At 71.4% G+C, this 56,607-nt stretch carries 52 protein-coding genes and 2 tRNA genes; 37 read left to right on the top strand and 17 right to left on the bottom strand.

Features of this window, described 5'->3' with window-relative positions:
- Positions 1-40 precede the first annotated feature (40 nt).
- The 5 genes from ACFVS8_RS18500 (at position 41) to ACFVS8_RS18480 (ending at position 4,813) form a co-directional block, all read left to right on the top strand.
- Positions 41-112: transfer RNA gene (locus ACFVS8_RS18500), tRNA-Gln, on the top strand.
- A gap of 1 nt (position 113) precedes the next feature.
- On the top strand, positions 114-1,550 hold the full coding sequence (gene glmU / locus ACFVS8_RS18495; protein WP_387065716.1) for a bifunctional UDP-N-acetylglucosamine diphosphorylase/glucosamine-1-phosphate N-acetyltransferase GlmU: 1,437 nt from the start codon (positions 114-116) through the stop codon (positions 1,548-1,550).
- 14 nt (positions 1,551-1,564) lie between these two features.
- The gene (locus tag ACFVS8_RS18490; protein ID WP_387065713.1) at positions 1,565-2,599 is read left to right on the top strand and encodes a ribose-phosphate diphosphokinase; all 1,035 of its coding nucleotides are present in this window, start codon (positions 1,565-1,567) and stop codon (positions 2,597-2,599) included.
- Between the two features lie 6 nt (positions 2,600-2,605).
- Positions 2,606-4,306: a long-chain-fatty-acid--CoA ligase gene (locus ACFVS8_RS18485; protein ID WP_387065710.1), complete on the top strand. Its 1,701-nt coding sequence runs from the start codon at positions 2,606-2,608 to the stop codon at positions 4,304-4,306.
- A gap of 12 nt (positions 4,307-4,318) precedes the next feature.
- Positions 4,319-4,813 (top strand): hypothetical protein, encoded by a 495-nt coding sequence (locus ACFVS8_RS18480; protein WP_387065707.1) that lies wholly within the window; start codon positions 4,319-4,321, stop codon positions 4,811-4,813.
- A 40-nt stretch (positions 4,814-4,853) separates the two neighbouring features.
- Here ACFVS8_RS18480 and ACFVS8_RS18475 read toward each other — a convergent pair whose 3' ends face one another.
- From ACFVS8_RS18475 to ACFVS8_RS18455, 5 genes are all read right to left on the bottom strand, one after another.
- Positions 4,854-5,216, bottom strand: a complete 363-nt coding sequence (locus ACFVS8_RS18475) for a hypothetical protein (RefSeq protein ID WP_387065704.1) — start codon at positions 5,214-5,216, stop codon at positions 4,854-4,856.
- A complete protein-coding gene (locus ACFVS8_RS18470; RefSeq protein WP_387065702.1) occupies positions 5,213-5,554 on the bottom strand; it encodes a DUF202 domain-containing protein in 342 nt (113 codons plus the stop codon). Before ACFVS8_RS18470 ends, ACFVS8_RS18475 begins: the two co-directional genes overlap by 4 nt.
- 7 nt (positions 5,555-5,561) lie before the next feature.
- A complete protein-coding gene (locus ACFVS8_RS18465) occupies positions 5,562-5,918 on the bottom strand; it encodes a YidH family protein (protein ID WP_387065699.1) in 357 nt (118 codons plus the stop codon).
- Between the two features lie 106 nt (positions 5,919-6,024).
- On the bottom strand, positions 6,025-7,482 hold the full coding sequence (gene gndA / locus ACFVS8_RS18460) for an NADP-dependent phosphogluconate dehydrogenase (RefSeq protein WP_387065697.1): 1,458 nt from the start codon (positions 7,480-7,482) through the stop codon (positions 6,025-6,027).
- 83 nt (positions 7,483-7,565) lie between these two features.
- On the bottom strand, positions 7,566-8,495 hold the full coding sequence (locus tag ACFVS8_RS18455; RefSeq protein ID WP_387065694.1) for an NAD(P)-dependent oxidoreductase: 930 nt from the start codon (positions 8,493-8,495) through the stop codon (positions 7,566-7,568).
- A gap of 124 nt (positions 8,496-8,619) precedes the next feature.
- On the opposite strand from ACFVS8_RS18455, the gene ACFVS8_RS18450 reads away from it, so the two are divergent.
- From ACFVS8_RS18450 to pth, 8 genes are all read left to right on the top strand, one after another.
- On the top strand, positions 8,620-9,678 hold the full coding sequence (locus ACFVS8_RS18450; protein ID WP_387065692.1) for a D-2-hydroxyacid dehydrogenase: 1,059 nt from the start codon (positions 8,620-8,622) through the stop codon (positions 9,676-9,678).
- Positions 9,679-9,709: 31 nt separating this feature from the next.
- The gene (locus ACFVS8_RS18445; RefSeq protein WP_387065689.1) at positions 9,710-10,513 is read left to right on the top strand and encodes an IclR family transcriptional regulator; all 804 of its coding nucleotides are present in this window, start codon (positions 9,710-9,712) and stop codon (positions 10,511-10,513) included.
- Positions 10,514-10,801: 288 nt separating this feature from the next.
- On the top strand, positions 10,802-12,214 hold the full coding sequence (locus ACFVS8_RS18440; RefSeq protein ID WP_387065686.1) for an MFS transporter: 1,413 nt from the start codon (positions 10,802-10,804) through the stop codon (positions 12,212-12,214).
- Positions 12,211-12,984, top strand: coding sequence for an SDR family oxidoreductase (locus tag ACFVS8_RS18435; RefSeq protein WP_387065684.1), 774 nt, complete (start codon positions 12,211-12,213; stop codon positions 12,982-12,984). The genes ACFVS8_RS18440 and ACFVS8_RS18435 overlap by 4 nt, the downstream gene beginning before the upstream one ends.
- Positions 12,984-13,715, top strand: coding sequence for a fumarylacetoacetate hydrolase family protein (locus ACFVS8_RS18430; RefSeq protein WP_387065681.1), 732 nt, complete (start codon positions 12,984-12,986; stop codon positions 13,713-13,715). Before ACFVS8_RS18435 ends, ACFVS8_RS18430 begins: the two co-directional genes overlap by 1 nt.
- Before the next feature lie 54 nt (positions 13,716-13,769).
- Complete coding sequence (locus ACFVS8_RS18425; RefSeq protein ID WP_387065678.1) at positions 13,770-14,861, top strand: zinc-binding dehydrogenase; 1,092 nt, start codon at positions 13,770-13,772, stop codon at positions 14,859-14,861.
- A gap of 209 nt (positions 14,862-15,070) precedes the next feature.
- A complete protein-coding gene (locus ACFVS8_RS18420) occupies positions 15,071-15,697 on the top strand; it encodes a 50S ribosomal protein L25/general stress protein Ctc (RefSeq protein ID WP_387065675.1) in 627 nt (208 codons plus the stop codon).
- A 143-nt stretch (positions 15,698-15,840) separates the two neighbouring features.
- Positions 15,841-16,473 (top strand): aminoacyl-tRNA hydrolase, encoded by a 633-nt coding sequence (pth, locus tag ACFVS8_RS18415; RefSeq protein ID WP_387065672.1) that lies wholly within the window; start codon positions 15,841-15,843, stop codon positions 16,471-16,473.
- Positions 16,474-16,492: 19 nt separating this feature from the next.
- Here pth and ACFVS8_RS18410 read toward each other — a convergent pair whose 3' ends face one another.
- Together ACFVS8_RS18410 and ACFVS8_RS18405 are read right to left on the bottom strand one after the other, a co-directional pair.
- Entirely contained in the window at positions 16,493-17,080 is a 588-nt protein-coding gene (locus ACFVS8_RS18410) for a trimeric intracellular cation channel family protein (RefSeq protein ID WP_387065669.1), read from the bottom strand.
- A 140-nt stretch (positions 17,081-17,220) separates the two neighbouring features.
- Complete coding sequence (locus ACFVS8_RS18405; RefSeq protein WP_387065666.1) at positions 17,221-17,967, bottom strand: ribonuclease H; 747 nt, start codon at positions 17,965-17,967, stop codon at positions 17,221-17,223.
- A 136-nt stretch (positions 17,968-18,103) separates the two neighbouring features.
- On the opposite strand from ACFVS8_RS18405, the gene mfd reads away from it, so the two are divergent.
- Positions 18,104-21,799 (top strand): transcription-repair coupling factor, encoded by a 3,696-nt coding sequence (mfd, locus tag ACFVS8_RS18400; RefSeq protein ID WP_387065664.1) that lies wholly within the window; start codon positions 18,104-18,106, stop codon positions 21,797-21,799.
- Between the two features lie 90 nt (positions 21,800-21,889).
- Here the strand turns inward: mfd and gdhA are convergent, their stop codons facing one another.
- Both gdhA and ACFVS8_RS18390 read right to left on the bottom strand, forming a co-directional pair.
- Positions 21,890-23,251 (bottom strand): NADP-specific glutamate dehydrogenase, encoded by a 1,362-nt coding sequence (gene gdhA / locus ACFVS8_RS18395; RefSeq protein WP_387065661.1) that lies wholly within the window; start codon positions 23,249-23,251, stop codon positions 21,890-21,892.
- A gap of 170 nt (positions 23,252-23,421) precedes the next feature.
- Positions 23,422-24,621 carry a Na+/H+ antiporter NhaA gene (locus ACFVS8_RS18390; protein ID WP_387065658.1) on the bottom strand — a complete coding sequence of 400 codons (1,200 nt, stop codon included), beginning with the start codon at positions 24,619-24,621 and terminating at the stop codon, positions 23,422-23,424.
- 136 nt (positions 24,622-24,757) lie between these two features.
- Here ACFVS8_RS18390 and ACFVS8_RS18385 point away from each other — a divergent pair, with 136 nt between their 5' ends.
- The 10 genes from ACFVS8_RS18385 (at position 24,758) to ACFVS8_RS18340 (ending at position 34,121) form a co-directional block, all read left to right on the top strand.
- Complete coding sequence (locus tag ACFVS8_RS18385) at positions 24,758-25,420, top strand: LysE family transporter (RefSeq protein ID WP_387065655.1); 663 nt, start codon at positions 24,758-24,760, stop codon at positions 25,418-25,420.
- Between the two features lie 95 nt (positions 25,421-25,515).
- Entirely contained in the window at positions 25,516-26,199 is a 684-nt protein-coding gene (locus ACFVS8_RS18380) for a MazG family protein (protein WP_387065652.1), read from the top strand.
- Between the two features lie 153 nt (positions 26,200-26,352).
- Positions 26,353-27,621 (top strand): histidine--tRNA ligase, encoded by a 1,269-nt coding sequence (gene hisS, locus ACFVS8_RS18375; RefSeq protein WP_387065649.1) that lies wholly within the window; start codon positions 26,353-26,355, stop codon positions 27,619-27,621.
- A 355-nt stretch (positions 27,622-27,976) separates the two neighbouring features.
- Positions 27,977-28,444, top strand: coding sequence for a hypothetical protein (locus ACFVS8_RS18370; protein WP_387065646.1), 468 nt, complete (start codon positions 27,977-27,979; stop codon positions 28,442-28,444).
- Between the two features lie 197 nt (positions 28,445-28,641).
- Complete coding sequence (gene eno / locus ACFVS8_RS18365) at positions 28,642-29,922, top strand: phosphopyruvate hydratase (RefSeq protein ID WP_387065643.1); 1,281 nt, start codon at positions 28,642-28,644, stop codon at positions 29,920-29,922.
- 85 nt (positions 29,923-30,007) lie between these two features.
- Positions 30,008-30,691 carry a septum formation initiator family protein gene (locus ACFVS8_RS18360; RefSeq protein ID WP_387065641.1) on the top strand — a complete coding sequence of 228 codons (684 nt, stop codon included), beginning with the start codon at positions 30,008-30,010 and terminating at the stop codon, positions 30,689-30,691.
- Positions 30,688-31,272 carry a DUF501 domain-containing protein gene (locus ACFVS8_RS18355; RefSeq protein ID WP_387065638.1) on the top strand — a complete coding sequence of 195 codons (585 nt, stop codon included), beginning with the start codon at positions 30,688-30,690 and terminating at the stop codon, positions 31,270-31,272. Before ACFVS8_RS18360 ends, ACFVS8_RS18355 begins: the two co-directional genes overlap by 4 nt.
- A complete protein-coding gene (locus tag ACFVS8_RS18350) occupies positions 31,269-32,531 on the top strand; it encodes a S8 family serine peptidase (protein WP_387065636.1) in 1,263 nt (420 codons plus the stop codon). Before ACFVS8_RS18355 ends, ACFVS8_RS18350 begins: the two co-directional genes overlap by 4 nt.
- 34 nt (positions 32,532-32,565) lie before the next feature.
- Positions 32,566-33,993, top strand: coding sequence for an NAD(P)/FAD-dependent oxidoreductase (locus ACFVS8_RS18345; protein ID WP_387065633.1), 1,428 nt, complete (start codon positions 32,566-32,568; stop codon positions 33,991-33,993).
- Between the two features lie 51 nt (positions 33,994-34,044).
- A tRNA-Leu gene (locus tag ACFVS8_RS18340) sits at positions 34,045-34,121 on the top strand.
- A 4-nt stretch (positions 34,122-34,125) separates the two neighbouring features.
- On the opposite strand, the gene ACFVS8_RS18335 is transcribed toward ACFVS8_RS18340, so the two are convergent.
- A complete protein-coding gene (locus ACFVS8_RS18335) occupies positions 34,126-36,855 on the bottom strand; it encodes a cation-translocating P-type ATPase (protein WP_387065631.1) in 2,730 nt (909 codons plus the stop codon).
- 216 nt (positions 36,856-37,071) lie between these two features.
- On the opposite strand from ACFVS8_RS18335, the gene msuE reads away from it, so the two are divergent.
- Positions 37,072-37,665, top strand: a complete 594-nt coding sequence (gene msuE, locus ACFVS8_RS18330) for an FMN reductase (RefSeq protein WP_387065628.1) — start codon at positions 37,072-37,074, stop codon at positions 37,663-37,665.
- A 105-nt stretch (positions 37,666-37,770) separates the two neighbouring features.
- Here msuE and ACFVS8_RS18325 read toward each other — a convergent pair whose 3' ends face one another.
- Entirely contained in the window at positions 37,771-38,697 is a 927-nt protein-coding gene (locus ACFVS8_RS18325) for a Ppx/GppA phosphatase family protein (protein ID WP_387065625.1), read from the bottom strand.
- A gap of 161 nt (positions 38,698-38,858) precedes the next feature.
- Between ACFVS8_RS18325 and ACFVS8_RS18320 the strand changes: the two genes are divergently transcribed.
- From ACFVS8_RS18320 to ACFVS8_RS18305, 4 genes are read left to right on the top strand one after another with little or no spacing between them, the layout of a single operon-like run.
- Positions 38,859-39,455 carry a TetR/AcrR family transcriptional regulator gene (locus tag ACFVS8_RS18320; protein WP_387065622.1) on the top strand — a complete coding sequence of 199 codons (597 nt, stop codon included), beginning with the start codon at positions 38,859-38,861 and terminating at the stop codon, positions 39,453-39,455.
- A complete protein-coding gene (locus ACFVS8_RS18315; RefSeq protein ID WP_387065619.1) occupies positions 39,452-40,714 on the top strand; it encodes an MFS transporter in 1,263 nt (420 codons plus the stop codon). The genes ACFVS8_RS18320 and ACFVS8_RS18315 overlap by 4 nt, the downstream gene beginning before the upstream one ends.
- Positions 40,714-41,991, top strand: coding sequence for an amino acid deaminase/aldolase (locus tag ACFVS8_RS18310; RefSeq protein ID WP_387065617.1), 1,278 nt, complete (start codon positions 40,714-40,716; stop codon positions 41,989-41,991). The genes ACFVS8_RS18315 and ACFVS8_RS18310 overlap by 1 nt, the downstream gene beginning before the upstream one ends.
- On the top strand, positions 41,988-43,322 hold the full coding sequence (locus ACFVS8_RS18305; RefSeq protein WP_387065614.1) for a D-arabinono-1,4-lactone oxidase: 1,335 nt from the start codon (positions 41,988-41,990) through the stop codon (positions 43,320-43,322). The genes ACFVS8_RS18310 and ACFVS8_RS18305 overlap by 4 nt, the downstream gene beginning before the upstream one ends.
- Here ACFVS8_RS18305 and ACFVS8_RS18300 read toward each other — a convergent pair.
- Together ACFVS8_RS18300 and ACFVS8_RS18295 are read right to left on the bottom strand one after the other, a co-directional pair.
- Positions 43,297-44,031, bottom strand: coding sequence for an ABC transporter permease (locus tag ACFVS8_RS18300; RefSeq protein WP_387065611.1), 735 nt, complete (start codon positions 44,029-44,031; stop codon positions 43,297-43,299). The two genes, ACFVS8_RS18305 and ACFVS8_RS18300, sit on opposite strands and share 26 nt — an antisense overlap.
- Positions 44,028-44,858, bottom strand: coding sequence for an ABC transporter ATP-binding protein (locus ACFVS8_RS18295; protein WP_387065608.1), 831 nt, complete (start codon positions 44,856-44,858; stop codon positions 44,028-44,030). The genes ACFVS8_RS18300 and ACFVS8_RS18295 overlap by 4 nt, the downstream gene beginning before the upstream one ends.
- 209 nt (positions 44,859-45,067) lie before the next feature.
- Here ACFVS8_RS18295 and ACFVS8_RS18290 point away from each other — a divergent pair, with 209 nt between their 5' ends.
- Together ACFVS8_RS18290 and ACFVS8_RS18285 are read left to right on the top strand one after the other, a co-directional pair.
- Positions 45,068-45,634, top strand: a complete 567-nt coding sequence (locus ACFVS8_RS18290) for a LemA family protein (RefSeq protein ID WP_387065606.1) — start codon at positions 45,068-45,070, stop codon at positions 45,632-45,634.
- Positions 45,635-45,643: 9 nt separating this feature from the next.
- Entirely contained in the window at positions 45,644-46,519 is an 876-nt protein-coding gene (locus ACFVS8_RS18285; protein WP_387065604.1) for a M48 family metalloprotease, read from the top strand.
- Positions 46,520-46,536: 17 nt separating this feature from the next.
- On the opposite strand, the gene ACFVS8_RS18280 is transcribed toward ACFVS8_RS18285, so the two are convergent.
- The gene (locus tag ACFVS8_RS18280; RefSeq protein WP_387065601.1) at positions 46,537-47,748 is read right to left on the bottom strand and encodes a winged helix-turn-helix domain-containing protein; all 1,212 of its coding nucleotides are present in this window, start codon (positions 47,746-47,748) and stop codon (positions 46,537-46,539) included.
- 74 nt (positions 47,749-47,822) lie between these two features.
- Here ACFVS8_RS18280 and ACFVS8_RS18275 point away from each other — a divergent pair, with 74 nt between their 5' ends.
- Positions 47,823-49,070 carry an AI-2E family transporter gene (locus ACFVS8_RS18275; protein WP_387065598.1) on the top strand — a complete coding sequence of 416 codons (1,248 nt, stop codon included), beginning with the start codon at positions 47,823-47,825 and terminating at the stop codon, positions 49,068-49,070.
- Between the two features lie 4 nt (positions 49,071-49,074).
- A complete protein-coding gene (gene ilvA, locus ACFVS8_RS18270) occupies positions 49,075-50,313 on the top strand; it encodes a threonine ammonia-lyase (RefSeq protein WP_387065595.1) in 1,239 nt (412 codons plus the stop codon).
- Positions 50,314-50,400: 87 nt separating this feature from the next.
- Here ilvA and greA read toward each other — a convergent pair whose 3' ends face one another.
- The gene (greA, locus tag ACFVS8_RS18265) at positions 50,401-50,892 is read right to left on the bottom strand and encodes a transcription elongation factor GreA (protein WP_387065592.1); all 492 of its coding nucleotides are present in this window, start codon (positions 50,890-50,892) and stop codon (positions 50,401-50,403) included.
- 83 nt (positions 50,893-50,975) lie between these two features.
- Positions 50,976-51,386: a DUF4307 domain-containing protein gene (locus ACFVS8_RS18260; protein WP_387065590.1), complete on the bottom strand. Its 411-nt coding sequence runs from the start codon at positions 51,384-51,386 to the stop codon at positions 50,976-50,978.
- 134 nt (positions 51,387-51,520) lie between these two features.
- On the opposite strand from ACFVS8_RS18260, the gene ACFVS8_RS18255 reads away from it, so the two are divergent.
- Complete coding sequence (locus tag ACFVS8_RS18255; RefSeq protein WP_387065588.1) at positions 51,521-51,895, top strand: hypothetical protein; 375 nt, start codon at positions 51,521-51,523, stop codon at positions 51,893-51,895.
- A gap of 69 nt (positions 51,896-51,964) precedes the next feature.
- On the opposite strand, the gene ACFVS8_RS18250 is transcribed toward ACFVS8_RS18255, so the two are convergent.
- Entirely contained in the window at positions 51,965-52,771 is an 807-nt protein-coding gene (locus ACFVS8_RS18250) for a hemolysin III family protein (protein ID WP_387065585.1), read from the bottom strand.
- A 73-nt stretch (positions 52,772-52,844) separates the two neighbouring features.
- Here ACFVS8_RS18250 and ACFVS8_RS18245 point away from each other — a divergent pair, with 73 nt between their 5' ends.
- From ACFVS8_RS18245 to ACFVS8_RS18235, 3 genes are all read left to right on the top strand, one after another.
- A complete protein-coding gene (locus ACFVS8_RS18245; protein WP_387065582.1) occupies positions 52,845-53,630 on the top strand; it encodes an isoprenyl transferase in 786 nt (261 codons plus the stop codon).
- Positions 53,631-53,694: 64 nt separating this feature from the next.
- Positions 53,695-54,813, top strand: a complete 1,119-nt coding sequence (locus ACFVS8_RS18240; protein ID WP_387065579.1) for an aminotransferase class V-fold PLP-dependent enzyme — start codon at positions 53,695-53,697, stop codon at positions 54,811-54,813.
- Between the two features lie 213 nt (positions 54,814-55,026).
- Positions 55,027-56,406 (top strand): PhoH family protein, encoded by a 1,380-nt coding sequence (locus ACFVS8_RS18235; RefSeq protein ID WP_387065576.1) that lies wholly within the window; start codon positions 55,027-55,029, stop codon positions 56,404-56,406.
- Positions 56,407-56,607: the final 201 nt, after the last annotated feature.

Raw genomic sequence — 56,607 nt, 5'->3', positions numbered from 1 at the left:
GGCAGACTGGAGGCCGCTCGTGCGCGCGTCGCCCGGGTGGTCCGCCATAGTGTAACGGCAGCACGACAGCCTTTGGAGCTGTTCGGTCCAGGTTCGAATCCTGGTGGCGGAGCATGGATCAGAACCTCGCCATCATCGTGCTCGCCGCAGGCCAGGGCACGCGCATGAAGTCCGCCACGCCCAAGCTGCTGCACCCGCTCGCGGGCGCGCCGGTCGTCGGACACGTGCTCGCCACCGCGCGCGCGCTCGACGCCGCGCACGTGATCGCGGTCGTGCGGCACGAGCGCGACCGCGTCGCCGCCGCCGTCGAGGCCGAACTGCCCGGCGTGCGCATCGTCGATCAGGACGAGATGCCGGGCACCGGCCGCGCGGTCGAGCAGGCGCTCGAAGCGCTCCCCGCCGACTTCGACGGCGAGGTGCTCGTGCTGAACGGCGACGTGCCGCTGCTGAACGCCGACACGCTCGCCGGATTCCTCGGGCTGCACCGCGAGCGTGCCGCCGCGGCATCCGTCATGTCGGCGCTCTACGACGACCCGACCGGGTACGGCCGCATCGTGCGCGACACCGCGGGCCAGTTCGACCGCATCGTCGAGCAGAAGGACGCGAACGAGGCCGAGCGCGGCATCGGCGAGATCAACGCCGGCATCTACGCGTTCGGCGCCGCGGCGCTGCGCGACCAGCTCGCGAACCTCACGACCGACAACGCGCAGGGCGAGAAGTACCTCACCGACGTCATCCAGCTGCTGCGCACCGCGGGCTCCGAGGTCGAGGCCGTGCCCGTCTCCGAGCCGTGGCTCGTGGCCGGCATCAACGACCGCGCCCAGCTCTCCGAGACCGCCGCCCGCCTGAACGCGCTCATCATCCGAGGCTGGCAGCTGAACGGCGTCACGATCGAGGACCCGACCACCACGTGGATCGATCTCACCGTGCGCATCGCGCAGGACGTCACGATCCGCCCCGGCACGCAGCTCAAGGGCGCGACCGTCATCGAGACGGGCGCCGTGGTCGGCCCCGGCACGACGCTCACCGACTGCGAGGTCGGCGAGAACGCCGACGTGCGCCGCACCGACGCCACGCTCGCCGTCATCGGCGCCGGCGCGACGGTCGGCCCGTTCTCGTTCCTCCGCCCGGGCACCGTGCTCGGCGCCGACGGCAAGATCGGCGCGTTCGTCGAGACGAAGAACGCGCAGATCGGCACGGGCAGCAAGGTGCCGCACCTGTCGTACGTGGGCGACGCGACCATCGGGCAGGGCGTGAACTTCGGCGCGGGCACCATCACCGCCAACTACGACGACGTGCACAAGCACCGCACCGAGGTCGGCGACCACGTGCACACGAGCTCTCACACCGTGCTCGTCGCGCCGGTTAGGCTTGGGGCGGGCGCGAAGACCGGGGCCGGCGCGATCGTCCGCAAGGACGTGCCGGCCGGAGCACTGGCCCTCAGCGTTGCGCCACAACGCAACATCGAGGGTTGGGTCGAGCAGCATCGACCGGGAACGGCGGCCGCCCGCGCGGCCGCAGACGCCGTGTCCGACGAACCAGGCGAGTGAGCAGAAGGCGAACAATGGGCCGCAAGAAGAAGGTCGTCGACCTCGACCTCGAGAACAACATCGCACCCGGCCTCGAGGCGAAGACGAAGAAGCGTCTCGTCGTCGTGTCGGGCCGGAGCGATCCCGACCTCTCCGCGCGCGTCGCGGCCGTGCTCGGCACCGAGCTCGCGCCGACCGAGCACCGCACGTTCGCGAGCGGCGAGATCTACACGCGGTTCGAGGTCTCGGTGCGCGGCTGCGACGTCTTCGTCGTGCAGTCGTTCGGCCCGCCGGTCAACGAGTGGCTCATGGAGCTGCTGATCATGCTCGACGCGCTGAAGCGCGCCTCGGCCAAGCGCATCACCGTCGTCGCACCGTACTTCCCGTACTCGCGGCAGGACAAGAAGGGCCGCGGACGCGAGCCGATCTCCGCGCGGCTCGTCGCCGACCTGCTGAAGACCGCCGGAGCCGACCGCATCATGAGCGTCGACCTCCACGCCGCCCAGATCCAGGGCTTCTTCGACGGCCCCGTCGACCACCTGTTCGCCAAGCCGGTGCTGCTGCGGCACTTCGAGGAGACGCTCTCGCCCGACGACCGCGCGAAGCTCACCGTGGTCTCGCCCGACATGGGCCGCGTCCGCGTCGCCGACACGTGGGCCGACGACCTCGGTGCGCCCCTCGCGATCATCCACAAGCGCCGCGACCCGAAGGTCGCCAACCAGGTCACCGTGCACGAGATCGTCGGCAACGTCGACGGTCGCGTGTGCCTGCTCGTCGACGACATGATCGACACCGGCGGCACGATCGTGAAGGCGGCCCAGGCGCTCAAGGCGAACGGCGCCGACAAGGTCATCGTCGCAGCCACGCACGCGATCTTCAGCGCCCCCGCCTCCGAGCGCCTGCAGGACTCCTCGATCGACCAGGTCGTCGTGACCGACTCCGTGCCGCTCACGGGCGAGAAGCGGTGGCCGGAGCTCACCGTGCTCTCGATCGCGCCGCTGCTCGGTCGCGCGATCCGCGAGGTCTTCGAAGACGGCTCGGTCACGAGCATGTTCAACGGCGAGGCGTAGCACCCGATGAGCATCACCACCCCCCGGCCCTGGCTCGCGAGCTACGCCGACGGCGTTCCGCAGGAGCTCGAGCTGCCAGAGGGCTCGCTCTACGACCTGCTCGCGACCTCGGTCGCCGAGCACCCGTCGAGCATCGCGCTCGAGTTCTTCGGCCGTGAGACGAGCTACGCCGACCTCGGCGAGCAGGTCGAGCGCGCCGCGGAGGGCCTGCGTCTGCTCGGCGTGCAGAAGGGCGACACGGTCGCCATCGTGCTGCCGAACTGCCCGCAGCACATCGTCGCGTTCTACGCGGTGCTGCGTCTCGGCGCCATCGTCATCGAGCACAACCCGCTCTACACCCCGCGCGAGCTGCGCCATCAGTTCGAAGACCACGGCGCCCGCTTCGCGATCGCCTGGGACAACGTGGTCGACACGATCCGCGAGTTCCCCGACGACGTCGGCGTGAAGCACATCGTCTCGGTCGACGTGACGCGCGCGATGCCGTTCCTGACCCGGTTCGCGCTCAAGCTGCCGATCGCCAAGGCCCGCGAATCGCGCGCCGCCCTCACCTCCGGCGTCAAGGGCACGTCGACCTGGGAGGAGCTCCGCGTCGCCGAGCGCGTGCAGCCGCGCGTCGTCGCGCCCGAGGCATCCGATGTCGCCCTCATCCAGTACACGAGCGGCACGACCGGCTCGCCCAAGGGTGCGACGCTGACCCACCTGAACCTGCTCGCGAACGCGGCGCAGTCGCGTGCCTGGGTGCCGACGATCGAGCGCGGCAACTGCGTCGTCTACGCCGTGCTGCCGATGTTCCACGCCTACGGGCTGACGCTCTGCCTGACGTTCGCGATGAGCATGGGCGCGCGCCTCGTGCTGTTCCCGAAGTTCGACCCCGACCTCGTGCTGCCCGTCATCAAGAAGCGGCCGCCGACGTTCCTGCCGGCCGTGCCGCCGATCTACGACCGGCTGACCAAGGCCGCGGCCGCCAAGGGCGTCTCGCTCGAGGGCATCCAGATCGCGATCTCGGGCGCCATGGCGCTCACGCCGGCCGTCGTCGAGCCGTGGGAGGCCGCGACCGGCGGCATGCTCGTCGAGGGCTACGGCCTCTCGGAGTGCTCGCCGGTGATCTCGGCGAACCCGGTGGCGTCCAACCGCCGCGCCGGCACAATCGGACTGCCGCTGCCCTCGACCGAGTGCCGCGTCGTCGACCCCGAGAACCCGACGCAAGACGTCCCCGCCGATGGCGAGGGCGAACTCGTCGTTCGCGGACCGCAGGTCTTCCAGGGGTACTGGAAGAAGCCGGTCGAGACCGAGGCCGTGTTCGTCGCCGACCCCGACGGCGGTGCGCCCTGGTTCCGCACGGGCGACATCGTCACGATCGACGACGCGGGCTTCGTGCGCGTCGTCGACCGCATCAAGGAGCTCATCATCACGGGCGGCTTCAACGTCGCACCCACCGAGGTCGAAGAGGCCCTGCGCACCTACCCCGGCATCGAAGACGTGGCGGTCGTGGGCCTGCCCGACGAGCACTCGGGCGAGCAGGTCGTCGCCGCGGTCGTGCTCGCCGAGGGCCAGCGCCTCGACGAGGCGGCGATCCGCGAGTTCGCCCGCGAGCGCCTCACGCCGTACAAGGTGCCCAAGCGCGTCGTCGAGATCGACGAGCTGCCGCGCTCCCTCATCGGCAAGGTCATCCGCCGTCAGGTGCGCGAGCAGCTCCTCAAGGGCTGAACGGACCCCGGTATGCCCTCGTTCCTGTCGTCGGATGCCGCGGCCGCCCTCTCGGCGCTCGCGGCACTCGATGCCGGTACGGGGTCGGCCTCACCGCTCGACCGGCTGCGGGGCATCCGTGCACTCGTCGCGGCGCTCGAGGCCGATCCCGCATCGCTCGAGGCCGCCCGCGAGGCGGTCGCGGCGGGCGCCGGCTGGGATGATGTGGCCGAGGCCGCCGGACTCAGCCCGTCGGCGGCCAAGTACCGCTGGGCGGGCGACGACGACGCCATCGCCGAGCGGCAGGAGGCGAGCCGGCGCCGCAAGCGCGAACGCCCGTCGAGCGTGCCCACCGACCTGCCTGGCGAGAGCGTCTCCGAGGCGGCCAAGCGCCTCGGCGTGACGCCGAACGCGATCTACCAGCGCGTGAACCGCGGGCTCGTCGAGGCGCGCACGGTCACGCTGCCCGACGGGCGGTCGTACAAGCGGGTGTTCTTCGACGACGACACGGGCGCGGCGACGGAGTGACGCGAACGCCCGATCGCACGACGCGCCGCGGCGGAATGCATCAGGTGTTCGTGCCGACCCCGTAGCGCGGTGCGGCCGGGAACAGCCCGAAGTTCGCCAGATGCCGGTGGTCGCCGTTCTCGGTGACCACGTAGCACTGCCAGCCGGGACCGCCGGCCGCGAACAGCTCGAACGGCACGTCGGTCGAGACCTCGCCGCGCGCGGTGCCGGTCGCGGCGGCGGCGAACGTGGCGCACGACGACCGGGCGGTCGAGTTCGCGACCGAGAACGTCGAGAGCACGATCGGCAGCACCATGCCGGCCAGGGCGACGAGCACCGCGATCCGGATCGCGCGCTGGCGCCCGGGGCGCCTCGGCCGGTCGACGGGTTCGTATCCGGCGAGTTCGGGGTGTTCGTCGGTCATCGGGTTGCCTCGATCGTGATGGAGATGATGCCCACGACGGCCGCGAGCAGGACGGTTGCGGTGACGCCCAGCATGACCGCAGGAGAGGGGGGCACGACCTCGCGGCGGGCGTCGAGTTGCCGACGGCGCACGGCGCCGTGCGCGATCGCGACGGCCGCGAGCACGAACAGCACGACGCCCGCCGCCGAGAGCGCGGGCTGGTCCGAGCTCAGGCCGTCGCGGAGCGCCAGCACCGCGTTCACCGCGATGGCGAGTCCGGTGCGGCTCCAGGCGAGCGCGGTTCGCTCGGGCTGGAGGCCGGGGTCGCGGGGGAGGCCCGCGTGCGTTTCGACGGTCATGCGCGGCTCATCGGGAGACCAGGATCAGAACGGCGATCACGGCTGCCGCGAGCAGCGCCACGGCGGAGAGGAGTGGGATCACGAGGCTGTGCGGGAGCGGCCGGCCGGTGCGCATCGCGACCTCGTTCGACCGCCACCGCACGTACGAGAGCCCGCCGAGCAGCGCTGCGACGATCGCGAGTCCGATCGCGAGGATCAGCACGACCACTCGCGGCCCGATCTGCTGGGCGAACTCGAAGAGCAGCACGCCGCCGGCGAGCAGGGCGAGCGCGGTGCGGATCCAGGCGAGGAACGTGCGTTCGTTCGCGAGCGTGAAGCGGTAGTCGGGGTCTTCGCCCTGTTCCTGCCACTTCGGCCTGCGCATCTGCCCTCATTCGTCGTCGTCGGACCGGGTCGGGGTGGCGTCGCGCCCCGGAAACGGCCTCGGCCCCGGGCGTGAGCCCGGGGCCAAGGTTACCCGCGAGTCGGGATCAGTGCGTCGACGGCGTCGTGGCGATCTCGGTGCGGTCGCCCGACCAGAGGGTGTGGAACACGCCCTCCTTGTCGATGCGCTTGTAGGTGTGCGCGCCGAAGAAGTCGCGCTGGCCCTGCACGAGCGCGGCGGGGAGCCGGTCGGCGCGCAGGCCGTCGTAGTAGGCGAGCGACGAGCCGAACGCGGGCGCCGGGATGCCGGTCTCGACCGAGCGCACGACGACGCGGCGCCATGCGGTCTGGGCGCGCGTGAACGCCTCGGCGAAGTAGGGCGCGGACAGGAGCAGCTCGAGGTCGGGCGTCTCGTCGTAGGCGTCGGCGATGCGGTTCAGGAACTGCGCGCGGATGATGCATCCGCCCCGCCAGATCTTCGACACGGCGCCGAGGTCGATGTTCCAGTCGTACTCCTTGGCGCCGGCGCGGATCGCGTCGAAGCCCTGCGAGTAGGCGACGATCTTCGACGCGTAGAGCGCGAGGCGCACGTCTTCGATGAACGCATCGACCTGGTCGGCCGGGATGCGGTCGGCCTCGTCGGGGCCGGCGAGGCCCTTCGCGACGGCGCGCTGCTCGGGGTGCGACGACAGGCCGCGGGCGAAGACCGCCTCGGCGATGTTCGACACGGGCGTGCCGAGCGAGAGCGCGGTCTGCACGGTCCAGACGCCGGTGCCCTTGGAGCCCGCCTCGTCGAGGATGACGTCGACGAGCGGCTCGCCGGTCTCGGCGTCGACCTGCTTCAGCACCTCGGCGGTGATCTCGATGAGGTAGGACTCGAGCTCGCCGCGGTTCCACTCGGCGAAGACCTCGGCGATCTCGGCGGGGGACTTGCCCGTGCCGCGGCGGATGAGGTCGTAGGCCTCGGCGATGAGCTGCATGTCGGCGTACTCGATGCCGTTGTGGATCATCTTGACGAAGTGGCCGGCGCCGTCGTGGCCGATGTGCGTGACGCAGGGCTCGCCCTCGGCGACCGCGGCGATCGACTTGAGGATCGGGCCGAGCGTGACCCACGACTCGTCGGAGCCGCCGGGCATGATCGAGGGGCCGTTGAGCGCGCCCTCCTCGCCGCCCGAGATGCCCGCGCCGACGAAGTTGATGCCGGTCTCGCGCACGGCCTTCTCGCGGCGGATGGTGTCGGTGAACAGCGCGTTGCCGCCGTCGACGATGATGTCGCCCGGCTCGAAGCGGCTCGCGAGCTCCGAGATCACGGCGTCGGTGCCCTTGCCGGCCTGCACCATGATGATCGCGGTGCGGGGCTTGGCGAGCGAGGCGACGAACTCGTCGTAGGTCTCGGCGCCGACGAAGCCGGCCTCGGGGTGCTCTTCGAGCAGCGTCGCGGTGCGCTCGTAGGAGCGGTTGAACACGGCGACCGTGTTGCCCTCGCGGCTCGCGAGATTGCGGGCGAGGTTCGAACCCATGACGGCGAGTCCCACGACTCCGATGTTGGCTACGGCTTCAGGCACGAACACACTCCTCGTGAAGTTTGCTGGGGATGACTCAAGCGTACTGTGAGCGGGCCTCACCGTTGCGCGCTGTTGCTGAGAGGTCACGACGACCGCTCGGCCACGAATCGGCGGGCGACCGAGATGTCGCGCCCGCCGAGCCCGCGCGCGACGAGTTCGTCGAACGCGGCGCGCAGCGTCGGCAGCAGCACCGGGTCGGTTCCGGTGGCGGCCGCGGCCTCGGCGGCGAACCGCAGGTCCTTGACCATGTACTCGGCGATGCCCGAGGGCGAGTCGTCGCCGGAGACGAGCTTGGCCTTGCGGCTCGCGAGCAGGTTCGAGCCGGCGTACCCGCCGGACAGCAGCCCGAAGAGCGCCTCGAGGTCGAGACCCGATCGTTCGGCGACCACCGCGGCCTCGCCGAGCGCCAGGATCGTGGCCGACACGATCAGCTGGTTGCACGCCTTGGCGACCTCGCCGGCGCCGAGCGGCCCGAGGTGCACGGGCGTGCCGCACGGTGCGAGCAGGGCGGCAGCGCGACGGGCGTCGGCCTCGGTCCCGCCGAGCATGATCGAGAGGGTCCCGGCCCTCGCGCCGTCTTCCCCGCCCGACACGGGGCAGTCCACGACGTGGATGCGGCCGTCGGATGCCGCGGCCAGCCGTTCGGCGAGGGCGCGCACCTCGGGCGCCGACGAGGTGGAGCCGATCATGAGCAGCGAGTCCGCGTCGCGCTCGAGGAGGCCCGCGAGGAGGCCGTCGGGCCCGTCGAGCACCTGCTCGAGCTGCGGCAGGTCGGGCAGCATCGCGAGCACGGCGTCGGCGCGGCGGCCGAGTTCGCGCGGGGTCTCGGCCCAGGCGGCGCCGCGTGCGACGAACTCGGGCTGCGGCCGTCGGGCGTTGACGATCACGGGGGCACCGGAGTCGATGAGGCGTTCGGCCATGCGGCCGCCCATCGAGCCGAGCCCGATGATGCCCACGGTGGGCGCGGCGACGGGAGGATGCGTGGCGGATGCGGGATGTTCGGCGTTGGACATGCCGACATCCTACCCGCAAGACAACCAGTCGTACATGGTTCAACTGACTGAACATCGGGTATGCTGGACCCCAGACCGCGCCGGAGGGGCCTGCATGGCCCGCCGCAACGAAGGGGAAGACCGGATGCCCGACACGAACAACCGCCTGCGCGCCGTGGTGGCGGTGCCGCTGCCGGAGCAGCTCTGCCGCCTCGTCGAGGACCTCGAACCGAGGCTCGAGCTCGTGCGCGATCACGCGCTCGTGCGTCCGATGCGCGGTCCGGCCGACTGGTCGGGCGACCCTGCGCACGTGCGCACGCCGGCCGAGCAGACCGAGTTCGACGCGATGGTCGACTCGGCCGACGTGCTGTTCGGCATCCCCGACGTCGAGCCGGCCGCCCTCGCGCGCACGGCCCGCGCCAATCCCGGGCTCCGGTGGGTCATGACGACCGCGGCCGGCGGGGGCAGCCAGGTCAAGGCGGCCGGCCTCGACCGCGAACAGCTCGACCGCATCGCGTTCACCACGAGCGCCGGGGTGCACGGCGGCCCGCTCGCCGAGTTCGCCGTGTTCGGCGTGCTGGCGGGGGCCAAGCATCTGCCGAGGCTGCTCGACGACCAGCGCGCCAAGGTCTGGCCCGAGCGCTGGGAGATGCGCCAGCTCGACGAGATGACGGTCCTGGTGGTGGGCCTCGGCGGCATCGGCGCCGAGTGCGCCCGCCGGTTCAGTGCGCTCGGCGCGCGCATCTGGGGCACCACGCGCAGCGGCGCGCCGGTCGAGGGCGTCGACCGGCTCGTGCCGATCGAGGAGCTCGAGGCCGCGGTGGGCCTGGTCGACGCGATCGTGACGACGCTGCCCGGAACGGAGGCGACTCACCACCTCGTGGGCGAGCGGATCCTCCGCGCCGTGCGGCCGGGCGTGATCGTCGCGAACGTCGGGCGCGGTACGGTGATCGACGAGGCGGCGCTCATCACGGCGCTCGACGACGGGCGGGTCGGCTTCGCCGCGCTCGACGTCTTCGAGTCCGAGCCGCTGTCGGTGGAGTCGCCGTTGTGGTCGCACCCCTCCGTGCTCGTGAGTCCGCACACCGCGGCGCTCTCGCGCAAGGAGGAGGAGCGCATCGCCCGGCGGTTCGCCGACGACGCCTCCCGGTTCCTCGACGGGCTGCCGATGCGCAGCGTGGTGGACACGGTCGAGTTCTACTGATCCCGCGCTCGCCGCGGACGGAGGGGATGGCATGTCCGAGGAAGCCGACGCCAAGGCCGACCGCCAGGGCCGCGACCCGGCCCCCGCCGTCACGCGCAGCATGGCGATCCTCGGGCTGCTCGCCGAGTCGCCCGGGCCGCTGACCCTCACCGAGATCGCCGGCGGGCTGGGGCTCGCCAAGTCGTCGACCATGAACCTCTGCCTCGCGCTCGAGGCCGCCTCGATGGTGCAGCGCGTGCCGCTGGGCTACCAGCTCGGCCGCCGCACGATCGAGCTGGGCGGGGCGTACGCGGCCCAGTTCAGCCAGGTGCGCGAGTTCTACACGGTCTGCGAGACCTCGCCCGTGCTCGTGCACGAGGTCGTGCAGGTGGCGATGCTCGACGACACCGAGGCGCTCTACCTCGCCAGGCACGAGGGCTCGCGCAGCGTCAGGTTCGGCACGCCGCTCGGCTCGCGCCTGCCCGCGGCCCTGAGCGCGACGGGCAACGCGCTGCTGATGCCGATGAGCGATGCGGATGTCGCGACGCTCCTCGAGGCCACGGCGCCGTTCCCCCGGCTCACCGACCGCAGCATCCGCGACATCCCCGACCTGCTCGTGAAGCTCGCCGCCGCGCGCGATCGCGGCTGGGCCCTCGACGACGGGGAGTCCTTCCCCGGCATCGTGGGCGTCGCCGTGCCGCTCGAGGGATGGGCGCCGAGCGACCCGAGCCTCGCGCTCGGCGTCGCGCTCCCGGTGGCCGAGGCGACGCCCGGCCGGGTCGCGTCGGTGGCCGCCGCGCTCGTCGACGCCGCGGCGCGCCTGACGAACCCGCTGAGCGGCGCTCGAACCCGCTGAGCGGCGCTCGAACCCGCTGAGCGGCGCTCGAACCCGCTGAGCGGCGCTCGAACCCGCTGAGCGGCGCTCGAACCCGCTGAGCACCCGGCTGGTCGGGCGGGCTGACGCCTGCCCACCGGCATCCGCCGCTGTCCGTGCATGAGGCACGCACGGCGCTTCGTCGCGCCCGACGATCGGCCCCGAGACATCCGTCGGTGCTGAAAGTTGTTCAAGGTGTTGAACTCTGTACATCTGGTTGGTACAGTGGCGGACATCGCCCCCGAGCGAGCCGATCAAAGGAGATAGGACATGACCGGTACCGCCCCCGCACCGACCGCGGTGAACGACGATCCCGAGTACGCCGCGAACCTCAAGCGCGCGACCTACGCGTCGAGCATCGGCAGTGCGCTGGAGTACTTCGACTTCGCGCTGTACGGCCTCTCGACCGCGCTGATCTTCAACGTGCTGTTCTTCCCGCAGGACGACCCGGCCATGGCCACCGTCGCCGCGTTCGCGACCTACGGCGTCGGCTTCCTCGCACGCCCCTTCGGCGGCCTCTTCTTCGGTCGCCTCGGCGACAAGCTCGGCCGCAAGTGGGTGCTCGTCGTCACGATCATGCTCATGGGCGGCGCCTCGACCGCGATCGGCCTCCTGCCGACCTACGAGGCCATCGGCATCTGGGCGCCGATCCTGCTCGTCACGATGCGCCTGCTGCAGGGCTTCGGGGCGGGCGCCGAACAGGCCGGCTCGACCGTGCTCATGGCCGAGTACGCGCCCGTGCGCCGCCGCGGCTTCTTCTCGGCGCTGCCGTTCATCGGCATCCAGGCCGGCACGCTGCTCGCCGCGCTCGTCTTCAGCCTCATCACGCTGCTGCCCGAGGAGGCGCTGCTCACCTGGGGCTGGCGCGTGCCGTTCCTCGCGTCGTTCCTGCTGATCCTCGTCGCGCTCTTCATCCGCATGCGCCTGAAGGAGACCCCGACGTTCGTCGAGCTCGAGCAGCACGAGCAGATCGCCGAGAAGCCCGTGAAGGAGATCTTCACCAAGGGCCTGCCGGGCGTCATCGTCGGCATCGCCCTGCGCATGGCCGAGAACGGCGGCTCCTACATGTTCCAGGCGCTCGCGCTCGCGTTCTTCGTGTCGGTCGTCGGCCCCGAGGCCGACAAGAGCCTGCTCACCTGGGGCGTCACGCTCGGCTCGCTCATCGGCATCTTCTCGGTGCCGCTCACGGGCGCGATCTCCGACCGCGTCGGCCGCCGCAAGGTCTACCGCTTCGGCGCCGTCTTCATGCTCCTCTACGCGGTGCCCGCCTGGTGGCTCATCTCGCTCGGGAGCTACCCGATCGCCATCATCGCGATCGCCGTCGGCATCGGCGTGGCCGTGAACACCATGCTCGGCCCGCAGTGCGCGATGCTGCCCGAACTCTTCGGCAACCGCCACCGCTACCTCGGCGTCGCCATGGCCCGCGAGCTCTCGGCCGTGCTGGCCGGCGGTGTCGCCGGCGTGCTCGGCGCCTACCTGATCGCCGTGAGCGACGGCAACTGGCTCCTGCTCGCGATCTACATGATCGTGCTCGCGCTCATCACCACGGCCTCGACGTTCCTCGTGCCCGAGACGCTGCGCCGCGACCTCACCCGCACCGACGACGCGATCAAGGTCTCGAGCACCGAGTCGGGCGACGACGTCGACGCGACCACGCTCTCGATCCGGACGATCCAGTGGTGACCGGCCCCGCCGCCTTCGACCTGACCGGGCGCCTCGCGCTCGTGACCGGGTCGAGCCAGGGCATCGGGCGGGCGCTCGCGGGCGGCCTCGCGGCCTCCGGTGCCACGGTCGTCGTGCACGGCCGCGACTCGGCCAAGGCGGCGCGCGCCGCGGGCGAGATCGCCGACGCGACCGGGGCGCGCACGCTCAGCGCCGTCTTCGACGTGACGGATGCCGCGGCCGTCGACGCGGGCATCGCCGCCATCGAGGCCGAGCTCGGCACACCCGACATCGTGGTGAACAACGCGGGCATCCAGCGCCGCGCGCCGATCGCCGAGTTCACCGACGCGGACTGGCACGACCTCCTCGAGACGAACCTCACGAGCGCGTTCCACCTCTCGCGTCGCGTGGCCCGCGGCATGATCGAGCGCGGCTCCGGGAAGCTCATCCAGATCGGCAGCGTGCAGTCGCTGCTCGCCCGGCCCTCGATCGCGCCCTACGCGGCGACCAAGGGCGCGATCGTGATGCTCACCAAGGGGCTCTGCGCCGACCTCGCGCCGCACGGCGTGCAGGCCAACGCCATCGCGCCCGGGTACTTCGAGACCGAGCTCACCCGGGCGCTCGTCGCCGACGAGCAGTTCTCGGCCTGGGTGCGCGGGCGCACCCCTGCCGGGCGATGGGGGAGGGTCGACGACCTCGTCGGCGCCCTCGTCTTCCTCGCGAGCAGCGCGAGCGACTTCGTGAACGGCCAGACGATCCACGTCGACGGCGGCATGACGGCGGTGGTCTGATGCGCATCGCCAGACTCGCCACGCCCGTCGGGCCCGTTCACGTGCGGGAGTCCGCCGACGGCTGGGTGCCGATCGAGAACCCGTACACCGCGTTCGCCGAGGGGAGGGACCCGGTCGACGCTGGGGCCCTCCTCCTCGGCGAGCTCCTTCCGCCGTGCGAGCCGCTCGTCGTCGTGGGCATCGCCCAGAACGGGCCCGAGCACGCGTCGCCCGTGCAGGCGTGGCTCAAGAGCCCGCGCACGGTCGTCGCCTCCGGCGTGCCCGTCGCGCTGCGCCGCGACGCGGGCGTCACGGTCGCCGAAGGCGAGATCGCGCTCGTCATCGGCCGCGACACCACCGGGCTCACGGCCGAGAACGCCCACGAGTTCGTGCTCGGCGTCACAGCTGTGAACGACCTCTCGAGCCCCGATCGCGCCGCGTTCGACCCGCGCAACTTCGAACCGAAGGCCGGAACGGGCTACACGCCGCTCGGCCCCGTGATCGACACCGACGCCGACCTCGACGACGTCTCGCTCGAGTTCTTCGTCGACGGCGTGCTCGCCGGCGCGACGAGCAGCCGCACGCTGCCCGCATCGCCGCGCGAGTGCCTCGCCTACCTCGCCGCGTGGACGACCCTCGGGCCCGGCGACGTCGTGATGACCGGGGCGCCGACCTCGCAGGCGCCCATCGACCCCGGGGCGATCGTCGAGATCGAGGTCGCCGGCGTGCGACTCGTGACGCCCACGCGCTGACCCCGGCGACCCAGCCGGGGCATGCCCGCCGACCACCCACCCAGGAGGAACCCCGTGCCGAACCTCGGCGTCGTCGCCCACGCTGCCGACGACCTGCGCGTCGAAGCGCTGCCCGAACCCGCGCCCCGCGCCGACGAGGCGGTCGTCGAGATCGCCTACGGCGGCGTGTGCGGCTCCGACCTGCACTACTGGCGGCACGGAGCCGCCGGCGCATCCGTGCTGCGCGAGCCCATGGTGCTCGGACACGAGATCGCCGGCACGGTCGTGGCCGCCGCCGCCGACGGCTCCGGGCCGCGCGTCGGCGTTCGCGTGGCCGTGCACCCCCTCACGCCGAAGGGCGACGGATCGACGCCCTGGCCCGCCGACCGGCCGAACCTCGCACCCGGGTCGAGCTACCTGGGTTCGGCGCTGCACCTGCCGCACACGCAGGGCGGATTCGCCGCACGCGTGGCGCTGCCGACGCGCCTGCTGCACGCCGTGCCCGACGCGCTCCCGCTCGAGGCGGCCGCGCTCGCCGAGCCCGCGGCCGTCGCCTGGCACGGCCTCGAGCGGGCCGGCGACGTGCGCGGCAAGCGGGTGCTCGTCATCGGAGCCGGGCCGATCGGCCAGCTCGTCGTCGCGGTCGCCCGTCACCACGGCGCCGCAGAGGTCTTCGCGACCGACCTGCACGAGCTGCCGCGCGACCTCGCCCGGCAGCACGGCGCGATCGCGATCGACGCGACGGATGCCGCGGCCATCGCCGAGCTGCACGCCGACGTCGTCGTCGAGTCGAGCGGCACCGTGCCCGGCCTCGCGAGCGCGATCGCCGCCTGCCGCCGCGGCGGCACCGTCGTGCTGCTCGGGCTCCAGCGCGCCGGCGACGTGCCCGCCGCCATCGCGACCGCGATCACGCGCGAGCTCACCCTGACCGGGTCGTTCCGCTTCGCCGACGAGTTCGACGACGTCATCGCGGCGCTCGCCGACGGCACCCTCGACGTCTCGGGCATCGTCACGCACGTGCTGCCCGCCGAGCAGGCGGTCGAGGCGTTCGGCATCGCCGCAGACGCCTCGGTGTCGTCGAAGGTGCTGCTCGACTTCACGGCCGCTGCGGCGGCCGATCCGACCGTCGATCTGGCCGTCGACTCGAGCCAGGGCTCCATCGGGTAGACTCGTCTGCGAACTTCGGCGAGGGATGCCTCGTCGCCCGCGAGATCGGGCGGCATCGGCATCCGTGATCGACGCGGTGGGAGCAGGCTCCACGGCTATTTCCTCACGCATCCGCGCATCGTGCATGCAGCGGCGTTCGAGTTGAAGACATCAGACACACGATCTGGGCCGCCAGAGCACACGAGCTTGGGCCCGCAAGGAGAGACATCATGGCTGAAGACAACAAGGTCGTCGCAGACGTCCGCGACGCGTTCGGCAAGGGCGCGGCCCGCAAGATCCGCGCCGCCGGCAAGATCCCCGCCGTCATCTACGGTCACGGCACCGACCCCCAGCACGTCACGCTGCCCGGCCACCAGGTCGCGCTGCTCATCCGCAAGGCGAACGCCGTGCTCGACCTCGACATCGCCGGCAAGGGCCAGCTCGTGCTCGTCAAGGACGTGCAGAAGGACCCCGTGCACCAGATCATCGAGCACATCGACCTCATCGTCGTGAAGAAGGGCGAGAAGGTCCAGGTCGAGGTCCCCGTGCACCTCGAGGGCGAGACCGCGGCCGGCACCATCGCCGACGTCGACTCGCACACCCTCACGCTCGAGGTCGAGGCGACCCACATCCCCGAGAGCGTCGTCGTCTCGGTCGAGGGCCTCGAAGAGGGCACCCAGATCCACGCCAAGGACGTCGAGCTGCCCAAGGGCGCCTCGCTCGTCACCGACGGCGAGTCGCTCGTCGTCAACGTGCACACCCCGCAGAAGGTCGACCTGGGCGAAGAGGCCGGCGAGGCCGAGGGCGAGGCCGAGGCTGAGGCCGAGGCTCCCGCCGAAGAGGCTGCCGCCGAGTAACCTCAGCGCACGCACGCCGATCGGGCCTGCGGCACCGCATCCGGGTACGCTCGGATGCGGGCCGCGGGCCCGTTCCGTTCCCGCCCCGCAGCACCGACCGCCCGCGAGCCCCGGCTCGCCCCCGCATCGAACGGAGGCCGACCATGGGTCTGACCGACCTGTTCCGCCCCCGCCGGAAGGAAGACCCCACCGTGGCCGCGAACACCTGGCTCGTCGTGGGCCTCGGCAACCCCGGAACCCAGTACGCCGGCAACCGGCACAACGTCGGCCAGATGGTCGTCGACGAGCTCGCGAGCCGCATCGGGGCCGCGTTCAAGACCCACAAGACACCGTCGCGCGTCGCCGAGGGGTTCCTGCGGCCGGGCGGCCCCAAGCTCGTGCTCGCCAAGTCGAACGGCTACATGAACACGTCGGGCGGCCCCGTGTCGGCGCTGCTCAAGTTCACCGGCCTCGAGCCCGACCGGCTCATCGTCGTGCACGACGAGCTCGACATCCCGTTCGACACCGTACGGCTGAAGTCGGGCGGCGGGCACGGCGGGCACAACGGCATCCGCGACATCCTGAAGGCCACGGGCAACGCCGACTTCACGAGGGTGCGGGTCGGCGTCGGCCGCCCGCCCGGCCGCCAGGACGCCGCCGACTACGTGCTGAAGGACTTCTCGGGCACCGAGCGTTCGACGCTGCCCAACCTGATCTCGGATGCCGCCGACGCCGTCGAGGCGATCGCCGACGTGGGTCTCGTGGCGGCGCAGCAGAAGTTCCACTCGCCCTCCTGAGCCGCGGCCCGTCGCGGCGTCAGGCCGTGAAGACCGGCAACTGCCAGTCGAACGCGATCGCGGCCAGCCGCGACGCGAGGCAGACGACGAAGCCCAGGTCCATCGCCCATCGCACGTCGAGTCGCAGTCGGGTCGCGAGCACCGTCGCGAGGGCGCCGAGGATCGCCGCGCTCGCGTAGAAGCTCTCGGACAGCACGATCGGCGTGCGCCCGATGAGCACGTCGCGCACCACGCCGCCGCCGACGGCGGTGATGGCGCCGAGGGCGACGGCGACGATCGCGTTCGAGCGCAGGGCGAGCGCCTTCTCGGCGCCCGCGACCGCGAACAGCGAGAGGGCGATCGCGTCGAGCACGACCACGATTCCCGAACCCGCCTCGAGCACGGGGCGGAACGGGATCGCGGCGAGCGAGCCGAGGATCGCGACCGTCAGCCGCAACGGGGATCGGAACGCCGCCGGCGGCGCATCGCCGAGCAGCAGGTCGCGCAGCACGCCGCCCACGAGCGCGGTGGAGAAGCCGACGACGACGATGCCGAGCAGGTAGGTCGAGGCCGGCGGCCATGCCGATCGCGGCCCCGCCCACGGCGAAGACGGCCGTGCCCGCGACATCCGCCAGATCGAAGGCGAGACGCGCGGCGCGCGGCCGAACGGCACGGTCCGCGTCGGTCGATGGGTCCATGGGGCCAGTGTCGACCGCGCGCCGTGCCCGAGGCGGCAGGCGCACCGACGGGCTCCGACGCGGCGGACGCTCAGATGAGCGAGCGCAGGTACTCCTCCGGCGGCACGCCGGCGGCGCGGGCGAGCTGCAGCAGGCGGTCGTGCTCCTCGGTCGAGAGCTCCACCGTGAGCTGGTGCCAGGCGTCGGGCGCGTCGTCGAACGAGAAGAGGGCGTCGTCGTCTTCGCCCGGCGCGACGGCGGGCACCGACGCGTCGATGACGGATGCCGCGTCGAGGTCGGGCTCGACGCCATCGAGGTCGCGGTCGGGCGTCGCCTCGCGGCCGGCCGCACGGTCTGCGTCGGCCGCGGGCGCTCCGTCGTCGCTCCAGCCGGGCCCCGACGGGATCTGCCGGCTGCTGCGGAAGGCCTCGGCGACCGCACGTGCGCGGGTGTCGGCGGCCTCGTTCATGGGGTGTCCGACGTGGCCCTTGACCCATTCGAAGCGGTAGCGCCGGCCGACGAGCTCGTCGTCGAGCTCCTGCAGCAGGTCGACGTTGAGCACGGGCTTGCCGTCGGCCTTGCGCCAGCCCTTGCGCTTCCAGCCCGGCATCCACTTCGTGATGCAGTTGATGACGTACTGGCTGTCGCAGAGCACCAGCAGCTCGTCGTCGAGGTGCGCGGTCGCGCGGAAGAGCTCGAGCACGGCCTTCAGCTCGCCCTGGTTGTTCGTCGCGTGCTTCCACCCGCCGGCGGCCCAGCGGTCGTCGTCGACGTACCAGGCCCACCCGGCGGGGCCGGGGTTTCCGAGGGCGGATCCGTCGGCGGCGGCAGTGATCACGGGGTCTCCTCCATGCGGGGTCGGTGCGGCGCCCATCGTATCGGGCGCCGCCGACGGCGTGCCGCCGCGTGCTCGCCGCGTGCCCGCCGCGCGCTCGCCCGGCCGACGTGTCGGAGGCCGCGCGTAGACTCTTCGGGTGATCCTGCAGGGCTTGAACACGGCGCTCTCGCGCGCCTCCACGATCGAACGCGCGCTGGCCGAGGCCCTGCGCAGCGCCGACTTCTCCGCACCCGACGGCCTCGACGCGCCGCTGCTCGCCGGACTGCTCCAGCGCCGCACCGAGGCCGGCCTCGCGCCGGCACTGCTCGTCATCACGGCCACGAGCCGCGAGGGCGAACAGGTGCGCACGGCGATCGCGCCCTACCTCGACGGCGCGGAGGTGCTCGAGTTCCCCGCGTGGGAGACCCTGCCGCACGAACGGCTGAGCCCGTCGGCCGAGACCGTCGGGCGCAGACTCCATGCGCTCCGGCGCATGCGCGACTGGCAGGCGGCGGGCGCGCGGCATCCGCTCGTCGTCGTCGCCTCGGTGCGCGCCGCGCTGCAGCCGCTCGCCGACAACCTCACCGATCACGCCCCCATCGAGCTCACGGCCGGCGGGCGGGGCCACGACCTCGCCGAGATCGCCCGCACGCTCGTCGACCTCGCCTACGCGCGGGTCGACATGGTCTCCCGGCGCGGCGAGTTCGCGCTCCGCGGAGGCATCCTCGACGTGTTCCCGCCGACGGCCGACCATCCCGTGCGGGTCGAGTTCTTCGGCGACGAGGTCGAGGAGCTCCGCGCGTTCTCGGTGGCCGACCAGCGTTCGCTGCCCGACGTCGTCGAGCGCGTCGTGCTCGCGCCGAGCCGCGAGCTGCTGCTGACCCCGTCGGTGCGCCAGCGCGCCCGCGAGATGGTGCACGAGTTCCCGAGCATGGCCGGCATGCTCGAGAAGATCGCGGAGGGCATCCCCGTCGAGGGCATGGAGTCCCTCGCGCCCGCACTGCTCGAACGCCTGGTGCCGCTCGCGCACTACCTGCCGCTCGGGGCGGCGGTCGCCGTGCTGCAGCCCGAGCGGGTGACGGGGCGCGCGGTCAGCCTGGCCGAGACGAACCGCGAGTTCCTCGGCGCGGCGTGGAGCGCGGCGACCGTCGGTGCCGACGCGCCCATCGACCTCGCCTCCGGAGACTTCCTCTCGGTGCGCGAGTTCCGCGAGGCGACGCTGTTCAGCGCCCCCGGCGAGCCCGACCCGAAGCGCGCGTGGTGGACCTTCTCGAACTTCGACATGGGCGACGCCGCAGCCGTGGTCGCGGCCTCGTCGAGCGGCGACGCGGCCGAGGCCGCCGCCGGCATCGCGTCCGAGTACGTGCGGGTCGCGGCCGACGCGATGCCGAGCTTCGCGGGCAACGTGGCGGGTGCGGTCGAGCATGTCGCCGCCCGCCTGGGCGACGGCTGGAGCCTCGTCGTGGCATCCGAGGGGCAGGGGCTCGTCGAACGCGCGCGCGACGTGCTCGCCGAAGCCGGTCTCGCGGCGCGGGTGGTCGAGGCGGTCCCCGCCGAGCTCGAGCCGGGCGTCGCCTACCTCGTCCGCGCCGGCGCGGCCCGCGGGTTCGAGGTGCCCGAGGCGAAACTCGGCCTCGTCGCCGAAGCCGAGTTCTACGGTCGGGCGGCGGGCTACGAGGCCCGACGCAGCGCCAAGCTGGCCACGAGGCGTCGCAACGTCGTCGACCCGCTGCAGCTCAAGGCCGGCGACTTCGTCGTGCACCAGACCCACGGCATCGGCCGCTTCGTCGAGATGATGCAGCGCGAGGTGGCGACCGGCAGCCGGCCCACGGGCCCGAGCCGCACCGCGGGCATCGCGCAGCAGCCGAAGGCCGTGCGCGAGTACCTCGTGCTCGAGTACGCGCCGTCGAAGCGCGGGCAGGCCGGCGACCGCCTGTTCGTGCCCACCGACCAGCTCGACCTGCTCTCGCGCTACGTCGGCGGCGAGGCGCCCGCGCTGTCGAAGATGGGCGGCAGCGACTGGGCGCAGGCCAAGGGCCGGGCGCGCAAGGCGGTCCGCGACATCGCGGTCGAGCTCGTGAAGCTGTACTCGGCGCGCATGGCGGCGAAGGGGCACGCGTTCGGGCCGGACACCCCGTGGCAGCACGAGCTCGAAGAGGCGTTCCCGTTCACCGAGACCCCCGACCAGCTGCAGACGATCGACGAGATCAAGGCCGACATGGAGCGGCCGATCCCCATGGACCGCCTGCTCGCGGGCGACGTCGGCTTCGGCAAGACCGAGGTCGCGGTGCGTGCCGCGTTCAAGGCGATCCAAGACGGCAAGCAGGTCGCGATGCTCGTGCCGACGACGCTGCTCGTCAAGCAGCACCTCGAGACGTTCTCCGAGCGGTTCGCCGGGTTCCCCGTGCACGTGCGCGCCCTCAGCCGGTTCCAGACCGACAAGGAGGCGCGCGAGACCATCGCGGGCCTCGCCGACGGCACCGTCGACATGGTCATCGGCACCCACCGCATCCTCACCGAGAAGGTCGTGTTCAAAGACGTGGGCCTGCTCATCATCGACGAGGAGCAGCGGTTCGGCGTCGAGCACAAAGACGCGCTGAAGAAGCTCAAGACCAACGTCGACATCCTCGCGATGAGCGCGACGCCCATTCCGCGCTCGCTCGAGATGGCGGTCACCGGCATCCGCGAGATGTCGACCCTGGCGACCCCGCCCGAAGACCGCCATCCGATCCTCACCTTCGTCGGCCCGTACTCCGAGCAGCAGGTCGCCGCCGCCATCCGCCGCGAGATGCTGCGCGAGGGGCAGGTCTTCTTCGTGCACAACCGGGTCTCGTCGATCAACCGGGTCGCCGCGCAGCTCTCCGAACTCGTGCCGGAGGCGCGCATCGCGGTCGCCCACGGCCAGCTCAACGAGCACGTGCTCGAGCAGATCGTGGTCGACTTCTGGGAGCGCAAGTTCGACGTGCTGGTCTCGACGACCATCATCGAGACCGGTCTCGACATCTCGAACGCGAACACGATCATCATCGACCGGGCCGACAAGTACGGCCTCAGCCAGCTGCACCAGCTGCGCGGGCGCGTCGGCCGCGGCCGCGAGCGCGCCTACGCGTACTTCCTCTGGGATCCGTCGAAGCCGCTCACCGAGACCGCGCACGACCGGCTCGCGACCATCGCCGCCAACAACGACCTCGGGTCTGGCATGCAGGTCGCCCTCAAAGACCTCGAGATCCGCGGCGCGGGCAACCTGCTCGGCGGCGAGCAGGCCGGCCACATCGCGGGCGTCGGGTTCGACCTCTACCTGCGCATGATCGGCGAGGCCGTGTCGACGTTCCGTGGCGACGTGGCCGAGGGGCAGACCGAGCTGCGGCTCGAGCTGCCCATCGACGCGCACATCCCCGAGGACTACGTCGACTCCGAGCGCCTGCGCCTCGAGGCGTACCAGAAGCTGTCGGCCGCGAGCGGACCGGCCGCGAAGGAGGAGCAGCTCGGCCACGTCGTCGACGAGCTCGTCGATCGCTACGGCACGCCGCCCGAGGCGGTGAAGAACCTCGTCGCCGTCTCGCGGCTCCGCCGGCAGGCGCAGCTCGCCGGGCTCTCCGACGTCATCGCGACCGGGTCGAAGCTCCGCATCGCCCCGGCGGGCATCCCCGACTCGCGCCGGGTGCGCCTCGAACGCATGTACCCGGGGGCCAAGCACTTCGCCCAGAACGACGTCATCCTCGTGCCGTTCCCGATGCGCGGCGGCGAGATGCCCGGTGACGCCGACCTCATCGAGTGGGTCTCGACCCTGATCGCGGCGATCTTCCCGCTGCCCGAGACGGCGGATGCCGCGGCGGGGGCCTCGTCGGCCTGAGCCTGCCGCGAGGCCGAGCGCGGCGGCGCGGGCCCGAGACGTGAACGGGCGCGCCGGCCGAAGCCGACGCGCCCGCCATGCGGCATCCGCTCAGATGACGCCCTGCGCGACCATCGCGTGCGCGACGCGCTCGAAGCCGGCGGAGTTGGCGCCGACGACGTAATCGCCCGGGCGGCCGTAGCGCTCGGCGGCTTCGAAGGCCGACGCGTGCACGCCCCGCATGATCTCGCGCAGGCGCGCCTCGCTGTCGTCGAAGCTCCAGCGCTGGCGGGCCGCGTTCTGGCTCATCTCGAGCGCCGAGGTCGCCACGCCGCCGGCGTTCGCGGCCTTGCCCGGGCCGAAGAGCACGCCGGCCGCCTGGAAGACGGCGACGGCCTCGGGCGTCGACGGCATGTTCGCGCCCTCGGAGACCACGCGCACGCCGTTTGCCACGAGCGCGCGGGCGTCCGACTCGTCGAGTTCGTTCTGCGTCGCCGAGGGGATCGCGACGTCGACCGGCATCTCCCACGGGCGGGCGCCCTCGACGAACCGGGCCCCGGGCCGCTGCGACGCGTACGCCGAGATGCGCAGTCGGTCGACCTCCTTCACCTGGCGCAGCAGGTCGACGTCGATGCCGGCCTCGTCGACCACGAACCCCGACGAGTCCGATGCGGTGACGGCCGTGGCGCCGAGCTGGTGCGCCTTCGAGATGGCGTAGATCGCGACGTTGCCCGAGCCCGAGACCGCGACGCGCTTGCCGGCGAGGGAGTCGCCGTGCACCCCGAGCATCTCGTCGGCGAAGAAGACCGCGCCGTAGCCCGTCGCCTCGGTGCGCACCTCCGCGCCGCCCCACTGCACGCCCTTGCCGGTGAACATGCCGGACTCGTGCCGGTTCGTGATCTTGCGGTACTGACCGAAGAGGAACCCGATCTCGCGTGCGCCGACGCCGATGTCGCCCGCCGGGACGTCGGTGTGCTCGCCGAGGTGGCGGTAGAGCTCGTTCATGAACGACTGGCAGAAGCGCATGATCTCGGCCTCGCTGCGGCCGCGGGGGTCGAAGTCACTGCCGCCCTTCGCACCGCCGATGCCCTGCCCGGTGAGCGCGTTCTTGAAGATCTGCTCGAAGCCGAGGAACTTGATGATCGAGAGGTTCACGCTCGGGTGGAACCGGAGGCCGCCCTTGTAGGGCCCGAGCACCGACGAGAACTGCACGCGGAATCCGCGGTTCACCTGCAGCCGGCCCGCGTCGTCGACCCACGGCACGCGGAACATGATCTGGCGCTCGGGCTCGACCATGCGCTCGAGCACGCCGGCCTCGACGAACTTCGGATGCCGCTCGAGCACGGGCGCGATCGACCCGAGCACCTCGTGCACGGCCTGCTGGAACTCGGGTTCGTGCGGATTCCGGGCGACGACCGTGTCGTAGACCGGCTGGACGGCGGCGGGAAGGGCGACGAGGGTGGAGGTGCTCATGCGGTACGGCTTTCTCGCCCGGGCGGGCGCGGTGCGGACCCGCCTGCGGGAAGCCGGGCGGGGTCGGCCGGTATCGGGCCGATTCCACACTATGGCGCTCGGCTCGCACCCCCGACGAATGTGACGGATGCCGCGGGGCCGGCCCCGCGGCATCCGATCGGCGTCGCCGTTCAGCGCGAGAACGGGCCGCCGGGCCCGCCGGCCGCGCCCTTCCTCCGGTACTGGTTCGACCTGACGGTCACGGCGATGCCCGAGAGCACGATCGCGATGCCGGAGCCGAGCAGCACCGCGAGGGTGCCCTCGTTGGCGACGTCGACGTTGCCGGCGAAGGCGAGCTCGTTCATGAGCAGCGACACCGTGAACCCGATGCCGCCGAGCGTGCCGACCATCGCGAGATCGCCGAGCGTGAGCCTCGCGCCCGTGCGCTTGCGTGCGAAGAACGTGCCGATGCCGCCGATGAGCATGATGCCGACGATCTTGCCGACGGGCAGGCCGACGAGGATGCCCCAGAAGGCGGGGTCGAGGTCGCTCGGGCGCACTTGCGGCACGGGCACCATGGCCGCCGACAGGGCGAACAGCGGCAGGATGATGCCGTTCGAGTACGGCTCGAGCCCGTGCACCGCGCGGCCGCCGGGGCGGCGGGCCATCACGAAGCCGAGCGCGACGCCCGCGATCGTCGCGTGCACGCCCGACTGGTAGATGAAGTACCAGCTGAGCGCCGCGAGCACCCAGAGCACGAGCATGATCGGCAGCTGGGGCCTGCGTGCGAGCACCCAGGCCGACCGGGGCTTCAGCATTCGGCTGAACGCGCCGAACAGCGCGATGGTGATCGCCGCGAGCCCGATGAACGCCAGGTTCGCGTCGTTCGTGAAGAAGAACGCGATGATGAGGATCGCGATGAGGTCGTCGAGCACGGCGAGCGCGAGCAGGAACACGCGCACGCGCGTCGGGATGAACCTGCCGAACACGGCGAGCACGCCGAGCGCGAAGGCGATGTCGGTCGCGGTGGGGATGGGCCATCCGTCGACCGTGTCGGTTCCGAGCGTGAAGCCGACGTAGATGAGCGCCGGCACGAGCACGCCGCCGACCGCGGCGATCGCCGGCAGCAGGGCCTTCGAGAGGGAGTTGAGCTCGCCGATCACGAGCTCGCGCTTGAGTTCGACGGCCACGATGAAGAAGAAGATCGCGAGCAGGCCGTCGCTGATCCAGTGGCCGACCGAGAGGTCGAGTCCGAGCCACGGGATGTCGATGTGCGCGGTCTTCAGCTCGACCAGCGCCGGGCCGAACGAGAGGTTCGCGAGCACCAGGCCGAGGATCGCGGCGATCAGCAGGAGGACGGCCGACCATCGCTCGGATCTGAGGATCTTCATGGGGCTCCATTCACGGATGCGACGCGATGCAGCTGCGGTGCTCGGCGTCGACTGGGCGGTTGCGGCGGTCTCCCGCCGGCCGACCAGACTTCCCGGCACTCCTCATGGAATCCTAACGGCCACGTACACTCGACCGGTGTCGTTCTCGGTCTGGGTCGCGTTGCTCGCGGCGAGCGTGGTGATCTCGTTCACCCCCGGCGCGGGGGCGATCAACACGATGGGCAACGCGCTGAACGTCGGCCTGGGCCGTGCGCTGTGGGGCATCCTCGGCCAGCAGGCGGCGCTCGTCGTGCACATCGTCATCGTCGCGGCGGGCCTCGGCGTGCTCGTGGCGAACTCGCCGATCGCGTTCGACGCCATCAGGTACGCGGGTGCGGCGTACCTCGTCTACCTCGGTGTCCGGCAGTTCCTCGCCAAGCCCGTCGTCGAGGCCGGCGACGCGGTCGAGCGCCTCGACGGATCGGATGCCGCGGCGGCCGCCGCGATGCCGGCCGGCGAGTCGGCGTGGTCGCTGTTCCGCCGGGGCCTGCTGGTCAACCTGCTGAACCCGAAGGCGATCGTGTTCTTCCTGGCGTTCCTGCCGCAGTTCATCAGGCCCGGGGAGCCGTTGCTGTCGCAGTACCTGATCGTGGCGGCGACCGTGATCCTCGTCGACGTCGCGGTGATGTGGGGCTTCTTCGCGGTCGCGGCGAGGTCGTTCCGACGCGTGACGAGGTCGGCCAGGGGGCAGACGGTGCTGAATCGCGTGTTCGGCTCGCTGTTCCTCGCCGTCGGGGTCGCGCTCGCCGCGATCCACTGAGCCCGCGGGCGCGGGCGCGGGCGCGGGCGCGGGCGCGGGCGCGGGCGGACGAGTCCGCCGGGCGTGTCGGCCTCGGGTGTGCCTAGGCTGATCGGATGACGCACACAGTCGCCTCCTCGGGCGAGTCGCCGCACCCCGGGCTCGACGAGCTCATCGCCACGGTCGCCCTGCTGCGCGCGCCCGGCGGGTGCCCGTGGGACGCCGACCAGACGCACGAGAGCCTCGTGCAGTACCTCGTCGAGGAGAGCTGGGAGCTCATCGACGCGATCGAGTCGGGCGACCGGGCCGAGATGATCGAGGAGCTCGGCGACGTGCTCTACCAGGTGCTCTTCCACGCCGACATCGCCGCGCACACCGACGGCGAGCGCTTCGACATCGACGACGTCGCACGGCACATGACGGCGAAGATGGTGTCGCGGCATCCGCACGTCTTCGGCGACCGCGAGGCGGAGACGGCCGACGACGTCGTGGCGTTCTGGGAAGACCTGAAGGCCGACGAGAAGCCGCACCGCACGAGCGTGCTCGACGGCGTGCCGCGCGGCATGCCGGCTCTCGCGCTCGCGCAGAAGGTGCTCGGCAAGGCCGAGAAGGTCGGGGTCGGGGCGGATGCCGCGGCCGACGTCGTGGCTCCGGCCACCGAGCAGGAGCTCGGCGAGCTGCTGTTCGCGCTCGCCGCGTCGGCCAAGGCTCAGGGCCTCGACGCCGAGCGCGCGCTGCGCGGCGCGGTGCGGGCGTTCGAGCAGGAGGTGCGCGCAGCCGAGGCCGCACCGGTCGAGTAGCCCGGCCGTCGCCGACGGACGTCCGCATCCCGTCCGCGTCGCGCGACGGCCTTCGTCGGTCCGGCGGCGTCGCACGACGGCCTTCGCCGCCCGGGCGGTGCGCCGAGCGCCGTGCGTTCGGACGCGGCATCCGGTGCTGGAAGAATGGAGCGCATGGCCGCTTCCGTCACCCCTCCGCGCGGCATGCGCGACTTCCTGCCAGCCGAGAAGGCCCGTCGCGAGCACGCGCTCGGCGTGATCCGGGGCGTGTACTCGTCGCACGGCTTCGACGAGATCGAGACGCCCGTCATGGAAGACGCCTCGCGCCTGCACGCGGGCCTCGGCGGCGACAACGAGAAGCTCGCCTTCGCCGTGATGAAGCGCGGCCTCACCGCCGACGACCTGACGGCCGCCGCGGCATCCGGTGATGCCCTCTCACTCGCCGACCTCGGCCTCCGCTACGACCTGACGGTGCCGCTCGCACGCTTCTACGCGACGCACCGCGCGCAGCTGCCCCCGGTGTTCCGCGCGATCCAGATCGCGCCCGTGTGGCGCGCCGAGCGCCCGCAGAAGGGTCGCTACCGCCAGTTCGTGCAGTGCGACATCGACATCATCGGCGAGCCGGGGCAACTCGCCGAGCTCGAGCTGCTGACCGCGACCGTCGCGGCGCTCGACGCGCTCGGGCTCGGCGGCTGCACGATCCGCCTGAACGACCGGCGCGTGCTGGCCGGCATCCTCGCCTCGTGGGGCGTCGCCGACGAGCTGCGCGAGCGCGCCCTCATCACGATCGACAAGCTCGACAAGATCGGCACCGAAGGCGTCGCGGCAGAGCTCCGCGACCTCGGCATCGTCGACGAGGCAGCGGATGTCGCGGGCGAGCTCGAGGCGCTGACGACCGCCGACTGGCACCTGCACGACGGCGTCGTGCCGCCGCCCGCCTGGCTCGACCTCGACGCGTACCGCAACCTGCTCGCGCTCCGCGAGGCGCTGCCGGACGCGGCCATCGAGTTCGACCCCACGCTCGTGCGCGGCATGGGCTACTACACGGGCACGATCTTCGAGATCGCGCACCCCGACTTCGGCTACTCGCTGGGCGGCGGCGGCCGCTACGACGGCATGATCGGGCGCTTCCTCGGCCAGGAGGTCCCCGCGTGCGGCTTCTCGATCGGCTTCGAGCGCATCGTCGACCTGCTCGCCGTGCGCGACGAGGGCCGCCCCCGCGCGGTCGTGCTCGTGTACGACCCCGCCGTCGAGGCATCGACGCTGCTGAAGCTCAAGCACGAGCTCGTGGCATCCGGCACCCGTGTGCGCTTCGAGCGGCGCGTGAAGAACGCGCGCGCCCTCTTCGAGCGCATCACCGCCGACGGCTTCGACGCCGTCGCGAACGTGACGCCCGAGACGACGGATGCCGCGTCGCTGAGTTTCCGCGACCTGCGCGCGTAGCGCGCCGCGCCGCACCGAACGGTCGCAGATGGCGGCATCCGTGCCCGGACGATCGCCATCTGCGACGTCTCGACGCCGTGATGTCGCAGGGCTGTGGAGAGCTTGCCCGTGATCCGCGAGGGTCGAGCACCATCGAGAGCATGACTTCCGCGTCCCGACTGCCCTCGCACTTCATGTCCTGGCCGGAGTCGGCAGGGCACGACCGCGGGCTCGTGGCGTGACCGGACATACGACCCGGGCAGCGGTTCGGACCTGCATCGTCCATGGGTTGCCGGTCGTGCCGGCCGCTCTCGTGTGGTGTCAACTCGCCGCGTCGCTGCGGCGGGAGGATCTCGTGGCGGTCGGGGATGCCCTCGTGACCGGCCGGCGCGAAGGCCGGTACCGAGCGCCCGCGCTGGCGACGCTCGACGACCTCCGTCATGCCGCGCAGCGATGGGGCAGCGGGCGGGGTGCCCGCAGTCTCGAGTGGGCGATGCCTCGCATCCGCGTCGGTGCGGAGTCGCGACCCGAGTCGCTCACCCGGCTGCTCCTCGTCGCGAACGATCTGCCCGAGCCACTCGCGAACGAGCCGACGCAGGTACGGGCCGGGCTGGTCCTGCACCCCGACCTCAAGTGGGAACACTGGCGAATCGTGCTGGAGTACGAGGGCGATGGGCACCGTACGAGCCGGTCGCAGTGGCAGGCGGACATCCGTCGACAACGCGACTTCGAGGCCGCAGGATGGGCCGTCATCAGGGTGACGTCCGATGACCTGTTCGTCGATCCTGCGGCGTTCATCGCCCGCGTTCGCGACGTCATCGCGCGGCGTGGACGATCCGGCTGAATCCCCTCGAGAAGTCGCAGATGGCGATGATGCGGCCCATGAAGTCGCCATCCGCGACTTCTCGATGCCCTGACGAGCGACGCAGCCCGCCTGCTGCGACCGACGTGGAACGTCATGCCTGAGCGAGCCTCACTAGACTGGCCTGCGGATCACGACGGAGTCGTCCAACGCACACACCCATCACAGAGGAGTTCACTGTGGCATTCATCGAAGCTGTAGGCGCACGCGAGATCCTGGATTCTCGCGGCAACCCGACCGTCGAGGTCGAGGTCCTGCTCGACGACGGCTCGCTGGCCCGCGCGGCGGTGCCCTCGGGCGCCTCCACCGGTGCGTTCGAGGCGTACGAGCTGCGCGACGGCGACAAGAGCCGGTACCTCGGCAAGGGCGTCCAGAAGGCCGTCGAGGGCGTGCTCGACGTGCTCGGCCCGGCCATCGAAGACCTCGAGGCGAGCGACCAGCGCCTCGTCGACGCCGCGCTCATCGAGGCCGACGGCACCCCCAACAAGTCCAAGCTCGGCGCGAACGCCATCCTCGGCGTGAGCCTCGCGGTCGCGAAGGCCGCGGCCGACTCGGCCGACCTGCCGCTGTTCCGCTACCTCGGCGGCCCGAACGCGCACGTGCTGCCCGTTCCGCTGTTCAACGTCATCAACGGCGGCGAGCACGCAGACAACGGCATCGACATGCAGGAGTTCTTCCTCGCACCGATCGGCGCCGACACCTACTCGGAGTCGCTCCGCTGGGGCACCGAGGTCTACCACACGCTCCGCGGCGAGCTGAAGGCCGCCGGCTACGCGACCGGACTCGGCGACGAGGGCGGCTTCGCCCCCGACCTGCCCAGCAACCGCGAGGGCCTCGAGTTCCTCGTCAAGGCGATCGAGAAGGCCGGCTTCACCCCCGGCAAGGACATCGCGCTCGGTCTGGATGTCGCGGCCACCGAGTTCTTCACCGACGGCGTGTACCGCCTCGACCAGAAGGACTGGTCGGCCGACCAGCTCATCGGCTACTACGAGGAGCTCGTGCGCGACTTCCCGATCGTCACGATCGAAGATGCGCTCGCCGAAGACGACTGGGACAACTGGAAGTCGCTCACCGACGCGCTCGGCTCGAAGGTGCAGCTCGTCGGCGACGACCTGTTCGTCACGAACCCGCAGCGCCTGGCCGACGGCATCAAGCGCGGCGTCGCCAACTCGCTGCTCGTGAAAGTCAACCAGATCGGCACGCTGACCGAGACCCTCGACGCCGTGAGCCTCGCGCAGCGCTCGGGCTACACGGCCATGCTGTCGCACCGCTCGGGCGAGACCGAGGACACCACGATCGCCGACCTCGTGGTCGCGACGAACGCGGGTCAGATCAAGGCTGGCGCGCCCGCCCGCAGCGAGCGCGTCGCCAAGTACAATCAGCTCCTGAGGATCGAAGAAGAGCTCGGCGAGTCCGCGGTGTTCGCGGGTCGCTCGGCGTTCCCGCGGTTCACGGCCTGATCGGCTCGAACTGCTCCGACTGGCGGGGGTGGCCGTGCGGCCGCCCCCGCCGGTTCGCGTCCAGGACGAGATGAGGGGAGGGGCGATGGCGAAGCGACCGGCGAAGCCGTCGACCGGCTCCCCGAGGGCGGCCTCGACGCCGTCGAAGGGGCCGTCGACCGCGGCGGGGCCCACGAAGAAGTCAACCGGCACGGCGAAGTCCACAGGCAAGTCCGCCCGTGACACCACCCCGAAGGCGTCCGGTGCCGCCGCCGGCACGTCCGCCCGCACGACGGCCAAGGGCCCGAAAGCCCCGAGGGCGTCGTCGCCGAAGCCCGCTTCGCCCCGCCCGACGGCGGGCCGCGGTGCAGCCGGGTGGCTCGGCGGCATCCGATTCTCAGGTTTCTCGCTCATCATGATGGGAGTCCTGGTGCTCGCGGTCGTGGTGCTCGCACCGACGATCGCGCAGCTCGCCGAGCAGCGTCAGCAGATCGCCGAGCTCCAGGCCACCGTCTCCCAGCAGGAGTCCGACGTGCAGCGCCTGCGCGACGAACGCGAGCGCTGGAACGACGAGACGTTCATCATGACCCAGGCGAGAGAGCGGTTGACGTACGTGATGCCCGGCGAGGTGAGCTACCTGGTGATCGACGACCGCGCCGAGGCTGCGCGCGCCGACGCCGAGACCCCGGTCTCTGCCGAGGTCACCGAAACGAAGGGGGACTGGATGCGCACCATCCTCTCCTCCGTGATGACCGCGGGCCTCGCGCCCGCCGCAGGAGGTGCCGGATGACTCGGCCGCCGTTCGAACCCGTGACCGAGCGGGACATCCGCATCGTGTCGGCCCAGCTGGGTCGCGAGGCGCGCAACGTCGTCGGGATTCCCGCGCGCTGCGTCTGCGGCGCGCCCACGGTCGTCGCCACCTCGCCGCGTCTGGCCGACGGCACGCCGTTCCCGACGTTCTACTACCTCTCGCACCCCGCCGCGACGGCCGCGATGTCCTTCCTCGAGGCCGCGCAGCTCATGGTCGAGGCCAACGAGCTGCTCGCCGCCGACGAGGCGGTGGCCGAGGGCTATGCCCGCGCGCATCGCGACTACCTCGCCGACCGGGAGACGTTCGGCGTCGTGCCCGAGCTCTCGGGCATCTCGGCCGGCGGCATGCCGACGCGCGTGAAGTGCCTGCACGCGGTCGTGGCGCACTCGCTCTCGGCCGGGCCCGGGGCGAACCCGATCGGTGACCTCGCGCTCGAGCGCTCGACCTGGTCGCCCGACGTGTGCCAGTGCCCCGACTACGGCGTCGACGACGTCGACACCGGTGCGGTCGCGGCCGACGACGCCGGCGCACCGACCACGAGCGGTCGCGAGTCGGCGTGACCGCGCGCACGATCGGCCGACTCGCGGCGGCAGCCGCGGTGGGCATCGTGGTGGCGCTCGTCGGGGTGACGCCCGCGCACGCCGACACCGTGCGCGACTACCAGTACTGGCTCGCCGACTACGGCTTCACGACGGCCTGGAACACCACGAAGGGCAAGGGCGTGACGGTCGCCGTCATCGACACGGGCGTGAACGGCAACGTCGCCGAGCTGCGCGGGGTCGTCAAGGGCGGCACGGATGTCTCGGGCATCGGCACTCCCGACGGCCAGACCCCCGTCGGCGACAACCCCGACCACGGCACGATGGTGGCGTCGCTCCTGGCCGGCCGAGGAACCGGGGCGGGCAACGGCGTCATCGGCGTCGCCCCCGAGGCCGAGCTGCTGGCGGTGTCGGTGGCCTTCGGCGTCGAGACGGGGGCGACACAGTCGAACGACGACCAGATCGCCGAGGCCGTGCATTGGGCGGTCGACAACGGGGCCGATGTGATCAACATGTCGCTGACCCGCAACACGCGCGACTGGCCCGAGAGCTGGGACGACGCGTTCATGTACGCGTTCGAGCACGACGTCGTCGTCGTCGCCGCGGCGGGCAACCGCGGCAGCGGCACCAGCGAGGTCGGCGCGCCCGCGACGATCCCCGGCGTGGTCGCGGTGGCGGGCGTCGACAAGGAGAAGAACGCGAGCTTCGACGCGAGCTCGCAGGGCATCACGCTCGCCGTCGCGGCCCCGAGCGAAGACCTGGTCGGCGTGCTGCCCGACGGGCAGTACGCCGTGTGGGACGGCACGAGCGGTGCGGCTCCGCTCGTGTCGGGGCTCGTCGCCCTGATCCGGGCCGAGTACCCCGACCTCGATGCCGCGAACGTCATCGAACGACTCATCAAGACGGCCGACCCGCACGGTCACGAGGTGCCCAGCCCGCTCTACGGATTCGGCATCATCGATCCGGTCCCGGCGATCACCGCCGAGGTCGAGCCGGTGGCCGAGAACCCGCTCGGCAGCCTCTCCGAGTGGATCACGTTGCACCGCCGGGCCGACACCCCGGTCGACACGGAGGCTCCCGAAGCGCAGGAGATCGTGCCGATCGCCGATCCGCCGCCGCCCGTCGACGTCGAGACGCAGACGCTGCTGCCGACGCCCTGGACACTGGCCTACATCACGCTCCCGCTCTCACTGGTCGCCGGATTTGGTACGCTAGCAGCGCTGTTGGGCATCGGTGCCGCTCGGCATACCAGGCGGGCCGCTCGCGTACGCGAGCCGTGATCGCAAGCATCAGAAACTGAGGAGTCCATTCACCGTGCCCAAGATTCTCATCGTCGGCGGTGGCTATGCGGGGTTCTACACGGCGTGGAAACTCGAGAAGTGGCTGCGCGCCGGCGAGGCCGAGGTCACCATCGTCGACCCGCTGCCGTACATGACCTACCAGCCGTTCCTTCCCGAGGTCGCCGCAGGCTCGATCGAGCCGCGCCACGCCGTGGTCGCCCAGCGCCGCCACCTCAAGAAGACGAACGTCGTCACCGCCAAGGTGACGGGCATCGACCACGCGTCGAAGACCGCGACCATCACCCCCGAGGTCGGCGAGCCCTGGCAGTTCGAGTACGACATCGTCGTGGTGACGGGCGGTGCGGTCTCGCGCACGTTCCCGATCCCCGGCATCGCCGACAATGCGATCGGCCTGAAGACCATCGAAGAGGCCGTCGCGATCCGCGACCGCGTGCTCACGAACTTCGACAAGGCGTCGAACCTCCCCGCCGGTCCTGAGCGCGATCGACTGCTCACGTTCGTCGTGGTCGGCGGCGGCTTCGCCGGCATCGAGGTGTTCGCCGAGCTGCGTTCGTTCGCGAGCTCGCTGCTCGAGTTCTACCCGCAGCTCTCGTTCGACGACACCCACTTCCACCTCATCGAGGCCATGGGGCGCATCATGCCCGAGGTCTCGCTCGAGACCAGCCACTGGGTCATCAAGCACCTCGCGCAGCGCGGTGCCGAGATCCACCTCGACACGCAGCTGCAGAGCGCGGTCGACGGCGTCATCGAGCTCTCGACGGGTGAGAGCTTCGAGTCCGACCTCATCGTCTGGACCGCCGGCGTCATGGCCAACCCCGCCATCGTGCGCACGAGCGACCTCCCCGTCGAGGAGCGCGGTCGCATCAAGACGCGCGCCGACCTCCGCGTGGGCGACGACGACGACATCGTGGCAGACGCGTGGGCCGCCGGCGACATCTCGGCCGTGCCCGACCTCACCGGTGGCGGCGTCGGCGGGTACTGCGTGCCGAACGCCCAGCACGCCGTCCGCCAGGGCAAGCTGCTCGCGAAGAACATCGTCGCAGTGCTCCGCGGCGAGGAGCCCAAGCAGTACTTCCACAAGAACCTCGGTGCGGTCGCGGGCCTCGGCCTCGGCTCCGGCGTGTTCCAGTCGGGCAAGATCGCGCTCAAGGGCCTCATCGCCTGGTTCGCGCACCGCGGCTACCACGGTCTGGCCATGCCCAGCTGGGAGCGCAAGTTCCGCGTGTTCTGGGGCTGGTGGAACAACTTCTGGCTCGGTCGCGACCTCGTCTCGCTGAGCGCCGTGCAGCAGCCGCGCGCGCAGTTCGAGGCGTTCGCCGCGCGCCCGCGTCCGGCGGTCGCCGCGGCTCCGGCCGAGCCCGCCCCCAAGGCCGAGGCGAAGGCGGCACCGAAGTCGAAGGCCGCGGCGAAGCCGAAGGCCGAGGCCGCGGTCTCGAAGTGAGCCTCGAGTCGAAGTAGGTTTGACGCGGCGTCGCCCTTCGGGCGGCGCCGCGCTCCCGTAGCCCAATCGGCAGAGGCAGGCGACTTAAACTCGCCTCAGTCTGGGTTCGAATCCCAGCGGGAGCACCAGTGATCAGGACCGGGCAGCCCGACGCCTGCGGATCCACTTGTCGCCCTCGACGACGACGACCAGCACGAGCGTCAGTCCGATGCATCCGAGCCACTGCCACCCGGTGAGCGACACCGTGCCGAGCATGCGCTGCAGGAACGGGATCTCGGTCGACGCCACGATGAGCAGCACGGGCCACACGAGCAGCTTCGCGACGGCGGCGATCGGCGGCAGCAGGCCCGACTCGGGCGTGCGACGCATGAGCACCGCGCTGAGCACGGTGGCGAGCCCGAGCACCACGTAGGCCATGGTCATCGAGGCGGTCGGCTCGACGGGGCTCGGGGCATCCGGTCCCCAGACCAGTGGCACCAGCGCGATGACGAAGATGACCGCGCCGTAGACCAGCCATTCGGTGAGCGACACCGGGTTCACGACGCCGATCTTCGGGTCGCGCGGCGGGTGTTCCATGATGCCGGGCGGGTTGGCGTCCGCGGCGATCGCGAGCACGGCGAACAGGGCGACGAAGAAGTTGATGAAGAGCACCTGCGCGGGGAAGAGCGCGACACCCTCGGCGATCGAGAACGCGCTGGCGGCGAGGAACAGCATGATCAGACTGAGCAGCTGCGTCATCTGGAAGCGCAGGTAGGCGGTGATCTTCGAATAGACGATGCGACCGAGCTCGACGGCGTGCACGAGGGTCGCGAAGTTGTCGTCGGTGAGCACGAGCTTGGCGGCCTGCTTGGTGACCTCCGAGCCGGAGCCCATGGCCACGCCGATGTTCGCCTGCTTGATCGCGGCGGCGTCGTTCACGGCGTCGCCGGTCATCGCGACGATGGCGCCGCCCTGCTGGAGCAGGCCGACCAGTCGGAGCTTGTCGTCGGGCGTGACGCGGCCGAAGACGTGCAGGTCGGGCAGCCGTGCCGACAGTTCCTCGTCGGTCATGCGCTTGAGGTCGGCGCCGCTCACCGCCCCCGTGCCGAGTCCGAGTTCGGCGCCGATCGCGCCGGCGGTGACGGCGTGGTCGCCGGTGATCATGCGCACGTCGATCCCGGCGCGGTGCGCGATGTCGACGGCCGCCTTCGCCTCGGGCCGCAGGGGATCGACGATGCCGACGATGCCGATGAGCGACAGCTCCTGCACCCAGGCCATGGGGTCGGCGGCGACCTTCGCCTCGTCGGCGTCGTCGAGGAAGCGTGCCGCGATCGAGAGGGTGCGCAGGCCGGTCGCCGACATGCGCTCGAGCTCCGCCGTCGCGGCATCGGATGCCACGGGCACGACCTCCCGGGTCTCGCCGAGCATCGTCGTGCAGCGGGCGAGCACGACGTCGGGTGCACCCTTGACCAGCAGTACGAGGCGGGTCTCGCCGCGCACCGGGATGCGTTGGAGCGTCGCCATGAACTTGTAGTCGGAGTCGAACGGCACCTCGGCCAGCCGGGGGTAGTCCCTGCGGGCCTGGTCGGCGTCGATGCCGAGCCGAGCGCCGAGCACGACGAGCGCGGCCTCCGTGGGATCGCCCACGACCTCGCCGTCGGCCGAGACCGTCGCGTCGTTCGGCAGGCTGATGGCGAGCCCGAGCGTGGGTGCATCGAGCGGTTCGTCGGTGGCGCCGAGCACGCGCCCGTCGAACGAGTAGCCCTCGCCGGTGACCCGGTAGGTGTTGCCGCCGAACCAGGCGGTGCGCACGGTCATCTTGTTGAGGGTGAGCGTGCCCGTCTTGTCGGAGCAGATCGCGCTCGTGGCGCCGAGCGTCTCGACGTCGTTGAGCGAGGCGACGATGGCGCGCTCCTTCGCGAGCTTGGACGCGCCCCACGAGAGCAGGCTCTGCACGAACACGGGCAGGCCCGTCGGGATCGCCGAGATCGCCACGGCGGTCGCGAGGAAGAGCAGCTCGTCGAGGCTCTGCCCGCGGGCGAAGCCGATGATCACGATGACCAGCACCGCGCTCCACGCGATGATGCCGAGCACCTTCGTGAGCGAGTCGAGCTCGACCTGCAGCGGGGACTTCTTGTCGCCGACCTGCGTGAGCAGTGACGCGATGCGGCCCATCTGGGTGCGCATGCCGGTCTCGACGATGACGATGCGCGCGGTGCCCCGGGTGACGGAGGTGTTCTGGAACACCATCGACGTGCGATCGGCGAGCGCGGTGTCTGCGGGATTCTCGGCCGGCCCCTTCGGGATCGGCAGCGACTCGCCCGTGAGCGACGACTCCTGCGTCTCGAGGTTGGCGGAGCGGAGGATGCGGCCGTCGGCCGGAACGAGGTCGCCGGACTCGAGGTCGACGATGTCGCCGGTCACGAGGCCCGTCGCGTCGATCTGCACGAGCGAACCGCCGCGCACGACGCGCGCCTTCGGGATCTGCAGCTTCGCGAGTGCGTCGACGCTGCGGCGGGCCTTGACCTCCTGCCTGGTGCCGGTGACGACGTTGAAGAGCACGAGCACGGCGACGATGATGGCCGTCGTGACCTGCCCGATGAGCAGCGACACGATCGTGACGGCGATGAGCATGAGCGTCATCAACTCGAGCACCTGGCCGAGTGCGATCCGCCAGACGCTCGGCGGCGGCGCGCTCTGCAGCGCATTCGGGCCGAGGTCCGCGAGCCGGCGGGCGGCCTCGGTCGCATCGAGGCCCGCGCTCTCGTCGGTCGCGAGCCGCGCCGTCACGTCTGCGGGCGCGAGCGCCCACCAGTCGGTCTCGGCGGGCGATCCGCCGGCGGCTGCGCCCGCAGCACCGGCAACGGTCGACTGTTCGCTCATGCCGATCTTCCCCCTCGACAGCGAGCCCCCTGCGGCGCTCGCGACGATCGTATCGTCGCGGATCGCGTCGAGGGAAGACATCTTCACGGCATCACGGGCCGTGTCGCGTGCAGCCAGCGCGTCACGCGACGACGCACTGTGAAGGCGTGTTGCTCCCGCTTACTGCGGGTGTCGGGGCCGATTCCCGGGCCGCAGAGGCGGGGCTACTGTCGCTGCATGCCCACCATCAACATCGTCGCCGTCTCCGGAAGCCTGCACGCGCCGTCGAAGACCACGGTCCTGTCCCGCGAGATCCTCGAAGGGTTCGCGAACGCCCTCCGCTCGGGGAACGGCCGCGACCTCGAGATCGAGACGCACCTCATCGAACTGTCCGAGATCGGGCCCGAGTTCGCGGGCGTGCTGAGCCGCGACGCGCTGCCCGCGACCGCCGAGGAGGCGCTGCGCCGCATCGAGTCGGCGACCCTGCTCATCGTCGCGAGCCCGGTGTACCGGGCGTCGTTCACCGGACTGTTCAAGCACGTGTTCGACTTCGTCGGGCAGTACGCGCTCATCGACAAGCCCGTGCTGCTCGCCGCGACGGGCGGCAGCGACCGTCATTCGCTCATCCTCGAGCACCAGTTCCGGCCGTTGTTCTCGTTCTTCCAGGCCCTCACGCTGCCGATCGGCGTGTACGCGAGCGACACCGACTTCGTCGACTACCGCGTCGAGTCGCCCGAACTGCGTTCGCGCATCGACCAGGCGATCGACCGCGGCCTCCCGGTCGTGCGCAGCGCGGTGCTGCCGGTCTCGGAGTACGTCGGCACCTGGTGACGGCGGCCGGCCGCGGCATCAGCACGGCACGCGTCGGAGCAGGCGCCGTGCGCCTCCGTTCGCGGGGCGGATGACGGATGCCGCGGGCGGCCCGATGCCCACGACTCAGGTCATGCGGTCGAGGCGCCGCAGGATGAGCCCCTCGCGGAGCGCCCACGGCGAGACCTCGAGCTCGTTCACGCCGAACGCCTTCATCGCCTCCGAGAGCACGACGGCGCCCGCGACGATCTGGAACGTGCGGTCGGCCGTGATGCCGGGCAGCGCGGGCCGGGCATCCGCCGGGATGCGCGCGAGTCGGGGGATCCAGTCGTCGAGGCCCTTGCGGCGCAGGATGCTGCGCTCATCGGGGCCGACGCCCTCCTCGGTCCACCCGGCCAGGCGGGCGAGCGAGCGGATCGTCTTCGACGAGCCGACGACGTGCGACGGCTTCGGCAGGTGCGCGAACTCCGCGAGTGCCGGCTTCAGCACCGAGGCCGCGTGGTCGCGCAGCCGCTGCACCTGCTCGGGCGTGGGCGGGTCGTCGGGGAGGAACGCGATCGTGGAGCGTCCGGCGCCGAGGGGGAGCGAGCGCGCGACATCCGGGACCTCGTCGATGCCGTTCGCGATCTCGAGCGAGCCGCCGCCGATGTCGAAGAGCAGGATCCGCTCGGCCGACCAGCCGTACCAGCGACGCACGGCGAGGAACGTGATGCGGGCCTCGTCGGCCCCCGACAGCACCTGCAGCTCGACGCCCGTCTCGGCGGTCACGCGGGCGAGCACGGCTTCGCCGTTCGCCGCCTCGCGGATGGCCGAGGTCGCGAAGGCGAGCAGCTCGTCGATGCCCGACTGCCTGGCGACCTGCACCGCGTCTCCGACGGCCGTGAGGATCGCCTCGACGCCCGCCGCGCCGATCGAGCCGTCGGGCTCGAGGTAGCGCATGACGCGGAGCACCGAGCGGTGCGAGGCCGCGGGGATCGGGCGCGCGCCGGGGTGCGCGTCGACGACGAGCAGGTGGACGGTGTTCGATCCGACGTCGAGGACTCCGAGGCGCATGGTGCGAGCGTAGCGGTCGGGCGATCGAGGGACGGTCGTCACGATGGATCACCGGCGTATCCGAATCGACCGTTCCTGGTGCATACTGTTCGAACTGGGACGAGCGTCCCAGTTCGCCGGGCCCCGTCCCGGCGTCGGCAGCGTCGTCGTGAGGAGCCCGAGTGACCCGCATTCCCGCGCCCGAGCGTCGCGCCGCGCTCATCGAGGCGGCGTTCCGCGTCGTGTCGCGCAACGGCATCGCGCAGGCCACGACCAGGGCCATCGTCGCCGAGGCCGGCATGAGCCTCGCGAGCTTCCACTACGCGTTCGAATCGCGCGACGCCCTCATCGACGAGCTCATCACGACCGTCATCGAGCGCACGCGGGGGGCCGTGATGCCCGACGACCTCGACGACGGCACGCTCGTCGAGGTGCTCGAGGCCGGCATCGTGCGCTACTTCGAGCACCTCAAGGCCGACCCCGAGCACGAGCAGGCGATGCTCGAGCTCACGCACTACGCGCTGCGCTCGCCCGACCGGCATCCGCTGGCCCGAGCGCAGTACGCGCGCTACGTCGAGCTCGCCGAGCAGTCGCTCGAGATCGCCGCCGAGCGTTCGGGCTCGGCATGGCGGGTTCCCGTCGCGAGCGCGGCCCGCACGCTCGTGGCGTTCACCGACGGCCTGACCGTCACCTGGCTCGTCGACCGCGACGATGCCGCAGCCCTGACGGTCGCGCACGCGGCCGCCGACGCCCTCTCGAGAATGGCCGAACCCCGATGACGAGCCTCGACCTCACGCCGCCCGCGGCGCTCGACGAACCCACGCGCCGGGTTCCGGCCGCCTGGATCGCCTCGTTCGCCGCGCTCTGGTTCGGCATCTGGATGGCCCAGCTCACGCCCGTGCAGCTGCTCCTGCCCGCCCAGATCGACGAGACCCTGCACCCCGAGCACTGGGTCGACAGCGTGATGGCCTTCGGACTCATCTCCGGCATCGCCGCCGTCGCGACGATCATCGCCTACCCGCTCACGGGCGCGGCCTCCGACCGGACGACGTCGCGGTTCGGCCGCCGCCGACCGTGGATCGTCATCGGCGGCGTCGTGTTCGCCGCCTCGCTCGCCGTGCTCGGCCTGCAGACCGAGATCTGGGCCATCGGCGCGGCATGGGTCGCGGCCTCGGTGGGCTTCTGCATCATGACCGCGGCCCTCACGGCGACCATCTCCGACCAGGTGCCCGTCGGGCAGCGCGGGTTCGTCTCCGGGTGGATGTCGGCGCCGCAGGCGGTCGGCATCATCGCCGGACTCCTGCTCGTGACCGAGCTCGTGACCGACCGGGCGCTCGGCTACCTCGTGCTCGGTCTCGTCATGCTCGTGCTCGCCGTGCCGTTCCTGCTGCGCCACGACCAGCCGCTCGCGGCGGCCGAGCGCAGGCGGGTCACGGCCAAGGGCGTCATCGAGAGCCTCTGGATCAGCCCGCGCGAGCACCCCGACTTCGGGTGGACCCTGCTCAGCCGGGTGCTCGTCTCGGTCGGCAACGCGCTCGGCACGAGCCTGCTGCTCTACTTCCTCATGTTCGGGCTCGGCGACGCGAACGCCGAGGACGACCTGATCCTCCTCACGCTCGTCTACATGGTGTTCGTGATCCTCGCGTCGCTGTTCGGCGGGCGGCTCTCCGACCGGCTGGGCCGGCGCAAGGCGTTCGTGTTCGTCGCATCCGCGCTCCAGGCGCTCGCCGCAGTGCTGCTCGCGCTCGTGCCCGACCTGACGGTCGCGATCGTCGCCGCCGGCATCCTCGGTCTCGGCTACGGCTGCTTCCTCTCGGTCGACCAGGCCCTCGCGACCCAGGTGCTGCCCGACGCCGCCTCCCGCGGCAAGGACCTCGGCATCATGAACATCGCGACCGCCGTGCCCCAGGCCGTCGGCCCGCTCATCGGCGCGGCCGCGGTGGTCGTGACCGGGTCGTTCGTCATGGTCTTCGTCCTGAGCGCGGTGTTCGCGCTCGCGGGTGCGATCGCGGTCTCGCGGGTTCGGAGTGTGCGGTGATGTTCGAACTGGTCCTCGCCCAGGAGGTCGACACGACCTCCGCAGCCCGCCCGACCGCGAAGCCGACGGCGCCCGCGCCGTGGACGACCCCGTCGCGGTACTGGCCCGCGCTCAGCGACGCGACGGCCGCGCTCGACGCCCCCGTCGGCGCGCTGCACCTCGGCGCCATGCGGCACAACGCCGCCGACATGCTGCAGCGGGCGCACGGCAAGCCGATCCGCGTCGCGTCGAAGTCGATCCGGGTGCGCAGCGTCATCGAGGCGCTGCTGCGCATGCCCGGCTACCACGGCGTGCTCGCCTACACGCTGGCCGAGGCGATCTGGCTGGCCGACACGATCGACGACCTCGTCGTGGGCTACCCGACCGCGGAACGCGGCAGCATCCGTCGCCTCGCGACCGACCCCGGGCTCGCGAGCCGCATCACGCTCATGGTCGACTCGATCGCGCAGCTCGACCTCATCGACTCCGTCATCGCGCCGTCCGAGCGCGAGCCGATCCGCGTCGCGCTCGAGCTCGATGCGTCGTGGAACGTGCCGGTGCTCGGCCACCTCGGCGTGCGTCGCTCGCCCGTGCACGAGCCGGCCGACGCCGGGGCGCTCGCGGCGTACATCGTCACCCGGCCCGGCTTCCGGCTCGTGGGCATGATGGCGTACGAGGCGCAGATCGCGGGCGTCACGAACCGGCCGGCGGGCAAGCCCGTCGATGGGGCGGTGAACCGCTGGATGCAGTCGCGATCGATGCCGGAGCTCGTCGAGCGACGCACCCGAGCGGTCGCCGCGGTGCGCGAGCACGCCGACCTCGAATTCGTGAACGGCGGCGGCACGGGTTCGCTCGAGGCGACCTCGGCAGACCCGTCGGTGACCGAGATCGCCGCGGGTTCCGGCCTGTTCGGCGGCCACCTCTTCGACGGCTACGCCCACTTCACGCCGGCCCCCGCAGCGGCGTTCGCGATGGACGTCGTGCGTCGGCCGAGCGCCCGTCATGCGACGATCCTCGGCGGCGGATGGATCGCCTCCGGCCCGCCCGCTCCCGACCGGCTGCCGCGCATCGTCTGGCCCCAGGGCCTCGAGATGATGCCGCGCGAGGCCGCCGGCGAGGTGCAGACGCCCGTCACCGGCGAGGCCGCGACGCGGCTGCGCCCCGGCGATCGGGTGTGGTTCCGCCACACCAAGTCGGGCGAGCTCTCGGAGCACCTGAACGAGTTCCAGCTCGTCGACGACGACCGCATCGTCGACGTGCTTCCCACCTATCGCGGCGAAGGCAAGGTGTTCCTGTGACCGCGACCGGAGCGAGGTGGCGCAACTGGGGTCGCACCGAGGCGGTCACGCCCGTGCGGGTCGAACGGCCGGCATCGGCCGAGGCGGTGCAGCGAGCCGTGACGTCGGCCGCCGCATCCGGGCTCCGCATCAAGCCCGTCGGCGCCGGGCACAGCTTCACCGGCATCGCCGTCGCACCGGGGGTGCAGCTCGATCTCGGCGACGTGTCGGGCGTCATCGCGGCCGACCCCGCGACGGGCCGCGTCACGCTCGGCGCCGGGACCCGCCTCTACGACCTGCCGCGCCTCCTCGCCCCCTACGGGCTCGCGCTGCAGAACATGGGCGACATCGACCGGCAGTCGATCGCGGGCGCGACCTCGACGGGCACGCACGGCACCGGCCTGCGCTTCGGCGGCCTCGCCACGCAGATCGTCGCGGCCAAGCTCGTCACCGGCACGGGCGACCTCGTCGAGATCAGCGAGACGAGCCGCCCCGAGCTGCTGCCGGCCGTGCGCGTCGGCCTCGGGGCGCTCGGCGTGCTCGTCGAGCTCACGCTGCAGCTCGTGCCGGCGTTCGTGCTGCAGGCCGAGGAGCGCATCGAACCGCTCGACGAGGTGCTCGGGCAGTGGACCGAACGCGTCGCCGGCGCCGACCACTTCGAGTTCTACTGGTTCCCGCACACCGACACGGCGCAGACCAAGACGAACACCCGGCTGCCGATCGACGCGCCCCGCAAGCCGCTCGGCCGCCTCTCGCGCTGGGTCGACGACGAACTGCTCGCCAACGGCCTGTACCGGGGCATCTGCGCGCTCGGCCGGGTCGCGCCCTCGACGACGCCGTTCTTCGCCCGGCAGGTCGACCGCTTCAGCGGGGACCGCGACTTCACCGACCTCTCGCCCAAGGTGTTCACCACGAACCGCACCGTGCGGTTCCGCGAGATGGAGTACGCGATCCCGCTCGAGGCCGTGCCGGAGGCGCTCGGCGAGGTGCGCTCGCTCATCGAGCGCAACGGATGGCGGGTGAGCTTCCCGATCGAGGTGCGCGCCGCGGCATCCGACGAGAACTGGCTCTCGACCGCCTACGGCCGCGACACCGGGTACATCGCGGTGCACCGCTACTTCCGCGAGGATCCCACCGAGTACTTCACCGCGGTCGAGGCGGTCATGCACGCGCACGGCGGGCGTCCGCACTGGGGCAAGATGCACACGCAGACGGATGCCTCGCTCCGCGAGAAGTACCCCCGGTTCGACGACTTCGTCGCCGTGCGCGACGAGTTCGACCCCGAGGGCGTCTTCCGCAACGCCTACCTGGATCGCGTGCTGGGGGTCAGGGCGTCCGTCGACGCAGCGTGATCGAGCCGAGCACGATGCAGCCGACGATCCAGGCGACGATGACGAGCACCTTCGCCAGGATCCACTCGGCGCTCTCGGAGTCGGCGGCGACGGCCTGCAGGGCGTCGATCGCGAAGCTGAGCGGCAGCCACTCGCTGATCGCCTCGAGCACCTCGGGAAGCTGATCCCGGGGGATGAAGATGCCGCAGAGCAGGATCTGCGGCAGCACGAGCAACGGCATGAACTGCACGACCTGGAACTCAGTGCGGGCGAACGCGCTCGCGAGCAGGCCGAGCGACGTGCCGAGCACCGCGTCGGCGACGGCGACGGCGAAGAGCAGCCAGATCGAACCCGTGATCTCCAGCCCGCACACCCACACGGCGAACGACACGGCGATCGCGGTCTGCGCGATCGCCAGCAGGCCGAACGCGAGCAGGTAGCCGAGGAGGAAGTCCGCCCGGCCCATCGGCATCGACAGCAGGCGCTCGAGGGTGCCGCTGCGGCGCTCCCTGAGCGTCGCGATGCTCGTGACGAGGAACATCACGATGAACGGGAACAGGGCGATCATCGCGGGGCCGATGTCGTCGAACACGTCGGTGTCGCTGAAGATCCACGCGACGAGGCCGATGAGCAGGCTCGGCACGACGAGCAGCAGCCCAATCGTGCGCGGGTCGTGGCGGATCTGCTCGAGCACGCGACCGGCCGTCGCGAACGTGCGCGAGGCGTTCATCGGTCGGACTCCGTTCCGGGCTCGGGTGCCTCGTCGGGCGCCTGGGCGGCGTGCCGCGGGCCCGGCCGATCGGGCGCGCGCGGCGCGAGGTCGGGCGCACCTCGCTCGATGAGCCGGAGGAACGCCGTCTCGACGTCGTCGGTGCCCGTGAAGGCCAGCAGCCCCTCGACCGTGTCGTCGGCCAGCAGCGCTCCGTCGCGCATCAGCAGCAGCCGGTCGCAGCGCTTCGCCTCGTCCATGACGTGGCTCGAGACGAGCAGCGTGCGGCCGTCGTCGGCGAGGCTGCGGAACAGCTCCCACAGCTGCACCCGCAGCACCGGGTCGAGCCCGACCGTGGGTTCGTCGAGCACGAGCAGTTCGGGCTCGCCGAGCAGGGCGGCCGCGAGCGAGACCCGGCCGCGCTGCCCGCCCGACAGCGAGCCCACGAGCCGGTCGGCGACGTCGCCGAGATCGGTGCGGTCGATGACCCGGTCGACATCGGATGCCGGTGCCCGGAGCACCCGGCGGAAGTAGGCGAGGTTCTGACGCGCCGTGAGGTCGTCGTACACGCTGGCCTGCTGCGTCACGTAGGCGACGCGCGTGCGCAGCGGGGCCGTGCCGGCTGGGAGCCCGAGCACCTCGATCGAGCCCGACTGCACGACCTGCACGCCCACGATCGACCGCATCAACGTCGTCTTGCCGCTGCCGCTCGGCCCGAGCAGGCCGACGATCGCGCCCGTCGGGACGGCGAGCGAGAGCCCGTCGAGCACCGCGGTCGAACCGCGCTTGACGTGCAGGTCGTCGACGATGACGGCCGCGCCGGCCGTGGCATCCGCTCCGATGGTCATGCGGCGATTCTTCGCCTCGCGGGCCCCGCCTGTCGAGAGGCGGATCGGGCGAGTCGCGGCATCGCTGATCGATCTCCGGGAGAACACTCTCCGGTTCCTCCGAGTCTCATGGGAACCCCCGAGGTGCTCTCAGTCGATCGATAGAATCATGGGACACCAAGATCGTCGCAGCACCGCGATCGTCGCAGCATCGCTGAGGAGCCCGTGCCATGGAATGGCTGATCCCCGTCATCATCGTCGTCGCGCTCGTGCTGGTCATCGGCATCTACCTCTGGGCGACCTACAACTCGCTCGTGACGCTGAACGTCCGCGTCGACGAGGCGTGGAGCGACATCACCGTGCAGCTGAAGCGACGGGCCGACCTGATCCCGAATCTCATCGACTCGGTGAAGGGCTACGCCGCGCACGAGAAGGCCGTGTTCGAGAACGTCACGCGCGCCCGGGCCGAGACCCTGCAGGCGCAGGGGCCCGCCGACGCGTCCGCAGCCGAGAACCACATGCAGCAGGCCCTGAAGTCGATCTTCGCGGTCGCCGAGGCGTACCCGCAGCTGCAGGCCAGCCAGAACTTCCTGCAGCTCCAGTCCGAACTGGTCGACACCGAAGACAAGATCCAGGCGTCGCGCCGGTTCTACAACGGCGGGGTGCGCGAGCTGAACACGAAGATCAAGGTGTTCCCGAACACGCTCTTCGTGCGCAGCCTCGGGTTCAGCGAGCGCGACTTCTTCGAGGTCACCGAGCCGGCGGCCATCGCCGAGCCGCCGCGCGTGCAGTTCTAAGGGTCGTCGTTGTATCGCGCGATCGCCAGGAACAAGCGCAACACCGTCTTCATCATCCTGTTCTTCCTCGCCGTCATCGGCGGGCTCGGATGGCTCGCCGCGGCCGTCTACGGCGACCTCACGATCGTCGTCGTCACGGTGGTCATCGCGACGGCGTACGCCGCGTTCCAGTACTTCACCGCCGACCGCCAGGCGCTCGCGATGGCGGGCGCCGTCGAACTGCACTCCAAGGCCGACCACCCGCGCCTCTGGCGCACGGTCGAGAACCTGTCGATCGCCACGGGCACGCCGATGCCGCGGGTGTTCGTCGTCTCCGATCCGGCGCCGAACGCGTTCGCGACGGGGCGCGATCCCGAGCACGCGGTCGTCGCAGCGACCACGGGGCTGCTCGAGATCATGGACGACGCCGAACTCGAGGGCGTCATGGCCCATGAACTCGGCCACGTGCGCAACTACGACATCCGCCTCTCGATGATCGTGTTCGGGCTGGTCGTGGCGGTCGGCTTCATCTCGGACCTGTTCGTGCGCATGGCGTTCTTCGGCCGCAACAACAACAACGGCAACCCCGTGATGATGGTGGTCGGCCTCGTGGCGATGCTCATCGCGCCGCTCGTGGCGAGCCTGGTGCAGCTCGCGGTGTCGCGCCAGCGGGAGTACCTCGCCGATGCGACGGGTGCCATGACGACGCGGCATCCCGATGCCCTCGCGAGCGCCCTCGAGAAACTCGAGACCTACGGCAGGCCCATGAAGCGGCAGAACTCCTCGATGGCGCACCTCTGGATCGCCGATCCGCTGAAGCCCGGGGTCATAGACAAGCTCTTCGCCACGCACCCGCCGATCGCCGAGCGCGTCAAGCGGCTCGAGCAGATGGGCGGCTCCTTCTAGCGTGCGAACTCGCCGGATCAGCCGGATGCCGCGAGCTCGGGTCGCAGCGCATGCGCGAGGTTGCCGCGGTCGACCACGACGATCTCGTCGAGTCCCTGCCACTCCGCGGCTCGCCGCAGGGCCGGAGCGAGCCGTGCGGCGGTGTCGGCGGGCGCCGAAGCCTCGATCCACGCGGACTGCACGCGGAGCACTCGGTTCTTGCGATCGTTCTTGAGGTCGACGCGGCCCACCACGTCGTCGTCGATCAGCACGGGCAGCGAGTAGTAGCCGAAGACGCGCTGCGGTGCGGGGGTGTAGATCTCGATGCGGTAGTGGAAGTCGAACATGCGCTCGGCGCGCGGGCGGAACCAGACGACCGGGTCGAACGGCGAGAGCACGGTCGCGGCGTCGATGCGGCGCGGGCGGCGGGCGTCGCGGTGCACCCAGGTCGGCGCCGCCCGGCCTGCGACGGTCCACCCGGGAACCTCGACGGGCACGAGCACGCCCGCGTCTTCGAGGTCTCGCACGGCGCCGCGCACCTGGGCGCGCTTCATGCGCCAGTAGTCGGCGAGGTCGGCCTCGGTCGCGATGCCGAGCGCGGATGCCGCACGCTCGACGAGCACGCGCACCGCGTCGGCCTCGGAGGGCGGGGGAGCGAGCAGCTCCGCCTCGAGCGCCTGCTCGGGCAACGCGTAGACGCGCTCGAAGCGGCGCCGCTCGATGCAGACGACCTCGCCCACGCGGAACATCCATTCGAGCGTGCGCTTGACGGCCGACCAGCCCCACCACGGCCCGCGCCGCTCGTTCGCGTCGTGCTCGATCTCGCTCGCCCGCATGGGACCGTTGGCCGCGAGCTCGGCCTTCAGCCAGTCGGCGAGCTGCCGGTTCTCGACGAGCCACCCGCCCCACGCCTCGCCGCGCGTGCGGTACTCCTCGCGGCGGAATTCGAACAGCGGCCACAGCTCGCGCGGCACGAAGGCAGCCTCGTGCGCCCAGTACTCGAGCGTGCGGCCCCGTCGCCCGGTGGTCACGCGATCGAGCAGGGCCTTGTCGTAGCCGCCGAGTCGACTGAACACGGGCAGGTAGTGGCTGCGTTCGAAGACGTTGACCGAGTCGATCTGCAGCAGGCCCAAGCGGTCGAGCACGCCGCCGACCTGGCGGAGGCCGGGCTCGGGCGGCGCGGCGCGGCCGAAGCCCTGCGCGGCGAGCGCGATGCGGCGGGCGAGAGGAGGACTGACGCGTTCGACCATGGTGCTCGCACCCTATCGGCGACCCCCGACACGCACATGCCGTCGCGCGCATGCCCCCCGCCTAGACTGGAGCGATGGGCCAGGGTCGGGGCAGGTTCGTCGGCAGGAGACGCACGGTCGGCCGCGCGCCCGAACGGCCCGCTGCCGATGCCCAGGCGTCTCCCGACGCGGTGCCCGACCCCCAGCCCGACGTGAACGCGTCGATCCCGTTCGGCATGCGGCTCGCCGCCGCCTGGTCGTGGCGCCTGCTGCTCGTGGGCGGCGTCGTCGCGGTCGTCATCTTCCTGATCATCCAGCTCCGGCTCATCGTCATCCCGCTGCTCGTCGCGGTGATCCTCTCGGCGCTCCTCGTGCCGTTCTCGAGCCTCCTGCAGCGCCACCGCTGGCCGAAGTGGCTCGCCATCACGACCGCGATGCTGAGCGCGCTCGCCGTCGTCGGCGGCCTGTTGACCCTCGGCATCTGGCAGATCGTGCGCGGCTCCGACGAGCTCGCCGCGCAGTCGGTGATCGCGTGGAACGAGTTCCGCGACTGGCTCGAGAGCGGGCCGCTGCACCTCACCGAGGCCCAGCTCAACGACTTCGTGAACCAGGCCGTCGACGCCGTGCAGAGCGGCAGCGGGGTGCTCGTGAGCGGCGCGCTCTCGGTCGGCACCACCGTCGGGCACTTCCTCACCGGCATGCTGCTCGCGCTGTTCGCGACGCTCTTCATCCTGATCGACGGCCGGGGCATCTGGGGGTGGGTCGTGCGCATCTTCCCGCGTCGTGCGCGGGCCGCCGTCGACGGCGCGGGCAACGCCGGGTGGACGACGCTGCAGAACTTCGTGAAGGTGCAGATCCTCGTCGCGACGATCGATGCGGTCGGCATCGGCCTCGGCGCCTTCCTGCTCGGGGTGCCGCTCGCGGTGCCGATCGCGATCCTGGTGTTCCTCGGCTCGTTCGTGCCGATCGTCGGTGCTGTCGCGACGGGCGCGCTGGCCGTGTTCGTGGCCCTCGTCTACAACGGCCTCTGGCCGGCCGTCGCCATGCTCGGCGTCGTGCTGCTCGTGCAGCAGCTCGAGGGCCACGTGCTGCAGCCGCTCATCATGGGCACCGCGGTGAAGGTGCATCCGCTCGGGGTCGTGCTCGCCGTCGCGGCCGGGTCGTTCCTCGCCGGCATCGCCGGCGCGTTCTTCGCGGTGCCGATCGCGGCGGTGCTCAACGTGATGATCAACTACGTCGCATCCGGTGCGTGGAAGCACGCACCCGCGCCGCCGCTGTCCGAGGTCGCGTCGGCGCTCTGGCGCACCGTCCCGCAACGACCCGGATACCAACGAGGAGAATGAACGCGTGATCAGCACCATCCCGGGCCCGACCCTCGCCGACTTCGAGCGCGCACGCGACGTCGTCGCGGCGGTCGTGCAGCGCACGCCGATGGAGTCCTCGCGGTACCTCGCCGACCACCTCGGCGTGCCCGTGCACCTCAAGTGCGAGAACCTGCAGCGCACGGGCTCGTACAAGCTGCGCGGCGCCTACAACCGGCTCAGCGCGTTGAGCCCAGAGGAGCGCGCACGCGGCGTCGTCGCCGCCTCGGCGGGCAACCACGCGCAGGGCGTCGCGTTCGCGGCGCGCGAGCTCGGCATCAAGGCCACGATCTTCATGCCGGTGGGCGTCGCGCTCCCGAAGCTCGACGCCACGCGGGCCTACGGCGCCGACGTCGTGCTGCACGGCGACTCGGTGGGCGAGACGCTCGAGGCCGCGAGCGCCTTCGCCGCCGACACGGGCGCGGTCGTGATCCCGCCGTTCGACCACGCCGACGTCATCGCGGGCCAGGGCACGCTCGGCCTCGAGGTGCTCGACGAGGTTCCGGATGCCGCGACGATCGTCGTGCCCATCGGCGGCGGCGGCCTGGCGGCGGGCGTGGCGAGCGCCGTCAAGCAGCGCGCGTCGCTCGAGGGCCGCACGGTTCGCGTGATCGGCGTCCAGGCCGAGAACGCCTCGCCCTTCGTGCCGTCGCTCGCGCAGGGGCACGCCGTGCAGGTGCCGGTGGTGCCGACCATCGCCGACGGCATCGCCGTGTACACGCCCGGCGAGCTGACGCTGGAGATCATCCGCGAGACCGTCGACGAGGTCGTCACGGTCAGCGACGACGACATCGCGCGGGCGCTGCTCGTGCTGCTCGAGCGTGCGAAGCTCGTGGTCGAGCCCGCGGGCGCGGTGTCGGTCGCGGCGCTCATGAGCGGCCGCATCCGGTCGGATGGGCCCGTCGTGGCGCTGCTCTCGGGCGGCAACATCGATCCGCTGCTCATGCAGCGCGTGATCGCGCACGGCCTCGCGGCATCCGATCGCTACCTCACGCTCGAGATCGGCCTGCCCGACCGCCCCGGCCAGCTCGCCCGCATCGCGGAGCTGCTCGCCGAGGCGCAGGCGAACGTGATCGAGGTGCTGCACACCCGTCACGGCAACGGCCTGCAGATCTCGGAGGTGGGGCTGCGCCTGTCGGTCGAGACGCGCGGCCCCGCCCACCGCGCATCGGTCGTCGAGGTGCTCAGGCGAGCGGGCTACGAACCGCGCATCGTCGCGGACTAGCCGGTCGCTGCCCGCGGCCCACAGCGCCGGAAACGAGAACGGCGCCGACCATCTGGTCGGCGCCGTGCTCACGTGTTCGAGCGGGTGCTACTGCCCGGCCCAGGTCTCGACCGCGGTGACCTCGACGGCGATCTCGCGGCCGTTCGGCGCCGTGTAGCTGGTCTTGTCGCCGACCTTGAGGCCGAGGATCGCCGCGCCGAGCGGGCTCTGCTCGCTCCACACGTCGAGCTCGGAGTCGCCGGCGATCTCGCGGCTGCCGATGAGGAAGGTCTCCTCGTCGCCCGCGATCACCGCGGTGATGACGGTGCCGGACTCGACGATGCCCTTCGACGTGGGGGCGTCGCCCACCTCAGCGGTCTTCAGCAGCTCCTTGAGCTGGCGGATGCGGGCCTCGATCTTGCCCTGCTCGTCCTTCGCAGCGTGGTATCCGCCGTTCTCCTTGAGGTCGCCCTCTTCGCGAGCGGCCTCGATGCGCTTCGCGATCTCCTCGCGACCCGTGGTCGAGAGCTGCTCGAGCTCGCCGGCGAGCCGGTCGTACGCATCCTGCGTGAGCCAGGTGACGGTGGCGTCCTGCGCCATGGTGCCCTCCTGCGGGGACGCGTTCGACGAACGCGCCCGAATAGACGTGACGCCCCGACGACTGTCGAGGCGAATGCCCCATGTTAGGTGAGCCAGCAGCTCGAAATCAAACCCGTCGCGGCGTCGCGGGCGGTTCGGACGGTCTCGGTCAGGCTGCGCAGCGGCCGATCGGAGGCGGGAATCTCGACGACCTTCCAGCCGACGACCGTGAAGTCGTCGTCGAGCGCCTTCACCGCGCATGCGGTGGTCTCGCCGGCCGGCACCGAGAGGGTCCAGTTGACCTCGACCGAGCGCTCGTCGTTGCGCACGACGTGGGAGGTGTCGGTGGCCTGCACGGCGGCCTGCTGCCCGTCGAGCCCGGCCCAGACGACCCACGAGACCAGCACGACCGCGAACGCGAGGCCGGCGGCGATGAGGATCGTCAGCTCGCGGCGACGATTGCGGCGAGTGCGCCCGTATCGCGCGGCGAGCGGGTCGCTCTCGGTGCTGGACACTCGGAATCCTCGGGGGTCGGATCGATTAGGCTTGCCTTTCAAGCCTAACCCGCCCTGGCCCCGCCAGAATCCGCCGTGAGAGAGAGTTCCATGCGCTCCGAATCCGCTGTCCGTCCGACCCTCCGGATTCGTCTGTGAGCGCGGCGACGGCACTCGTCGCGGCGCACCTCGCGATCGCTCCGGTCGTGCGCGCGGCCGAAGACGAGTTCGATCCCAACGACGTCACGCCCGGCGTCTGGGGCTTCGTCATCACGTTCGGCATCATGGTCGTGGTGCTGCTGCTGGTGCTCGACATGACGCGCCGCATCCGTCGCACGAACTACCGCGCCGAGGTGCAGGAGGAGCTCGCGCGCGAGATGGCCGAGTCCGCCGCAGCGGGCTCCGGCTCCGCCGGTGCCGAGGTGTCCGGTGCCGAGCAGACGGATGCCGTGGCATCCGACCGCTCCGAAGACGACGGCCAGCCGAACGACGCCGGAGACGCGGCACCCGGAGACGCGCCGACCCGCTGAGCGAGGAGCGTCGGCACCGACGGCGTGACGCCCCGGTGGCGCGCAGTCGCGCCCGGTCGCGCCCGCCGGTCAGGCCACGTGGTAGACGGGCGCGAGCGCGATGATGAGCGACGCCGTCCAGTGGCACATGAACGCCAGCACCGTGCAGGTGTGGAAGATCTCGTGGAACCCGAAGACTCCCGGCCACGGGTTCGGCTTCTTGAAGCCGTAGATGACGGCGCCGATCGTGTACAGCACCCCGCCGACCACGACGAGCACCATCATCGCGACGCTGGCGGCGAGCAGGTCGCCGAGGTACATGACGGCGGCCCAGCCGAGCAGCAGGTAGAGCGGAACGTAGAGCCAGCGCGGCGCCGTGATCCAGAAGACGCGGAACCCGATGCCGAGCAGGGCGCCGCCCCAGACGACCGCGAGCAGGATCCAGCCCTTGTCGGGCGGGAGTGCGAGCACCGCGAGCGGCGTGTAGGTGCCGGCGATCAGCAGGAAGATGTTCGCGTGGTCGATGCGCTTCAGGAGCACCTTGGTCTTCGGCTTCCAGTTGAAGCGGTGGTACAGCGCCGAGTTGCCGAAGAGCAGCAGCGAGGTGAGCATGAACACGGCCGAGGCCCACTTCGCCGGTGCTCCGTGCGCGAGCGTGATGAGCACGATGCCCGCGGCGATCGCGAACGGGAACGTGCCGGCGTGGATCCAGCCCCGCCAGGTCGGCTTGACCTCGTCTCCGGCATGCGCGATCGCGTCGTCGAGCAGGGGGATGTTCGGCAGGTCGGGGCCGTGCCGCTCGACGTCGACCGCGGCATCCGTCGGATCCTCGGGCGCGACGGGCCGGGCGAGCTCGTGCGCGAGGTCGGACGGCTCGCGGTGGCGCTTGGGGGTCATGCTCACAGCGTAGGGCCACCCCGGTCACGGTCCGCTGTGAGTGTGCGGGCCGCACTCGCGGTAGCGTAGTCGCGTGCAATCCAGCGATCCGCCCCTCGGTCGCGGCATCCTCTACCGGCTGTATCAGCGCCGTCTGCGACGCGGACTCGAGCAGGAGTCGCTGCCTCGACACGTCGCGATGATCATCGACGGCAACCGCAGGTGGGCCAAGCAGCTCGGCTACGACTCCGCCGCGCACGGCCACCGGGCCGGTGCGGCGAAGGTGCGCGAGTTCCTCGAGTGGTGCGACGACCTCGGCATCCAGGTCGTCACCCTCTACCTGCTGTCGAGCGACAACCTCGGCAACCGGTCGAGCGACGAGCTCGCCGCCCTCATCGAGATCATCGCCGAGCTCGCCGAGGAGCTCTCGCACTACCGCGACTGGCGCGTGCAGCACGTCGGCTCCGACGCCGGCCTGCCCCAACCGCTCGTCGCGGCGCTCGACGCCGCGGAGCATCGCACGGCCGACAAGGGCGGCCTGCACGTGAACCTGGCCGTCGGATACGGCGGGCGCAAGGAGATCGTCGACGCCATGCGCTCGATCGTGGCCGCGCACCACGCCGAGGGCGGCAGCCTCGACGACCTCGCCGACCGGCTCACGCCCGACCTCATCGGCCTGCACCTCTACACGGGCGGGCAACCCGACCCCGACCTCGTCATCCGCACCTCGGGCGAGCAGCGGCTCAGCGATTTCATGCTGTGGCAGGCCGCGCACAGCGAGTTCTACTTCGTCGAGGCCCTCGGCCCCGACCTGCGGCAGGTCGACTTCCTGCGGGCGATCCGCGACTACGCCAAGCGGCATCGACGTTTCGGAGGCTGACGTCCGCTTTGCGCACGGGGGGTTGCGGCGTGCCATGATGTCGCTCGAAGAATGGGGGCCATGAATGGGCATCGACGCGTTCGTCGCCGGGTTCGGAGAAGAACCCGGATACCTCGACTACGGGCGGTTCGGGCCGCTCGCCAGGGTCGCGGCCGAGGAGAGCAACGCCCTCACCCACGTGCTCGAGCGCTCGCGCCACGGAAGCTCGTCGGTGTTCCTCGAGCAGGACGCCCGGGTGCGCGAGGCGGCGTCGGCCCTCACCGGCTTCGCCGCCGACCAGATCGTGTTCACGCCGAACACGAGCACCGGCCTCATGCACGCCCTGTTCGGGTTGACCGGCGGCGTGCTCCTCTCGCCCGGCGAGTTCCCCAGCCTGCCGATCGCGGCCGTGCGCGCCCAGGAGGCGCTGAACGTCGTGCAGCCCGTCTGGCTCGAGACCGACCACGGCAAGGTGACGCCCGGCCAGATCCGCGACCAGCTCGAGCACGGGGTCGGCGCCGTGGCCGTGAGCCTCGTCGACGCCCGCACCGGCTACCTGTGCGACATCGAGGGCATCCGCCAGGTCATCGGCGACCGCCTGCTGATCGTCGATGCGATCCAGGGATTCGGCGTCGTCGACGCCCCGTGGCAGGTGGCCGACGTCGTCGCGACCGGCGGGCAGAAGTGGTGCCGTGCCGGCTGGGGCACCGGCTTCCTCGCGATGTCCGATCGCGCGATCGAGCAGCTCACGCCCGTGTTCTCGGGCTTCTCCGCCACCGAGGAGGCGGAGCCGTGGGGCTTCGTGCCGCCGCCCGCCCCCGGCGCGAAGGCGTTCCGGGTGTCGAACCCCGACCCCATCGCCCAGGCGCGCTTCGCCGCCGCCATGGAGGAGCTCGCCGCCGTGGGCGTCGCGAACGTCAACGCCGCGGTCGCGGCGAACGTCAGCAGCGTCATCGACCTGGCCGACGAGTTCGCGATCGCCGTCGCCTCGTCGCGCAACGAGCACGAGCGCGCCGGCATCGTCGTGCTCGAACCGCCGGCCGACCAGCTCTCGGTGCTCACCGCCTCGCTGCACAACCACGGAGTGACCGCCACCACGCGTCTCGGGCAGGTGCGGCTCAGCGCCCACGCGGGCACCGACGCCGAGACCCTCGACATGCTGCGCTCGGCGTTCGTCTCGTACGGCTCCGCCGCGACGTACTGACGCCCGCCCCGCGGCATCCGCTCGTCGACGAATGTGAACTCTGTGTGACGCCGACGCAACTCGCCGCGTGTCGATCGACGCGAATCCGAACGACCGACGTAGCGTCGCTCACATCGGGCAAGGTGCCCGAACGAGTCGGCTCGTGAAGCGCTCGTAGGAGGATTCGCCGGCCGGCGCGAGAGCCGAGCGGACACGCTCGGGGCAGGAGCGGTCGTGGCCTCACTCGAAACCTCCAAGTCCGTCGCACGTTCCACCGGACGCGAGCAGCGTCCGGATGCCGCGTCGCCTGAAGGCCTCGCGCAGGACGAGCGCACGTACGTGCTCGACACCTCGGTGCTGCTGTCGGATCCCCGGGCGCTGTTCCGCTTCGCGGAGCACGCGGTCGTGCTGCCGGTGATCGTCATCACCGAACTCGAGGCCAAGCGCAACGACCCCGAGATCGGCTACTTCGCGCGCCAGTCGCTGCGGATCCTCGACGAATTGCGCATCGAGCACGAGCGGCTCGACTTCCCGATCCCGGTCGGCGACGGCGGTTCGCTGCGCGTCGAGCTGAACCACTCGAGCACCTCGGTGCTGCCGAGCGGGCTGCAGTTGAACGACAACGACACGCGCATCCTCGCGTGCGCCGCGAACCTCGCCAACGACGGCATCGCCGTCACGGTCGTCTCCAAGGACCTCCCGCTGCGCGTCAAGGCCGCCTCGATCGGACTCGACGCGCAGGAGTACCGCGCCGAGCTCGCGCACGACTCCGGCTGGACGGGCATGAGCGAGCTCTCGCTCGGCTCGAACGAGATGGCCAAGCTCTACGAGCACGAACACCTCTCGATCGCGGAGGCCGAGGGGATCCCGGTCAACACGGGCCTCGTGATCCACTCCGACCGGGGTTCGGCACTCGCGCGGGTCACGGGCGAGCGCAAGGTGCGCCTCGTGCGCGGCGACCGCGACGTCTTCGGCCTGCACGGCCGCTCCGCCGAGCAGCGGCTCGCGATCGACCTGCTGCTCGACCCCGAGATCGGCATCCTCTCGCTCGGCGGCCGGGCCGGCACCGGCAAGTCGGCGCTCGCCCTCTGCGCGGGGCTCGAGGCCGTGCTCGAGCGCCAGCAGCACAAGAAGATCATGGTGTTCCGTCCGCTCTACGCGGTGGGCGGGCAGGAGCTCGGCTACCTGCCGGGCGACCAGGGCGAGAAGATGAACCCCTGGGGCCAGGCGGTCTTCGACACGCTCGGATCGGTGGTCTCCGACAACGTGCTCGACGAGGTCGTCGATCGCGGCATCCTCGAGGTGCTGCCGCTCACGCACATCCGCGGCCGCTCGCTGCACGACGCGTTCGTGATCGTCGACGAGGCCCAGTCGCTCGAGCGCAACGTGCTGCTCACGGTGCTCTCGCGCATCGGGCAGAACTCCCGCGTCGTGCTCACCCACGACGTGGCGCAGCGCGACAACCTGCGCGTGGGACGCCACGACGGCGTCGCCTCGGTGATCGAGACGCTGAAGGGGCATCCGCTGTTCGCCCACATCACGCTCACCCGGTCGGAGCGCTCGGCCATCGCGGCCCTCGTGTCGGAGATGCTCGACGGCGCCGAACTCACCTGACCCGCTGACCTGAACGGACGGATGCCGGTGGCGGGCGACCTGCCACCGGCATCCGTCGTCTGCGGAGGTGAGGCGCGGGCTGGGGCGCCGTCGCGCGCCCACAGTTCCGGCGTGCGTCGTGGCGTCTTGGAGCGGAGGAGATTCGCGCGAAGGGAGGCTGCCTGCCGACGCAGGGTCCTCCCTTCGCGCGAATCTCCTCCG

Source organism: Agromyces sp. NPDC058110 (genome assembly GCF_042884735.1).
Taxonomy (GTDB): domain Bacteria; phylum Actinomycetota; class Actinomycetes; order Actinomycetales; family Microbacteriaceae; genus Agromyces.
Note: the sequence above shows the minus strand (reverse complement) of the source record. Positions and strands in the feature narration are given on the sequence as shown.

Coding starts and splice junctions, on each gene's coding strand:
- ACFVS8_RS18380 (WP_387065652.1), top strand. CDS start 25,516: ATGACGCACACAGTCGCCTCCTCGGGCGAGTCGCCGCACCCCGGGCTC.
- ACFVS8_RS18360 (WP_387065641.1), top strand. CDS start 30,008: ATGGCGAAGCGACCGGCGAAGCCGTCGACCGGCTCCCCGAGGGCGGCC.
- greA (WP_387065592.1), bottom strand. CDS start 50,892: ATGGCGCAGGACGCCACCGTCACCTGGCTCACGCAGGATGCGTACGAC.
- ACFVS8_RS18390 (WP_387065658.1), bottom strand. CDS start 24,621: ATGAAGATCCTCAGATCCGAGCGATGGTCGGCCGTCCTCCTGCTGATC.
- glmU (WP_387065716.1), top strand. CDS start 114: ATGGATCAGAACCTCGCCATCATCGTGCTCGCCGCAGGCCAGGGCACG.
- ACFVS8_RS18440 (WP_387065686.1), top strand. CDS start 10,802: ATGACCGGTACCGCCCCCGCACCGACCGCGGTGAACGACGATCCCGAG.
- ACFVS8_RS18275 (WP_387065598.1), top strand. CDS start 47,823: ATGGGCCAGGGTCGGGGCAGGTTCGTCGGCAGGAGACGCACGGTCGGC.
- ACFVS8_RS18325 (WP_387065625.1), bottom strand. CDS start 38,697: ATGCGCCTCGGAGTCCTCGACGTCGGATCGAACACCGTCCACCTGCTC.
- ACFVS8_RS18470 (WP_387065702.1), bottom strand. CDS start 5,554: ATGACCGTCGAAACGCACGCGGGCCTCCCCCGCGACCCCGGCCTCCAG.
- ACFVS8_RS18475 (WP_387065704.1), bottom strand. CDS start 5,216: ATGACCGACGAACACCCCGAACTCGCCGGATACGAACCCGTCGACCGG.
- ACFVS8_RS18490 (WP_387065713.1), top strand. CDS start 1,565: ATGGGCCGCAAGAAGAAGGTCGTCGACCTCGACCTCGAGAACAACATC.
- ACFVS8_RS18290 (WP_387065606.1), top strand. CDS start 45,068: ATGGAATGGCTGATCCCCGTCATCATCGTCGTCGCGCTCGTGCTGGTC.
- ACFVS8_RS18240 (WP_387065579.1), top strand. CDS start 53,695: ATGGGCATCGACGCGTTCGTCGCCGGGTTCGGAGAAGAACCCGGATAC.
- ACFVS8_RS18465 (WP_387065699.1), bottom strand. CDS start 5,918: ATGCGCAGGCCGAAGTGGCAGGAACAGGGCGAAGACCCCGACTACCGC.
- ACFVS8_RS18300 (WP_387065611.1), bottom strand. CDS start 44,031: ATGAACGCCTCGCGCACGTTCGCGACGGCCGGTCGCGTGCTCGAGCAG.
- ACFVS8_RS18295 (WP_387065608.1), bottom strand. CDS start 44,858: ATGACCATCGGAGCGGATGCCACGGCCGGCGCGGCCGTCATCGTCGAC.
- ACFVS8_RS18480 (WP_387065707.1), top strand. CDS start 4,319: ATGCCCTCGTTCCTGTCGTCGGATGCCGCGGCCGCCCTCTCGGCGCTC.
- pth (WP_387065672.1), top strand. CDS start 15,841: ATGGGTCTGACCGACCTGTTCCGCCCCCGCCGGAAGGAAGACCCCACC.
- ACFVS8_RS18410 (WP_387065669.1), bottom strand. CDS start 17,080: ATGTCGCGGGCACGGCCGTCTTCGCCGTGGGCGGGGCCGCGATCGGCA.
- ACFVS8_RS18335 (WP_387065631.1), bottom strand. CDS start 36,855: ATGAGCGAACAGTCGACCGTTGCCGGTGCTGCGGGCGCAGCCGCCGGC.
- hisS (WP_387065649.1), top strand. CDS start 26,353: ATGGCCGCTTCCGTCACCCCTCCGCGCGGCATGCGCGACTTCCTGCCA.
- ACFVS8_RS18450 (WP_387065692.1), top strand. CDS start 8,620: ATGCCCGACACGAACAACCGCCTGCGCGCCGTGGTGGCGGTGCCGCTG.
- ACFVS8_RS18355 (WP_387065638.1), top strand. CDS start 30,688: ATGACTCGGCCGCCGTTCGAACCCGTGACCGAGCGGGACATCCGCATC.
- ACFVS8_RS18455 (WP_387065694.1), bottom strand. CDS start 8,495: ATGTCCAACGCCGAACATCCCGCATCCGCCACGCATCCTCCCGTCGCC.
- ACFVS8_RS18250 (WP_387065585.1), bottom strand. CDS start 52,771: ATGACCCCCAAGCGCCACCGCGAGCCGTCCGACCTCGCGCACGAGCTC.
- ACFVS8_RS18310 (WP_387065617.1), top strand. CDS start 40,714: ATGTTCGAACTGGTCCTCGCCCAGGAGGTCGACACGACCTCCGCAGCC.
- ACFVS8_RS18315 (WP_387065619.1), top strand. CDS start 39,452: ATGACGAGCCTCGACCTCACGCCGCCCGCGGCGCTCGACGAACCCACG.
- ACFVS8_RS18420 (WP_387065675.1), top strand. CDS start 15,071: ATGGCTGAAGACAACAAGGTCGTCGCAGACGTCCGCGACGCGTTCGGC.
- msuE (WP_387065628.1), top strand. CDS start 37,072: ATGCCCACCATCAACATCGTCGCCGTCTCCGGAAGCCTGCACGCGCCG.
- ACFVS8_RS18280 (WP_387065601.1), bottom strand. CDS start 47,748: ATGGTCGAACGCGTCAGTCCTCCTCTCGCCCGCCGCATCGCGCTCGCC.
- ACFVS8_RS18430 (WP_387065681.1), top strand. CDS start 12,984: ATGCGCATCGCCAGACTCGCCACGCCCGTCGGGCCCGTTCACGTGCGG.
- ACFVS8_RS18445 (WP_387065689.1), top strand. CDS start 9,710: ATGTCCGAGGAAGCCGACGCCAAGGCCGACCGCCAGGGCCGCGACCCG.
- gdhA (WP_387065661.1), bottom strand. CDS start 23,251: ATGAGCACCTCCACCCTCGTCGCCCTTCCCGCCGCCGTCCAGCCGGTC.
- ACFVS8_RS18485 (WP_387065710.1), top strand. CDS start 2,606: ATGAGCATCACCACCCCCCGGCCCTGGCTCGCGAGCTACGCCGACGGC.